Here is a 50,359-nt window from a genome sequence, read left to right as displayed (position 1 = left end):
GCCGTCGGGCGAGGGCGGCCCGGCTGCGGCGGCGGGCGGCGCTGCCGCTCCCGCGCCGGAGCAGGAGGAGGCCAGCTGGCAAGACATCCTGCCGGTCGACACGCTGGGCCTGGAAGTGGGCTACCGCCTGATCCCGCTGGTCGACAAGACCCAGGGCGGCGAGCTGCTCAAGCGTATCAAAGGCATCCGCAAGAAGTTCGCGCAGGAAGTGGGCTTCCTGGCGCCGCCGGTGCACATCCGCGACAACCTGGAACTGAAGCCGTCGGCTTACCGGATTGCGCTCAAGGGCGTGGAAGTGGGCACCGGCGAGGCCTTCAACGGCCAGTTCCTGGCCATCAATCCCGGCATGGCCAGCGGCACCTTGCCCGGCCTGGTGACCGAAGACCCGGCTTTCGGCCTGCCCGCCATCTGGATCGACGCCAGCCTGCGCGACCAGGCGCAGACCATGGGCTACACCGTGGTGGACGCCGGCACCGTGGTGGCCACGCATTTGAACCATTTGATTACCACCCACGCGTCCGAGCTGCTGGGCCGCGCGGAAGTGCAGGCGCTGCTGGACCACCTGGGCAAGGAATCGCCCAAGCTGGTGGAGGACCTGGTGCCGAAGATGCTGTCGCTGTCGACGCTTCAGAAAGTGCTGCAGAACCTGCTGGCCGAAGGCGTGCACATCCGCGACATGCGCTCGATTATTGAAACGCTGGCCGAGCACACCGTGCACACCCAGGATCCGAACGAATTGACGGCGCTGGTGCGGATTTCCCTGGGCCGCGCCATTGTGCAGCAGCTGTTCCCGGCCGGCGGCGAGCTGTCGGTGATGACGCTGGACAACCGCCTGGAGCGCCTGCTGATGCAAGCGCTGGCGGCGAGCGGGCCGGACGGCGCCGGCATCGAGCCCGGCCTGGCCGACACCATCGCCCAGCAGGCGCAGGCGGCAGCGGCGCAGCAGGAGGCGCTGGGGCTGACGCCTGTGCTGCTGGTGCCGGGACCGCTGCGCACCTTGCTGTCGCGCTTCCTGCGCCGCGCCTTGCCGCAGCTCAAAGTGCTGTCGCATGCCGAGATCCCGGAAACCAAGACCATCCGCGTCACCGCGCTGGTCGGCGCCCAGTAAATCGCGGCGGTTTGCGCAAACCGGCATCGCTGCCCAGTCCGCAGGCCTAGACTGGAGCGATGCCGAACGATGACTACGATGCGCCGTGGAAGGAAGCGCTGGCGCGCTACTTTCCCGAATTCCTGGCGTTCTACTTCCCACAAGTCTATGAGCTGATAGATTGGACGCGGCCGTTCGCCTTCCTGGACCAGGAGCTGGCGCAACTGGCCGAGGGTGCGTCCGGCAAGCGCGTGGCGGACAAGCTGGTACGGGTTTGCCTGCGCGGCGACACGGCGCAGGACGCGCTGGTGCATGTGGAAGTGCAGACACAGCGCACCGGCGAGTTCACCGAGCGCATTTACATCTGCAACTACCGTGCATACGACAGGCATCGATTGCCCGTCATCAGCCTGGCCGTGCTGGCCGATGCCAGCCAGGTCTGGCGGCCACATGCGTTCAGCATAACCGTGGGCGGCTGCAGGATAGGGATAGATTTTCCTGTTGTGAAACTGCTGGACTACGCGCCGCACATCGATGTTTTGCTGGAAATGGAGAATGTCTTCGCAGTGCTGACGGCAGCCCATTTGATGACGCTGGCCAGCCAGCATGATCCGGAAGTGCGGCTGGTGTACAAGCGCCGCGTCGCGCGCTTGCTGTATCGGCGCAAATGGAGCAAACGGCGTATCATCAACTTGTTCAACGTGATCGATTGGCTCATGCGCTTGCCGGACGAGCTGGAGCAGCAGCTCTGGCAGGAATTGCGTGAGTCGGAGCAGGGAGGCATCATGCCGCACATGTTATCGATAGAGCGCATCATTCGCGAGGAAAGCCGCCGTGAAGGTCTTGAGGAAGGCCGTGAAGAAGGCCTGCGGCAGGGCGTGCTGGAGGGGAGGCAGCAGGGCATGCAGCAAGGCATGCAGCAAGGCATGCAGCAAGGCATGCAGCAAGGCATGCAGCAAGGCATGCAGCAAGGCCTGCAGCAAGGGCGCGCGGTCTTGCTGGCCAAGCAATTACGGCACCGGTTTGGCGCGCTGCCGGCGCTTGAGCTGGAGAGGCTGGCCGCTGCCAGCGACGAGCAGCTGGACCGTTGGGCTTTGGCGCTATTCCACGCCGATACGCTGGAGCAGGTATTTAGCGAACACTAGGCCACGCGGCCGCCGCCGGCAAATCCGAAATGCGGGCCATTTCCCGCCCTGTTCCATCGATCGTTTCCCCTGTGCATCGTCAATAATGCAAGCATGAGAGTGAGCCCCGCCCGTTTTGAAGGCGCGGCACTTGTGTAACAGGGGAATTGGTCATGAACGTCAAAAAATTTACTGCACCTACGTCGCGTGAAGCGCTGCGCAAAGTACGCGAGGCCCTGGGGCCGGATGCGGTGATCTTGTCGAATCGTCCTACGGATGGCGAGGTGGAAATTCTGGCCCTCGCCAACGACGACGCCGCCTCGCTGGCGCTGCCTTCCCCCGATTCGCCGATGGCGCAGCCGAATCCCTACCTGGACCTGCCGGAAACCCCGTCGTATCTGTCGCCGCTGGCGCCGATGGCCCCCGTTGCCGCCGCGCCGGCCCCTGCCGTTGCTGCAGCACCGGCGCCACGTCCTGTGCCCCGCGCCGCCGCGCCGGAAGCCGCCGTGCGCCAGTCTGCGCCGCGTGCCGCGGCAGCTGTGGCTCCCGCGCCGTCGCTGGACATGGACCGCATCAGCGCCATGGTGGCCGACGCCGTCGCCAGCGCCAAGGCCAACGCGGCCGCCGAGATGAGCGGCATGATGAGCGAAATCCGCGCCATGCGCGGCATGATGGAAACCCAGCTGGCGGAAATCTCCTGGGGCTCGACCCAGCAGCGCGAGCCGCAAAAGGCCGCCGTGCTGCGTGAAATGCTGGCGGCCGGCTTCTCGGCCAGCCTGGCGCGCTACCTGATCGAAAAACTGCCGGCCGGCCGCGACGCCGCCGACAGCCTGCGCTGGATTAAGACCGTGCTGACCCGCAACCTGTCGGCCATTGCCAACGAGGACGCGCTGATCGAGCAGGGCGGCGTGTTCGCCCTGGTGGGCCCAACCGGCGTGGGCAAGACCACCAGCACCGCCAAGCTGGCCGCGCGCTGCGTGATGCGCCACGGCCCGGACAAGCTGGCCCTGATCACCACCGACGCCTACCGTATCGGCGCGCACGAGCAGCTGCGCATCTACGGCAAAATCCTGGGCGTGATGGTGCACTCGGTGAAGGACGAAGCCGACTTGCGCATTGCCCTGAAAGAACTGAAAAACAAGCACACCGTGCTGATCGACACCGTCGGCGTGAGCCAGCGCGACCACATGGTGGCCGAGCAGGTCGCCATGCTGCAAGGCACGGACGCCAACGTCAAGCGCCTGCTGTGCCTGAACGCCACCTCGACCCAGGAAACCCTGAACGAAGTGGTGCGTGCCTACCAGGGCAGCGGCCTGGCCGGCTGCATCATGACCAAGCTGGACGAAGCGGCCTCGATCGGCAACGTGCTGGACGTGGTGATACGCCAGAAACTGAATATGTTCTACGTCTCGAGCGGCCAGCGCGTGCCGGAAGACCTGCACCTGGCCGACCCGGCCGCGCTGGTCGAACGCGCTTTCCGCCTGAAGCAGGGCGCCGCCGCCAGCCAGTACGCCGACCATGAACTGCCGCTGGTGATGTCGGCCGCCGGCGCCTTCGGCGCCAATGTCGCCGGCCTGGACCACGCACTGCGCGAGGTGCGCCTTGGCTAACTTCGACTTCGACCAGGCCGAAGGCCTGCGCCGCATGCTGGCAGGGCCGCAGCCGCGCATCGTCACCTTCCTCTCCGCCACGCCGCAGGACGACAAGGGCGCCATGCTGGTCAACCTGGGCGCCTCGCTGGCGCGCGCCGGCAACGACGTGCTGCTGGTGGACGCCTGCGCCAGCGCGCACGGCGTGGCCTCCCGCCTCGGCGTGGACAGCGGCGCCAGCCTGCTGGACGTGGCGCGCCAGGAATGCGGCCTGAATCAGGTGATCCACCAGGTGCCGCAAGGCTTCGGTGTGGTATCGATGACACGCGGCGTGGCCCGCTCCGGCCCCGACGAAACGCGCCGCCTGGCCAAGGCCTTCGACGTGCTGGCCAAGCAGACCGGCCTGATGATCGTCGACGGCGAGTTCGACGGCGAAGCGTTTCCGGTGCCGGTGATGGCCAGTTCCGACATCGTGGTGCAGGTCTCGAACAGCGCCACCTCGATCAAAAACGCCTACAGCATGATCAAGCGCCTGAACCACGAACTGGGCCGGCGGCCCTTCGGCATTGTGGTAACGGGCGCATCCGAGGCCGAAGCCAAGGTGGTTTACGATAATATGGCGCAAGCGGCAAGCCGATACCTCGCGGTAACCCTGGTTTCGATGGGGTCGGTGCCTGCTGATGAGTACTTGCAGCGCGCGGCGCGCCTGGGGCGGGCGGTGGTCGACGCCTTTCCGCTGGCCGGCGCGTCGGTCGCGTTCCGGCAACTGGCAGGACGTCTGGCGCTGGCCGGCGCGCCTCAATTCCGCACGGGGAGTAGCAACCATTTTAGCGTCTGAGAAAAATTAGAACGATATGTACACGGCCAAAGGGAAAGCGGACAAGAACTCGCTGCTGACGGAGCATATGCCGCTGGTCAAGCGGCTGGCCCACCACATGAAGGCCAAATTGCCACCCAGCGTGGAAGTCGATGACCTGGTGCAGGCCGGCATGATAGGCCTGCTCGACGCCATCAACCGCTACGAGGAAACCCACGGCGCCCAGTTTGAAACCTATGCCGTGATGCGCATCCGCGGCGCCATGCTCGACGAGTTGCGCAATAGCGACTGGATGCCGCGCAGCATGCGCCAGGACATGCGCAAGATCGAAACCGCCATGGCCACCTTGCAGCAGCGCCTGGGCCGTCCGCCCAGCGAGTCGGAAGTGGCCAAGTCGCTCAAGCTGTCGCTGGCCGACTACCAGGAAATGCTGTCCGAAGGCGGCGGCCACCAGCTGATCTACTACGAAGACTTCCGCGACGACGACGGCGGCGAAAGCTTCCTGGACCGCTACCACAGCGACGAGGACGCCGACCCGCTGCGCGCGCTGCTCGACACCGACTTCCGCCAGGCCGTGATCGACGCCATCGACGCCTTGCCGCCGCGCGAGAAGATGCTGATGGGCTTGTACTATGAGGAAGAACTGAACTTGAAGGAAATCGGCGCCGTCATGGGCGTCTCCGAATCACGCGTATCGCAGCTGCATACGCAAGCGGTGGCGCGTCTGCGCGCCTCGTTAAGGGAGCAGGCATGGACTGGGCCAGCATAGCAGGACTGATACTGGGCGTGGCCGGGGTGCTGGTCGGCCAGGGCATGGAGGGCGGCAAGCTGAGCTCGCTGCTGCAGCCGGCCGCCTTCGCCATCGTGGTGATCGGCACGCTGGGCGCTGTGCTGCTGCAGACCAAGCCGGCCACCTTTGTGCGCGGGCTGCGCATGGCGCGCTGGATCGTGGCGCCGCCGCCGGACACGCGTGTCACGCTGGCGCGCGAAATCGGCGCCTGGAACGCCACCGCCAAGCGCGACGGCATGCTGTCGCTGGAGCGCTATATGCTCGCCTCGAAGGACAAGTTCAACGCCAAGGGCCTGCGCCTGATCGTTGACGGCATCCATCCGGACAAGCTGCGCAACCTGCTCGACACCGAAATCACCGCCTACGAAACGGCCGAGCGCCAGGCCGTGCGCATCTGGGAATCGGCGGCCGGCTACTCGCCCACCATCGGCATCCTGGGCGCGGTGCTGGGCTTGATCCAGGTGATGGAAAACCTGGCCGACCCCAGCAAGCTGGGCGCCGGCATCGCCATCGCCTTCGTGTCCACCATTTACGGCGTGGGCCTGGCCAATTTGTTTTTCTACCCCATCGCCAACAAGCTGAAAGTCATCGTCACCCAGCATGTGCACCAGCAGGAAATCGCCGCCGCCGTGTTTTACGACATCGCCACGGGCGACCACAGCCGCGTGATCGACGAACGCATCGCCACCCTGCTGCGCGAGTACGACTGAGATGCAGCGCCGCGCCCGCAGGAAGTTCGACGACGAGCCCGAGAACCATGAGCGCTGGCTGATCTCCTACGCCGACTTCATCACCTTGCTGTTCGCCTTCTTCGTGGTGATGTACTCGATCGCCGCCGTCAACACCGGCAAATACAAGATCTTCTCGGACGCGCTGGGCGACGCCTTCGGCGGCCAGGGTTCGGCCAAGCCCATCAACACCCAGGTGCAGAACCTGCCCATCCCCAATCCCGCGCTGCGCCGGCGCACCGAGCTGCTGCGCAAGGAAAAAGAGCAGATGACCAAGCTGGCGCAGGACTTGCTGTCCACGCTGGCGCCGCTGGTGAAGGAGGGCAAGGTGCGGGTGACGCAGAACAGCCGCGGCGTCAGCGTGGAGATCAACGCCAGCGTGCTGTTCGATCCGGGCGCGGCCCTGCTGACGTCCGAATCGCGCGAGGCGCTGCAGGCGGTGGCGGTGCTGCTGAAGGCGGACCCGCACGCGGTGCAGGTCGAGGGCCACACCGACAACCTCCCCATCCGCAACACCAACTTCCCGTCCAACTGGGAGCTGTCGGCCGCGCGCGCGGGCGCCGTGGTGCGGCTGTTCATCGACTCCGGCGTGGCGCCGGCGCGGCTGACGGCGGTCGGCCACGCCGACAACTACCCGGTGGCGCCCAACGCGCAAGCGGACGGCCGCGCCCGCAACCGCCGCGTGGCGGTGACCATCCTGTCCGGCATCCCCGACCCCGCCACCGAAGTGCCGACCGCGCCGGCTCCCCCAGCCGCCCCGCCGGCCCCGTAGGGCGGGTTAGCGGCCCTGCCGCGTAACCCGCCGTGCGCCGCCGGCCAGCATGCCCCGGCGGGTCGCCCATGGCGCGCCCCGCTAAGCCGCCCTGCGCCGCCGCCTCCAGTGCCAGCCGACGCCGGCGCCCACCACGCCCAGCAGCAGCCCGCCCACAGGCACAGGCACTGGCAAGGAACTGTCGTCGGCCAGGGCCGGCCCGGTGCGCAGCTCGGCCGGGAAGGGGCGCGGCGGCACCGGCACGATCTGCCATCGCGCCTCATCCTGCGGCGCGCGCGCCATGAATTCATCGATGGAAAACACGGGCGCCGAGCCAAAAGCGCGGCTGGACGGCACTTGCGGAATGCGCACCAGCACCAGCGCTTCCACGTCCGCCCGCAACTGCTGCTCATATGCGCTCAGCGCCCGGCCGGGCGCCGCGCCGGCGAGCAGCTTGAGCAGATCCTGGCCCAGCGCGGCGAAGGCCACGGCCGGGTAGAGCCGGGTCTGCTCCTCGGTAAAGTAGCCGTAGGCCTTGTGGCCGCTGGCCAGGCTGAGGTCCTTGGCGGCCTTGTAGCCATAGGCGCCGATGGCCTTGAGGCGGCTGGTCGGTCCCTGCTCGGGCACCTGCCAGCCCAGCGCCCTGAACGCGTCCATGCTGATGCCGGCGCAGTTGGCCGAGGCGTGGCGGTAGCTGAATTCGTGCCGGTAGAAGCGGCGGAAGCGGTCCTGCATGCTGCGCTGGTAGGCTTGCGCGGTGCGGGCGTCGCGCAGCACCGCCACCAGCATGGTCGACGGCCGATAGTACTGCTGGCCGCTGTTCAGGTCCATCAGGTAGTTGTCCATCGGGACCATCGACGCGATGATGCCTTTTTCGCTGTAGCTGTCCAGATTGTAGAAGTTGTTCACCATCCAGTCGGCCCATTCGCCGTGCTGGCCCAAGCGGCCGGTGGCGACGGCGAAGTGGCCGCCGTAGGCTTCGTCGTCGTCGCCTTGGGCGCCGTTCAGCATCAGGGCCAGCACGGCCTTGCCGCCCCAGTCGCGGGCTGCGGGCCGGCGCTCCCAGACCAGGCGCGTGGCGTAGGGGCTGCGCGCGCCGCCGTTTTCCTGGCGCACAAAGGCGCTTAGCGTGTCGCCGGCGGCGGCCAGGGGCTGCGCCCGCATGCTGGCCGCGTCGATGACATAGTCCAGCGGCCAGATGGTGCGCGCTTCAAAACTAGGCTGGCCGGCCTGCGCGCGCAGCGTGCCGCGCACGCGGACTGCGCGCTGGCGGAAGAAATCCAGCGTGGCGGCGTTGAAATAGGAACGGTTGGGCGCGATTTTGGGCGCCAGCTGCATGGCCAGCGGCGCCGCGCCGGGCGCCTGCAGGGCTTGGCCGGATGGTGCCAGCGTGGCTTGCGGCACCAGGTGCGGCGCACCCAGCCAGACCAGGTCGGGCAGGGCTGGCAAGGCTGTCGAGGCTGGCTGGCGCGGCACGGCCAGGCCCTCCTGCTGGAAGTACCACAGGGCCTGCCGGGGCGCGCAGCCGCCGCAGCGCCCGTCGCCGTAGCGGAACTGGCTGCCGTCGTACAGGCCGAGGCGTTCGCCGCCCTCGAGCGCAGCTTTTACGGGAGCGGGCTGCGCCGCTGCGGGCAATATGGAGGCAAACTGGAGCGCAAGCGCGCCGGCGGCCATGGCGTGGTGTGTGTGCATGGAGGCATTATGCAAGAATTTGCATAAAATGCATCAGCGCAACTAATGAGTGTCAACGATGGTTGATTTGCATCAACCGCTAAGCGTATTTAGCCGGCGAGGAAGCCGCGGCGCGGCGAGGAGGCGGTGGGTTGGCCGCTGGGACCGTAGAAATTGCCTTGGGCCTGGGGACGCAGCGCTTGCAGCGCGCCTTGCGTGTGGCTCAGGTGTTTGCTGATGAGGGTGCCGTTCAGGCGGTTCAGTTCTTTGGCTTCGCGGGTCAGTTCCAGCACCTGCTGCCAGAGCGGGGCGGCGGTGGCGTCGCCGCTGGCGGCCAGCCAGGCTTCCATGCCCGCTTCTTCGGCCTTGTGGCCTGCCGCGCCGAGCGCGCTGTGGCGCTGGCTGGCCAGCACGGCCATGTCGTTGACCAGCGCGGCTTTGCGCGGCGTCAGTTCCGTCAAACCGTCTATGTCCGCCGCCACCAGTTGCTGCTGTTCCTGCTTGAGCACCGCCAGCAGGGCGGTGATGACGCGCTGTTCTTCGCGCAAGCTGCTCAGGGGCGTGAGTGCAGGAGAAACCGCGGGTGCGACGGATTGCATGATTTACCTATCTTTTACGTGAGTGCAGCAGATCCTTGACTGTTTCCAGCAAGCCATCGGCCACTTTTTCCGAGTTGACTTGGAATTGCCCATCGGCAATTGCAAGCTTGATGCGTTCCACTTTTTTCGTATCGAACACCGCGCTGCTGCCGCTGGCGCTGCTGGCGGCCATGGCCTGGCCTTGCGCCGACAGCTTGACGCTGTCGGTCGCCACAGGGGCCGTGCTGGCCTTGTCGGCGCCGCGCGCGGTGGTGGTAGTCGCAGGCGAGGCCGGCAGGCCAGGCGTGCTCTTGACTGAGTCGTTAATTTTCACAGCAATATCCTCGTCTGGTTGGGGTGTAAAAACCCCGGGATCTGAGTTATTAACGGCGCCGTGAACATAAACTTTAGCGTTTTTAGAACGCCACCTCCACCAGTCCCCCCGCTTTGGCGATGCCGCTCACTTGCTGGCCGCTCGCGGTCCGCACCTGCACCAGCTGCCCTTCCGAGGCGGCCGCGACGGCGCGCGCCTCGGCCGAGACGCGGAAGCCGGCCCCGCCCGACACCACCCGCACCAGCTGCCCGGCCACCATCACCGGCTTGCTGCGCAGGGTGTCGAGCCGCATCGGCGTGCCGGCCGCCAGCGAGGCGTTGCTGCTGCGGCCGACGATCTGGCTGATGTCGGTGGCTATGCCGGCCGGCAAGGTTGTCAAATCACCCTTGACCAGCACCAGCTGGCCCGCTTCGATGGCCTGGCCTTGCGCCAGCGGCACGGCGCTGGCCACGTATTCGGCCTGCACCGCCACATTGGCTTGAATATACACCGTCCATGCGGAAGGGGCCGCACAGCGCACGCCCACCGTGGTCTTGCCCCAGGCGCGCGCGCCGGGCATGAAGAAGGGCTGCAGCTGGGGGCAGGGCGCCAGCGCCATGCGCTGGTCGACCGGGCCGACCGTGACGGTCACCGCGCCCGGCAGGCCGGCGGTCTGGGTTTGCAGGAACTGCTCCACGCTCAGGCGCAGCGCGCCCAGGTCCTGGCGCGCCGCGGCCGGCGGCTGGGCCAGGGCGGCGGCGGAATTGATCAGTAGCAGGGCGGCGGTCAGTGTGCGTTTCATAGTGGGCTTTCCTTGAATGTGGCCATGATAGTCCCGGCGCGCGATCCCGAAGCGGCGAATAAGCGCCCAAATCCGGGGCTAATCCCGCGATCGGATGGACCATCCCATCCGTATCATCGAAGCTGTCACCAATAGAAAGCAGGCGGGAGATTGCGATGTTAGGGAAACTGGACGAATTCATGCGCTTCAACGAGACGGCACTGAGCCTGCGCTCTCAGCGCCAGACCGTGCTGGCGTCTAACATCGCCAATGCGGACACGCCGAACTACAAGGCCAAGGACATCGACTTCACCGCCGCGCTGAGCACGGCGATGGCGGGCGCGGCCCAGCCTTTGAAGACCACGGCGCCCAAGCATTTCCCCGTCCCCCAGCAAAGCGCCGGCACGCTGGCCGACGGCACGCCGCTGCAATACCGCGGCATCGTGCAGGGCGCGGTGGACGGCAATACGGTGGATATGGATGTGGAACGCAACCAGTTCGCCGACAACGCGCTGCGCTACGAGGCCGGCATTACGCTGATCAATTCCCAGATCAAGGGGCTGATGGCGGCCATACAGGGAGGTCAATAATCATGTCGCTGTTTAGTATATTCAATGTTTCCGGTTCAGCCATGAGCGCCCAGGCGCAGCGCCTGAACGTCGTGGCCAGCAACCTGGCCAATGCCGACAGCGCCACCAGCGCGAGCGGCGAGGCCTACCGCGCCAAGCAGGTGGTGTTCGAGGCGCAGCCGGCCGCCAATGGCGGCGCGTCCACCGGGGTCAAGGTGCAGCGCGTGATCGAGGACCCGTCGCCGCTCAAGCAGGTGTACGACCCCAAGCATCCGATGGCCGACGACAAGGGCTATGTCAGCATGCCGAACGTGAACGTGGTGGACGAAATGGTCAATATGCTGTCGGCCTCGCGCTCCTACCAGACCAACGTGGAAACCATGAACGCGGCCAAGACCTTGCTGCTGAAAACCCTCACCATCGGCCAGTAAGCCGCAACCTTAGAAAGATAAGCCATGACCACTGTGTCCACCAACGCGCCGGTGTCCGATACGCTGCTGAACGCCGTCAACCCGAAGAAGCAGACCGCCACCGATGGCGTGCAGGCCGATACCGATAAATTCATGACGCTGCTGGTCACCCAGCTGAAGAACCAGGATCCGATGAATCCGCTGGACAATGCGCAGCTCACCAGCCAGCTGGCGCAGCTGTCCACCGTCACCGGCGTGAACAAGCTGAACACCACGCTGGAGTCGCTCAAGTCCAGCTACCAGTCGTCGGAGAACGTGCAGGCGGCCGGCATGATCAACCATGGCGTGCTGTCGGCCGGCAAGAACATCGGCCTGAGCGAGGGCAAGGCCATCCTGGGCATCGACCTGGCCACGCCGGCCGACACCGTCGATATCGTCATCAAGACCGCCGCCGGCAAGGAAGTGGCGTCCATCCAGATGAAGGACCAGCCGGCCGGCACCCAGCCCATCACCTGGGACGGCAAGCTGGAGGACGGCACCACGCTGCCCAACGGTAACTACGTGTTCAGCGTGGAGGCGCGCGCCGGCGGCGTGGTGCTGAAGGACGCGACCGCGCTGCAGTTCGGCGTGGTGGCCAGCGTGTCCACCGGCGCCGGCGGCGTGAAGCTGAACGTGCCCACGGCCGGGCAGCTGACCATGGCCGACATCAAACAAATTCTGTAACCCACCTTACTGCATAGGGGAAATCATGTTCCAACAAGGACTCAGCGGCCTGAACGCCGCTTCCAAATCTCTGGACGTTATCGGCAACAATATCGCCAACGCCAGTACCGTGGGTTTCAAGGGCTCGCAAGCGCAGTTCGCCGACCTGTACGCCAATTCGCTGAACGGCGTGAGCGGCAACAACGCCGGTATCGGCGTGTCGGTCTCGCGCCTGGCGCAGCAGTTCACGCAGGGCAATATCGAGACCTCGAACAACCCGCTGGACATCTCGATCAACGGCGGCGGCTTCTTCCGCACCACCACCCCCAGCGGCGGCGTGCAGTACAGCCGCAACGGCCAGTTCCAGCTCGATAAAAGCGGCACCATCATCAACGCGCAGGGCAACGCCATCACCGGCTACCCGGCCACCAGCGACGGCGTAATCCTGCAGGGCGCGCCGGAGCCGATCCAGATCGACACGGCCGACCTGGTGCCGGTGGCCACCACCACGGCCAATTACGAGCTGAACCTTGATTCCCGCAGCAAGGTGCCGGAAAAAATTCCGTTCAACGCCAAGGACCCGCTGACCTACAACAAGCAGACCGTGCTGGACGTGTACGACACGCTGGGTAATCCGCACGTGCTGTCGACCTATTATGTAAAGACCGACGCCAATACCTGGGATGTGTATGTTGCCAGCGACGGCCTGGAAATGAATGCCGCCACGGTAGCCGCCGCCGCCGCGACCGATCCTGGCGCCATTGCCGCGCGGGCAGCCTACCAAGCGGCGGTGCAAGGCGGCGACCAGCCCACCATCGCCCAGGCTGCGATCGACTACGCCGACGCGGCCGGTGCGGCCATGCAGGCTGTGCTGGACGCCATCCCCGGCGTGACGCCTGAACAAAGCGCTGCGCTGGCGGCCCTGTATGGCGGCGCCGGCAACCCGGCCAACGTGGGCGCCATCGTCGGCACCAATCCGGACGCCATCAATCTGGCGCTGTCGAAGGCTATCTCCGCGCCGCCAAGCAAAGCCGCCACGCTGATCTTCGATCAAAAGGGTTCGCTGAGCACGACTGCGATGGCCAACCTGGTGCCGCCGCAGACCATGCCGTTTACGCTCACGCTGCCTATCTTCCCGAACACCGGCTCGGTCGCGCCGCTGACCATCAGCACCGGCTTCACCGGCACCACGCAGTACGGCACCGCCACCAGTGAAAAAGCGTCCACTCAGAACGGCTATTCGTCCGGCCACCTGGAGCGTTTCGCGGCCGGGGCGGACGGTGTGATCCTGGGCCAGTACAGCAACGGCAAATCGCGTCCGCTGGGCCAGATCGTGCTGGTGAACTTCGCCAACAACGACGGCCTGACGCCTCTGGGCAACAACGCGTGGGCCGAGAGCTCGACCTCGGGCACGCCGCAGGTGGGTGTGCCGGGCACCGGCGCCAACGGCCAGCTGCGTTCCTCGTCGGTCGAAACCTCGAACGTGGACCTGACGGCCGAGCTGGTGAACATGATCACGGCGCAGCGCGTCTACCAGGCCAACTCGCAGACCATCAAGACCCAGGACCAGGTGCTGCAGACGCTGGTCAACCTGCGTTAATCGAACGCCTAGCAAGAGAAGGAAAGGCAGCAATGGACCGTCTCGTCTACACCGCCATGACCGGCGCCAGGCATATCCTGGAGCAGCAGGCCACCACGTCGAACAACCTGGCCAACGCCACCACCACCGGCTTCCGCGCCCAGCTCGATTCTTTCCGGGCCGTGCCGGTGCAGTCGGAGGGGCTGCCGACGCGCACCTTCGTGGTCGACTCCACGGTGGGGGCGGACTTCCGCGCCGGTCCCATCCAGACCACCGGCCGCAGCCTGGACGTGGCGCTGCGCGGCGAGGGCTGGATGGCGGTGCAGTCGTCCGACGGCTCCGAGGCGTACACGCGCAACGGCAGCCTGAAGGTGAGCGAGAACGGCCTGCTGCAAACCACCAGCGGCCAGACGCTGGTGGGCGAGAACGGTCCCATCGCCATCCCGCCGCAAAGCGAGGTGGCGGTGGCGGCCGACGGCACCGTCAGCGTGATCGATACGAGCCAGACCAAGCCGGGGCCGGCCAATGTGCTGGGCCGCATCAAGCTGGTCAATCCGGACACCAGGGGCCTGGAGCGCGGCACGGACGGCTTGTTCCGCCAGAAGAGCGGCCTGCCGGCCGATCCGGACGTCAATGTGCGCCTGGTGGACGGCGCGCTCGAGGGCAGCAACGTCAATCCGGTGGACGCCATGGTCAACATGATTTCGCTGGGCCGGCAGTTCGAGACGCAAATGAGCTTGCTGAAGAATGCCGAGAATAACGCCGCGAAAGCCACCCAGATCCTCGCTTTGACTTAATGCCCGACCCTGCATAATGGTGACGTGGAAAAAGCTCCGGCTGCCACGACCATTACGGGAGAAAGCAAATGATACGATCGCTGTGGATAGCCAAGACTGGCATGGAAGCGCAGCAGACGCAGATGGACACGGTTGCCAACAACCTGGCCAACGTCAGCACCAACGGATTCAAGAAGTCGCGCGCCGTGTTCGAGGACTTGCTGTACCAGAATGTGCGCCAGCCCGGCGCCCAGTCGTCGCAGCAGACGCAGCTGCCATCGGGCATGCAGGTGGGCACCGGCGTGCGCCCGGTCGCCATCGAGCGCATCCACACCCAGGGCAACCCCCAGGCCACCGGCAACGATAAAGACCTGATGGTCAACGGCAACGGCTTCTTCAATGTGCTGCTGCCCGACGGCACCACCGGCTACACCCGCGACGGCTCCTTCCAGCGCGACAGCAACGGCCAGATGGTGACCTCCAGCGGCTTCGTGCTGCAGCCCGCCATCACCATCCCCATCAACGCCAACAGCATCACCGTGGGCCGCGACGGCACCGTGTCCGTGACCCTGCCGGGCCAGACCGCCGCGCAGCAGATCGGCAGCATCCAGCTGTCCACCTTCATCAATCCCACCGGCCTGGAGTCCAAGGGCGAGAACCTGTACGTGGAAACCGGCGCTTCCGGCGCGGCGCAGAACAACACGCCCGGCACCAACGGCACCGGCGTCATCCTGCAGGGCTATGTGGAAACCTCGAACGTCAACGTGGTCGAGGAAATGGTCAACATGATACAGACCCAGCGCGCCTACGAAATCAACAGCAAGGCCATCACCACTTCGGACCAGATGCTGGCCAAGCTGTCGCAGCTGTAAGCAAGGAGCACCGCCATGAAACTGATCACTCCCGTCACCGCCATGCTGGCGCTGAGCCTGCCCCTGGCCGGCTGCGGCACCGCGCCGACCTCCATCGTGCAGGGCGCCACCACCGCGCGTCCGCTGACGCAGGCGCAGATGGCCGCGCCGACCAGCGGCGCCATCTTCCAGGTGCAGAACTACCGTCCGCATTTCGAGGACCGCCGCGCGCGCCTGGTGGGCGACGTGATCAACATCGTCATCACCGAGAAGACCTCGGCCGTGAAGAGCGGCGCCAGCGCGGGCGGCAAGTCGGGCAGCGTCAACTTCAAGGCGCCGGGCCAGCTGGCCGGCACCTTCGGCAGCCAGATCACCACCAGCGCCGACAACAAATTCGCCGACAACGCCAGCCAGAGCGCCAGCAACACCTTCACCGGCACCATGGGCGCCACCGTGGTCGAGGTGCTGCCCAACGGTAACCTGATCGTGGCCGGCGAGAAGCAGATCGCGCTGGACAAGGGCGTGGAATACATCCGCTTCTCCGGCATGATCAATCCGGACACCATAGGCACCGGCAACACCGTGGCCTCGACCGCCGTGGCCGACGCGCGCGTGGAATACCGCACCAGCGCCAAGATCGACCGCGCCGAAGTGAATTCCATGGCGGCGCGCTTCTTCCTCAGCGTACTGCCATTCTGATGATGAAAACTCCAAGCAAACTCCTCGCCGCCGCCGCGGCCGCCCTGTGCCTGCTGGCCCAGCCTGTACAGGCCGAGCGCCTGAAAGACCTGGCCAGCGTGGCCGGCGTGCGCCAGAATCAGCTGATGGGCTACGGCCTGGTGATCGGCCTGGACGGCACCGGCGACCAGACCACCCAGACCCCGTTCACGGTGCAGACCGTGATGTCCATGCTGCAGCAGATGGGCATCACCCTGCCGGCCGCCAACACCCTGCAGCTGAAGAACGTGGCGGCCGTCATGGTCACCACCTCGCTGCCGGCCTTCGCCCAGCCGGGCCAGCTGATGGACGTGACCGTCTCGTCCATGGGCAATGCGAAAAGCCTGCGCGGCGGCACCTTGCTGATGACGCCGCTCAAAGGCGCGGACGGCCAGGTGTACGGCATGGCGCAGGGCAATGTGCTGGTGGGCGGCGTGGGCGCGCAGTCGGGCGGCACCTCGGTGGTGGTGAACCACCTGAGCGTGGGCCGCATTTCCGGCGGCGCCACGGTCGAGCGCGCGGTGGCCAACTCGCTGGGCGAGGGCAACCAGATCAAGCTGGAACTGAACACCACCGACTTTTCCACCGCCAGCCGGGTGGTGGAAGCGATCAACGACAAATTCGGCGCCGGCATCGCCTACGCGCTGGACGGCCGCGTGATCCGCGTGCAAGCGCCTTCCAGCAGCGACCAGCGCGTGTCCTTTATTGGCACGCTGGAGAACCTGCAGGTGAACCCGGCCCAGATGGCCGCCAAGGTGATCATGAACGCGCGCACCGGCTCGGTGGTGATGAACCAGGCGGTGGCGCTGGAAACCTGCGCCATCTCGCACGGCAACCTGACGGTGTCGGTCTCCACCGACGCGCAGGTGAGCCAGCCCGGCCCGCTGTCCGGCGGCCAGACCGTGGTCACGCAGAACGCCAATATCGACATCAAGAAGGACGGCGGCAAGGTCATGCTGGTCAAGGGCGGCGCCCAGCTGGCCGACGTGGTCAAGGCGCTCAACGCCATCGGCGCCACGCCGCAGGATTTGCTGGCGATACTGCAAGCGATGAAGGCCGCCGGTTCGCTGCGCGCCGAGCTCGAGATCATTTGAGGAGGCCGCCATGATACGTCAAGCCTCCAGCACCGCCGGCAGCAGCGCCAACGACCTGAGCGCCACCCTGGCCGCCGACGTCAAGGGCGCGGCCGCGCTGCGCAAGGGCGCCAACGCCGGCTCGCCGGACGCGCTGAAAGGCGCCGCCACCCAGTTCGAGGCCATGTTCATCAACATGATGATGAAAAGCATGCGCGAGGCTTCGCCGGGCGAAGGCATGCTGGACAACCAGCAGACCAAGATGTTCACCTCCATGCTGGACCAGCAGACCAGCCAGAACCTGGCCAAGAAGGGCGTGGGCCTGTCCGACGTGCTGGTGCGGCAATTGTCCAAGCAGAACGAGCAGGCGCTGGCGCTGGGCGGCGAGACCGCCCCGTCGGATGCGTCCGGCATTCCCAACACCGGCAGCCTGGCCAGCGCGGCCGTGGCGGCCAGGCTGCAGCGCGCCATCGAGGCGGCGGGCGGCGCGGCGGCCTCGGCCAAGGCCGGCGCCCAGGCCGACGTGCCGGGCGGCAGCGCCGCCGCCATGGACAGCGGCAAGGGCTCGCAGGCGGCCCATGTGCGCGCCTTCCAGAGCAAGCTGGGCAGCCACGCGGACGAGGCCAGCAAGGCCACCGGCATCCCGGCCAAGTTCATGCTGGGCCAGGCGGCGCTGGAAAGCGGCTGGGGCAAGCGCGAGATCAAGGGCCGCGATGGCAGCAACAGCAACAATCTGTTCGGCATCAAGGCCGGCCCGGGCTGGAAGGGCAAAACGGTCGAGGCCGTCACCACGGAGTTCGTCAACGGCAAGCCGCAGCAGAAGGTGGAGCGCTTCCGCGCCTACGACAGCTATGCCGACAGTTTCAAGGATTATGCAAAGTTGCTGACCGACAACCCTCGCTACGAGAAAGTCCTGGCCAGCGCCGGCGACGCCAGCAAGTTCGCGCACGGCCTGCAAAAAGCCGGCTACGCCACCGATCCGCAGTACGCCAGCAAGCTCACGCGCATCATCCAGCAGTCGCTGGCGTAACCATGTTTAACGCGGACGGGCACACTGTTGCCCGTGTGCATTTCAAGTTTTGGCAGCCGCTGCCGTAGACTACGTATATACAGAAAGTAAACACACCATGTCCAGTCTTCTCAGCATAGGCAAAAGCGGCTTGCTGGCGGCCCAGGTAGGCCTGTCCACCACGGGGCACAATATCGCCAACGCCAACGTGCCGGGATACAGCCGCCAGACCCTCGTGCAGTCGAATATGCAGCCGGAGGCCAGCGGCGGCTTCTTTGTCGGCACCGGCACCGAAGTGACCCAGATCAAGCGCCAGTACGACGACTTCCTGACCAAGCAGCTGCTGGGCGCGGAAGCCAACGAGGCCAGCCTGGACGGTTTCTACGCCCAGATCAGCCAGATCGACAACCTGCTGGCCGACAGCACCTCCGGCCTGTCGCCGGCGCTGCAGGACTTCTTCAAGGGCGTGCAGGACGCCAGCTCGAACTCGGCCACCGACGCTTCGCGCAGCGCCATGCTGTCGACCGCCAACACGCTGGCGGCCCGCTTCCAGGGCCTGAGCGACCGCCTGACCGAGATCGGCGACGGGGTCAACAGCGAGATCACGTCCACCGTGACGCAGATTAATTCCTATGCCGAGCAGATCGGCAAGCTGAACAACGATATCGCCGGCCTGACGGTGGACCCGTCGCGCGCGCCGAACGATTTGCTGGACCAGCGCGACCAGCTGATCAGCGAGCTGAACAAGCTGGTCAAGGTCACCGTGACCCAGGGCGACGCGCACTCGCTGACGGTGTCCATCGGCACCGGCCAGCCGCTGGTGATCAGCAACCGCAATTTCGCGCTGGCCACCACGCCTTCGCTGACCGACCCCACCCGCATGACCATCGGTTACCAGACCAATAACGAGATCTCGCCGCTGCCGGAATCGGCGCTGACGGGCGGTGCGCTGGGCGGCCTGCTGGAGTTCCGCAGCGGCTCGCTGGACCGCGCGCGCAACGAGCTGGGCCAGGTGGCGGCCGGCCTCGCGGCCAGCTTCAACGCCCAGCACCAGCTGGGCCAGGACCGCAACGGCGCGCTGGGCGGCAATTTCTTCTCCGACATCAACGCCTATATCGGCGTGGATTCGCGCAACAGCCCGGTCAGCACGGCGGTGGTGACCGGTGTGGTGAAGGACGCCAGCGCGCTCACCACCAGCGACTACGACCTCAACTTCGACGGCACCAACTACGTGCTCAAGCGCGCCTCGGACGGCCAATCCACCGTGCTGACCTATCCGCAGACCACCGGCCCGCAAATCGTGGACGGGGTGGAATACACGCTCAGCGGCACGCCGGCGACGGGCGACCATTTCGCCGTGCGCCCGACTTATATGGCGGCCTCCGAGTTCAAGGTGTCGCTGACCGACGTCGGCAAGATCGCGCTGGCCGCGCCCATCGTCACCAACGCGCCGCTGAGCAACACCGGCAACGGCAAGATCACGCCCGGCACGGTGGACAGCAACTACCTGACGGCGGGCAATGCGCTGGCCGCGCCCGTCACGCTGAGCTATGACGCGCTGACCGGCTCGCTGAGCGGCTTCCCCGCCGCCCAGGATGTGGTGGTGACGGCCAACGGCGTGAGCACCACCTATCCGGCCGGCACACCGTCGATACCGTACACGGACGGCGCCTCGATCAGCTTTGGCGGCGTGAACATTTCCATCAGCGGCACCCCGGGCGACACCGACAGCTTCACCGTCGGCCCCAACACCGGCGGCACGCGCGACAACCGCAACGGCGCGCTGCTGGGCGACCTGCAGGCCAAGAACATCCTGAACGGCGGCAAGACCACCTACCAGAGCGCGTATGCGTCCATGGTCAACTTCGTCGGCAACAAGACGCGCGAAGTGCAGATCGGCGCCGACGCGGCCACGGCGGCGGTCAAGCAGGCCAGCAACGCCCAGCAGAGCGTATCGGGCGTCAACCTGGACGAGGAGGCGGCCAATCTGCTGCGCTACCAGCAGGCCTACCAGGCCTCCGGCAAGGTGATGCAGATCGCCAGCACGCTGTTCGACGTGCTGATCTCGCTGGGCCGGTAACTCATACGCTTAGCAGCAAGCAAGGAAAAGCATCATGACCATGCGCATCAGTTCCAAGACCATTTATGACAACGGCGTGGGCCAGCTCGGCACGCTGCAGACCTCGCTGGCCAAGACCCAGCAGCAGCTGGCCACAGGCCGCCGCGTGCTGACCCCGGCCGACGATCCCATCGCCTCGGCGCGCGCGCTGGAGGTGACGCAGTCGCAGTCGATCAACACGCAGCTGGCCACCAACCGCTCGAACGCGCGCTCCTCGCTGTCGCAGGAGGAGGTGGCGCTGGCCTCGGCCACGTCGCTGCTCCAGGACATCAAGACCCTGACGGTGAACGCCGGCAACGGCTCGATGACGAATAAGGACCGCGAATCGCTGGCGGTGGAGCTGGAGGGCCGGCTGCAGGATTTGCTGGGCATCGCCAACACGGCCGACGGTTCGGGCGGCTACATCTTCTCCGGCTTCAAGGACAGCATTCCGTTTTCGCTCAACGCCACCGGCGCCACCTACCAGGGCGACCAGGGCGAGCGCACTCTGCAAGTGGGATCCTCGCGCAAAATCAGCGTCAGCGATTCGGGTTCGGCCATTTTCGAGAACAACGCCACCGGCAACGGCAGCTTCAAGACCGGCGTGGACCCGGCCAACTACGGCCGCGGCGGCACCGGCATTATCTCGCCCGGCGCCGTGACCGACACCAGCGCGCTGACCGACCACCAGTACGCCATCAATTTCTCGGTGATACCGGCCACCCCGGGCGTGCCCAAGGTGACCACCTACACGGTGACGGACCTGACCCTGAACCAGCCGGTGCCGCCCAACCCGGTGCCGCCCGATCCCATTCCCTACACCAGCGGCCAGAGCATCAGCTTTGACGGCCTGCAGTTCGAGATCAAGGGCGATCCGGCCGATCTGGACACTTTCACCGTGGACCCGAGCAACAAGAAGTCCGTGTTCGAGACCATGCGCGACCTGCTGACGGCGCTGCGCCAGGACGGCGAGGGGGCGGCCGGACAGGCCAGGCTGACCAATGCCTTGAACCAGGTCAATTCGAATATCGACAACGCCTCGGACAACCTGCTGGCGGTGCGCGCCTCCGTGGGCGCGCGCATGAAGGAGCTGGATTACCTGGACAGCTCGGGCGAGGACTTGAATATCCAGTACGCCAGCACGCTGTCCAATCTGACCGAGGTGGACACCATCAAGGCCATTTCCCAGTTCACCCAGCAGCAGATCAACCTGGAGGCGGCGCAGAAGTCGTATAAAACGCTGACGGGTTTGTCACTGTTCAATTACATCGGTTAAGTCGGCGGCGGCGCTGGCGGGTTACGCGGGCTTTGCCCGCTAACCCGCCCTACGATGTTACGCTGTCCCATGTGCGATTGCGGGCGAACGGTGTGCAATCGCATTGTAAAAAAAAGGGGCGCTGTTTTTAGCGCCCCTTTTGCGTTTCCGGCCTTTATTTGTCGGCCAGGATGCCTTGCACCGGCGGCTGGCGTTTCCAGTTGCTGTGCAGTTCGGAACCGGCGCCGGAGACCGGCGACAGATTGCCGAAGTGCTGCAGCTGGCGCGCCAGCTCGTCCACGCCGGCCGCCAGCGTGCCGCTGGCCGGCGGCGCGGAGACGCCGGCGCCGTCCGGCGCCTGCCAGGACAAGGCGTTCTTGCCGTCCGCTTCCGCCGCCTGGTTGTAGCCCGACAGCGCCTTGGTCAGCGCCGTCACCTGGTCGCGCAGGGTGTCCGGCGCGGCCGGGCTCGCCGCCGGCGCGGACGCCGCTGCTTTCGCGTCGTTGCGGTCGGTCAGATACCAGACGTCGGCCATGGCGCCGGTGCGGCCGTCGGTGGTCTGGAAGCTGCCGCTCAGGCCTATCCAGTTGCCCTGGTCCTTCTCGCTGGCCTTGGCCGCGCCGGTGTTCAGGCTGGCCACGCCGGCTTCGGCCAGGGTGCGCAATTCACCTTCCTGGCTGACGCCGTCTTTGTTGCCGTCGACCCACACGCGCAGCTGGCCGAAGGCGCTGTCGCGGCTGTCGACCACACCGTCGCCGTTGCTGTCCAGCGCCGCCAAGGCCTGGAAGCCGTCGGCGGCGCGGCTGCCGTCGGCCAGGCGGGTGCTGGTGCCGAACAGCTCGCTGCCGTCGTTGATGCGGCCGTCGTGGTTGCGGTCCAGGGCCAGCAGGGCGTCGCCCTTGGCGGCCCAGCCGGTCTGCACCGGCGCGCCGGTGGCAAACAGGTCGAACTGCACGCCGTCGGCCATGGCCACGGTGCTGATGCCGTTGCCGTCCAGGTCCAGCTGCAGCGGGCTGCCCAGCGGGGTAGCGTGGATCTGCTCGCTCGACATGCTGGCCAGCTGGGCGGCGCTGAGGCCGCCGGCTTGCGTGGCGGTGAAGGCGCCGAACTCGATCAGCGTCATATTCTGCAGCTGCAGCGTGGTCAGCGCCTGGATCTGCGCCACCTTCAGCGCGCGGATCTGGCTGGTGTTGAGCGCGCTGATCTGCGGCACGCCCAGGCCGGCGATCTGCAGCGTGGTGAGCAGCGCGATCTGGCTGCTGCGCATCACTTGCAGGTCGTCGATTTCCATGGCGTTGAGCTGGGTGGCCGTCAGCGCGGCCAGCGCCTTCGAGCCCAGCGCGTTGATCTGGCTGCTGGTCAGCGCGGCCAGCTGCGCCGCGGTCAGGCCGTTGGCGAAGGCCACGCCCAAGGCGGCGATCTGGGTGGTCTTCAGCGTCAGGATCTGGTCCACGCCCAGGCTGCCCACCTGGGCCGAGTTGAAGCCGGCCACTTGCGCCGCCGTCAGCGGCGCCAGCGAACTGAAGGCGCTGACCTGGGCGGTGGTCAGCGCGCTGATCTGCGGCACGCTCAGGCCGGCGATGGTGCGCGTGCTCAGCGAGGCCAGCTGGTCGTTGCCGAGCGCGGCGATCTGCTGGGTTTTCAGGCCCGCCATCTGCGCCGAGCTCAGCACGGAGATGTCGTCCAGGTCGATGGCCCGCAGCTGCGCCGTGTTCAGCGCGCCGAGCTGGGTGGCCAGCAGCGAACGCACTTGCAGCGTGTTCAGGTTGGTGATCTGGGTCGGCGTCAGCAGGCTCAGCAGGCGCGTGTTCAGGCCGGCGATCTGGGTGCTGCGCAGCGTGTCGAGCTGGCCCGGGTCGAGCGCGGCCACCTGGGCCGACGTCAGCGCGTTGAGCTGCACCGTGGTCAGCGGCGCCAGCGTGGTCAGCGCGGTCAGCTGCGACGTGCTGAGAGCGGCCACCTGGGTCACTTTCAGGCTCATCAGCTGGCGCGAGTTGAGCACGCCGATCTGTTCATTGCTCATGCTGCCCACCAGTTCGGTGCGCAGGCCGGAGATCTGCATGGTCGTCATGCCGGCCAGGTCTTCCAGCTCGATGGCGCGCATCTGCGCCGTGTTCAGGCCGTTCAGCGCGGTGCTGGTCAGCGTGCGCACCTGGCCGGCGCTCAGCGAGGCCAGCTGCGCGGCCGTCAGCCACGACAGCTGCTGGCTGGTCAGCGCGGCGAACTGCGCCGTGCGTATGGTGGCCAGGTGGGCCTCGTCCAGCGAAGCGAGCTGGTTGCTCGACAGTGCGCCCATCTGCACCAGGCCGAAGCCTTCCAGGTTGGGCAGCGCCAGCAGCTGGCTGGTGCTCAGCGCGCGCATCTGCGCCGTGGTCAGCGCGGCCAGTTCGGCCGAGGTCAGCACCGTCATCTGGGCGTCGGTGAGCGCCTGGATCTGCCAGGTGCGCAGGCTGGCGAACTGGCGCGTGGTGAGCGCCTGCAGGTCGGCGTCTTCCAGCGCGCGCAGCTGGCTGCTGTTCAGGCCGCCCAGCGCGGCGGTGCTGATGGCGCGGATCTGGGCCGTGCTGAGCACCGGCAGCTGCAAGCTGGTCAGCCAGGAGATCTGCAGGCTGCCCAGCGCGGCCAGCTGCAGCGTGCCCAGCGAGGACAGCTTGGCGTCGTCCAGCGAGGACAGCTGCTGGCTCGACAGGCCGGCCAGCTGGCCCGGGCCGAAGCCCTGCAAGCCGGGCAGCAGGGCCAGCTGGGTGGTGGTCAGCGCCGCCAGCTGCACGCTGGTCAGGGCGTTGATTTCCACCGAGGTCAGGGCGGCCATTTCGTCCGGCGTGAAGGCGCGGATCTGCTCGGTGCGCAGATTGGCGAACTGGGCGCTGTTGAGGGCGGCCAGGTCGGCCGGGTCCAGGCCGGCGATCTGGCTGGTGTTCAGGGCGCGCAGCGCGGCGATGCTGAGGGCGCGCCATTGCGCCGTGCTCAGCGCTTGCAGCTGCGTCGTGCTCAGCACGGCGATCTGCGGCGTGGTGAGCGCGGCCACCTGGCTGGTTTTCAGCTGCCCCATCTGGGTTTCGTCGAGCGTGGCGATGCGCTGGGTCGGCAGCGCCGCCACTTGCAGCGGCGACAGCAGCGACAGCGCGTTGAGCTGGTTGAACTGCGACGAGTTCAGCGCGCCCAGCTGGACCGTGGTCAGCGAGGAGATCTGGGTGTCGCTCAGGCCGGCCAGCTGGTCGGCCGTCAGCGCGGCGATCTGGGCCGTGGTGAGGGCGCGGATCTGGTGGCTGCGCAGCGCGCCGATGTCCGGCACTTCCATGGCGGCGATCTGGTCGGTGCTCAGCGCGGCCAGTGAACGGGTGGCCAGCGCGCGCACTTGGGCGGTGGTCAGCGCCATCAGCTGCAGGCTGCTCAGCCCGGTGGCCTGCGCGCTGTTGAGCATGCCGATGCCGGCGGTCGACAGGAAGCTGATCTGCTCGCCGCTCAGGGCGCGCAGCTGGGCGGTGCTGAGACTGGCAACCTGGCCCGAGCGCAGCGCGCCCAGGTCGTCCAGCGCCATCAGCGCCATCTGGTCGGTGCTCAGCGCGGCCAGCTGGCGGGTGGCCATGGTGGCGTACTGGCGCGTGTCCAGGCCGTTGAGCTGGTCGGCGTTGAGCTGGCGTATCTGGGTGCTGGACAGGCCGGCCAGCTGCAGCGACGTCAAGGTGGCCAGGCGCTCGCCGCTCAGCGAACCGAGCTGGGACGAGGTCAGGGCGCGCAGCTGCACGCTGTTGAAGCCGCCCAGCGAGGCCAGCGCGGCCAGCTGGTTGGTGGTCAGCGCGCCGATCTGCGCGGTGCGCAGCAGCGACAGGCTGGTGCTGCTCAGGCGGGCGAACTGGTCCACGGTCAGGGCCGCCAGCTGGCTGCTGGACAGCACCGTCAGCTGGGTCGATTTCAGGCCGGGCATGTCGTCCACTTCGATCTGCGCGATCTGGCTGGTGCTCAGGCCGGAGATGGCGGTCGAATTGAAGCCGCCCACCTGGCGGCTGTCGAGCGCGACCAGCTGCGCCGTGGTGAGCGCGCCCAGCTGGATCGAATTGAAGGCGTACAGCTGGCGCGTGCTCAGCAGCTGGATATCTTCCAGCGCCAGCGCGGCGATGCGGCTGGTTCCCATGGCCGCGATCATGGTGGTGGTGTAGTCGCCGATATTGCCCAGCGAGGCCAGCTGGGCGTCCGACAGCGCGGCCAGCTGGCTAGGCAGCAGTGCCGCGATGGCGGAGCTGGTCAGCGCGTGCAGCTGCACGGTGTCGAGCGTCTTGAGCTGGGTGGTGCTCAGGCCGGCGATCTGCGCCGTGGTCATGACGCGCAGCGCATCGACCGTCAGCGCGGCCATCTGCGCGGTGCTCAGGCCGTCCATGGCCTTGAGGCTGAGGGCGCGGATCTGCGCGCTCGACAGCAGGGCCAGCTGGGCGCCGCTCAGGCCGCCGATCTGGGCGCTGCCCAGGCCGCCGAGCTGGCGCGTGCTCAGCGCCTGCAGGTCGGCGTCGACCAGGCCGTGCACCTGGTCGGAGCTGAGGTAGCCGATCTGGGCCGAGCTCAGGCCCTTCAGGCTGCTGAAGGCGTCGATCTGGGTGCTGTTGAGCGCAGCCAGCGCGACGCTGTTGATGGCGGCGATGCCTGCGCTGGTGAGGTAGGACAGCTGGTCCACGCTGAGCGAGCGCAGCGTGGCCGAGCTCAGGCCGGCGATCTGGCCGGTGGTCAGCAGGCCGATTTCCTCGGCCTCGACGGCGGCCAGCTGGTCCGAGCGCAGCGCGTTGAGCGCATTGCGCGACAGCACCCGCATCTGGGTGCTGGTCAGGGCCTGCACCTGGGCCGAACTGAAGAAACTGAGCTGGGTGGTGCTCAGCGCCATCACCTGGCCGGTGCGCAGCGCGGCGACCTGGCCCAGCGTGAGCGCCTTGATCTGGTCCGACGACAGGCCGGCGATCTGGTTGCTGTTCAGGCCGGCCAGCGTGCTCAGCGCGGCGAGCTGGTCCTGGTCCAGCGCGTTCAGTTGCGCGGTGGTCAGCGCGGCGATGGCCTGGGTGCTGAAGTTCTGCAGCTGGGTCACCGTCAGCGCCTGGATCTGGGCCGTGCTGAGGGCGCGGATCTGCTGCGTGAGCAGCACGGCGATGTCGGCTTCCTCGATGGCGGCGATCTGGTCGGTGCTGAGCGCGGCCAGGGTGGCGCTGCTCAGGCTGCGGATCTGCGCGCTGTCGAAGGCGATGATCTGGGTGCCGCTCAGGGCGCGGATCTGGCTGCTGGTCAGGCCGGCGATCTGGCTGGTCTTCAGCGTGGTGATCTTGTCGTCGGCCAGGTTGGCGATCTGGTCGGTGGTCAGCGCGCCGATCTGGCGGCTGGACAGCGGGGCCAGCGACAGCAGGCTGTCGAGCTTGTCCTGGCCCAGCGCGGCGATCTGCTGCGTGGACAGGGCGGCGATGGCGGTGGTGGCCAGCGCGCCGAACTGGGTGGAGGTGAGCGCGTTGATCTGGTCGGTGGCCAGCAGGTTGAGCTGGTTGGTGCGCAGCGCGTTCAGGTCCCGCACTTCGATGGCCTGCAGCTGGTCCGAGGTCAGCGCCGCCAGTTCATTGGCGGTCAGCGCGCGCACTTGCAGCGTGGTCAGCGCGATCACCTGGTTGCTGGTGAGCGCCTGGATCTGCGCCGAGGTCAGCGCGGCGATCTGGGCCGAGCTCAGGCGCTCCACCGTGGCGTCCGACAGCGAGGCGATCTGGTCGGTCGTCATGGCCGCGATGGCGGCCGTGCTGAAGGAGGCCAGCGTGCTCAGCGCGGCGAGCTGCTCGCTGCTCAGGGCCGCTTTCTGGGCCGGCGTGAGGGCGCTGATCTGGGCCGAGCTCAGGTTGAAAATCTGCGTGGTGGTGAGGGCGGCAATCTGCGCCGTCAGCATGCTTGACAGCTGGTTGCTGCGCAGCGCGGCGATGTCTTCCACTTCGATCGCGGCCACCTGGTCGCTGCTCAGCGCGCGCAGCGCCGTGCTGCTCAGGGCGCGGATCTGCAGGGTGGTCAGCGCGACCAGCTGGTCGCTGTTCAGCAGGGCGGCCTGGGCCGTCTGCAGGGCGGCAATCTGGCTGCTGCGCAGGCTGGCCAGGTCGGTCGTGTTCATGGCCAGGATGTGGTCGGAGCTCAGGCCGGCAATCTGGCGCGTGCTCAGCACGGCCAGCGAGGCGATGGCGTCGAGCTGGTCTGCGCTCAGCTGGTTGAGCTGGTCGACCGACAGCGCGGCGGCCGCGCCGGTGCTCAGGCCGAAGATCTGTTCGGTGGTCAGGCCCTGCAGCTGTTCGCTGGAGAAGGCTTGCAGCTGGCGCGAGGTCATCGCGGCGATGTCTTGCGCTTCGATGGCGCTCACCGCGTCCGAGGACAGGCCGGCCAGCGCGGCCGAGGTCAGCACGCGCACCTGGGCCGTGGTCAGCGCGACCAGCTGGTCGCTGGTGAAGGCCTGCAGCTGCGAGCTGTTGAGCGCACCCACCTGCGAGGTTTTCAGCGTGGCGATGCTGGCGCTGCTGAAGGCGGCGATCTGGTCGCTGGTGAGGGCGCGGAACTGCAGCGAGGTCAGCGCGGCCAGCGAGACCAGGGCGCCCAGCTGGTCGGTGCTCAGGGCGCCGATCTGCACCGAGGTCAGCGCCGCTTCGGCGGACGTGCTCAGCGCGGCGATCTGTTCGGTGGTCAGGGCGGCGATCTGGGCCGTGGTGAACTTGCTGATTTGCGTGCTCAGCAGGGCGCGGATGTCGCTGCTTTCTATCGCGGCCACCTGGTCGGTGGTGAGCGCCTGCAGGGCCGCGCTGTTCAGGCCCTGCACCTGGCGCGTGGTCAGCGCGATCAGCTGGTCGCTGCCCAGCGCCACCACCTGCTCGGCCTTGAGCGCGTTGAGCTGGCGGCTGTCGAGCGTGACGATGTTGCGCGTGCTCAGCGTGCTGATCTGGTCCGACGTCAGCGCCGCCAACTGGCGGGTCGACATGCCGGCCAGGGTGCTCAGCGCGTCGAGCTGGTCCGAGGTCAGCGCGCTGACCTGGTTGCTGCCCAGGGCGCCGATGGCCAGGCTGCTGAGCGCGCCGAACTGCGCCAGCGTGAGCGCGGCGATCTGCTCGCTGCCCATGCGGATGATCTGGTTGGTGCGCAGCGCGGCAATGTCGCGCGTTTCGATCTGGGTGATCTGGTCGGTGCTCAGCGCGGCCAGCACCGAGGTGGCCATGGCGCTGAACTGGGCCACGGTAAGCGCCACGATCTGGTCGGACGTGAGCGCGGCCACCTGCTCGCTGCTCAGGGCGCCCAGCTGCTGGCTGCCCAGGCTGGCGATGTCCTGGGTTTCCAGCGTGCCGATCTGGTCCGAGGTCAGCGCGCGGATCTGCACGGTGCTGAAGGGCGCCAGGCCGTCCAGGCCGATCAGCTGGTCCGAACTGAGGGCGGCCACTTGCGCCGCGCTCAGGCCGCGCAGGTCGCCGGTGTCCATGGCGGCCAGCTGGGCGGTGCTGAGCGCCGCGATCTGGCTGGTGCTCAGGAAGCCCACCTGGCGCGAGCTCAGCGCGCGCACATCGCTGGTTTCCAGCGCGGCGATCTGGTCGGTGGTCAGGCGCGACAGCGTGGCGCTGTTCAGCGCGGCGGCCTGCAGGGTGCTGAGGGCGGCGATCTGGTCGCTGCTCAGCGCCTGCAGCTGGCTGGAGTTGAAGGTGGCCAGCTGGGCCGAGGTCAGGCCGGCGATGTCGTTGGTCTCGATCGCCATGATCTGGTCGGTGCCCAGCAGCTGCAGCGAGCCGGCCGGCAGGCTGTTGAACTGGGCGCTGGTCAGCGCCACGATCTGGTCGGTGGTCAGGGCCGGCACTTGCAGCGAGTTCAGCGCGCTCAGCTGGGCGCTGTTCATGCCGGCCAGGGCGGCCGTCACCAGGGTGCTGATCTGCAGCGTGTCCAGCGCGGCGATGGCGTTGCGGTTGATGGCGTTGAGCTGGCGGCTGTCGAAGGCGGCCAGCTGGTCGCTGGTCAGGCCGACGGCCTGGCGCGAACCGAGCGCGGCCAGCTGACTGGTGGCCAGCGCCTGGATGGCGTCGGTGCTCAGGGCGCCGAACTGGGCGGAATTCAGGGCGGCGATCTGCTGCGAACGCAGCGCGCGCACGTCTTCCGTTTCCATCACCAGCATCTGATTGGTGCTCAGCGCGGCCACCTGGCCGGTGCTCAGCACGGCGAACTGCTGGGACGTGAACTGGGTGATCTGGTCGGTGGTGAGGGCAGCCAGGTCTTCGGTTTCCAGCGCGGCGACCTGGTGCGTCAGCAAATGGCTGAGCTGGTCGCTCGACAGGACCTGCATCTGTTCCGTCGTCAGTTCCCGGATCTCGGCCGTTGTGAATTGGGCGAGCTGCTCCGTGGTGAACGAAGCGATCTGGTCGGTACTGAAGGTTGGGACGAGGGAACTCATAGGTATTTTCTCCTGGACGGCTCAACCATGATACACCAGGACTTTCCCTAGGGAAATCAATTGATTGTAACCGTTGCCTAATTCTTGAGCGGTGTTTGCGGCGGCGCAACACGCGGAATGGCGCCCGGCGCCAGCCGCTGCGCAGGCGGCGCCGGGGGCGGAATGTCGCGCGCCGCCCAGCTGCGCGGGAACTGCCGCGCGCTCTCTATGCCTTGCAGGAACAGCTTCTGCAGCGGGGTCGCCATATAGGGCAGCGTCATGGCCAGCACCAGGAAACCGATGCCCAGCGTAATCGGAAAACCGATGCCGAACAGGTTCAGCTGGGGCGCCGCCCGGGTCAGTATGCCTAATGCAATGTTGGTAATTAGCAACGCGGCAACTATGGGCAGCGCCAGCTGCATGCCGGCGCTGAAAATCCGGGCGCCCCAGTCCGCCATATGCTTGAAACCGCCGCCGCTGACCGGGATGCCGGAGATGGGCAGGGTCTGGAAGCTTTCGGCCAGCGCAGAGAGCAGCACCAGGTGGCCGTTGACGGACAAGAATGCCAAAGTGGCAACCAGGGCCAGGAACTGGCTGATGGCCGACGAGCGGCCCTGGGTGTTGGGGTCGAAGAAGGTAGCGAAGCCCAGGCCCATGGTCAGGCTGCTGATCTCGCCAGCCATCTCGATGGCGGCGAACACGATGCGCAGCGTGAAGCCCATGGCCGCGCCGACCAGCAGTTCCTGCACCACGATCAGCAGCCCGGCGTAGGACATGGGGTCGGCAGCAGGCAGCGCCGGCACGGTCGGGGCGATAATCATGGCCAGCATCACGCCCAGCGCCACCTTGACGGTGGTGGGCACGCTGCGGTTGCCGAACACGGGCGCAGCGGAGATCAGGCCGAGTATCCGCGTGAGCGGCCACAGCAGAGAGGCGATCCATGTATTGATATCGGCACTCGAGAGCGTAATCATGAGCCCGCCGCCGTGCTATTTTTTTGCAGCACTAATTCACCAGGCCGGGAATGCCGGTAAACACGCTGCGCATATAGTCCAGCATGACCGACAGCATCCACGGCCCGGCCACCACCAGGGCCACGAAGATGCCCACCAGCTTGGGTATGAAGGACAGCGTGGCCTCGTTGATCTGGGTGGCGGCCTGGAAGATGGACACCACCAGGCCGATCACCAGCGCCACCAGCAGCATGGGGGCGGCGACCATCAGCGTCACCTCCATGGCGACGCGGCCCATCGTCATGACGCTTTCGGGTGTCATGGGCGCTCCTTATCAGTAAAAACTCTGGGCCAGCGAGCCGATCAGCAGCTGCCAGCCGTCCACCAGCACGAACAGCATCAGCTTGAAGGGCAGGGAGATGACGGCGGGCGACATCATCATCATCCCCATCGACATCAGCACCGAAGCCACCACCATGTCGATGATGAGGAAGGGGATGAAGATGGCAAAGCCGATCTGGAAGGCGGTTTTCAGCTCGCTGGTGACGAAGGCGGGAATCAGCACGCGCAGCGGCACGTCCTCCGGCCCCTGCAGCGCGGGCGTGCGCGAGAGCTTGACGAACAGGGCCAGGTCGGCCTGCCGGGTTTGCTTGAGCATAAAGGACTTGAGCGGGGCCGAGCCCTTTTCCAGCGCCTGCTGCATGGTGATCTTGCTTTCCTGCAGCGGCAGATAGGCTTCGCTGTAGATCTTGTCGAACACCGGGCCCATGACGAACAGGGTCAGGAACAGGGCCAGGCCCACCATCACCTGGTTGGGCGGCGCCGACTGGGTGCCCATGGCCTGGCGCAGCAGCGACAGCACAATGATGATGCGGGTGAAGCCGGTCATCATCAGCAGCGCGGCCGGGATGAAGGTCAGCGCCGTCATCAGGATCAGCGTCTGCAGCGACAGCCCGTAGTTGGTGCCGCCGCCGCCGGCCGGGGTGCTGGTGAAGGCGGGGATGGTCGGGTCGGCGCCGGCCAGCAGCGGCACGGCCGCCAGGCCCGCCGCGAGCAGGCACTTCAGGATGGCGGTCTTGCCTTGCTTATTTGCCATTACGTTTTTCTATAGTCTGTTTGAACCACTCGGCAAAGTTGGCGCCGGGCAGGGCGGCGCCCGCCTGCGCGTCCAGGCCGGCCGCGCCTTCCTGGCGCGGCAGCGTGGCCAGCGCGTTCATGCGGCCGGGCGAGGCGCCCACGACGATCCATTGTTCGCCCACTTCCACCACCAGGATGCGCTCGCGCGCACCCACGCTCAGCGCGCCCACCAGCTTGACGTTGGCGCCGCCGGTGATGGTTTTCGGGCCGAAGCGCTTGAGTAGCCAGGCCAGGCCGACCAGCAGGCCCAGCACCAGGATCAGCGAGAAGATGGTGGTCAGCAGGCTGCCGGTGGCGGTGGGGGCCAGCGCCGGGTCGATGGCGGGGGCCGGGGCGGCGGCAGGGGCAGGGCGGGCGCCGGCCAGTGCGGCCTGCTGTTCCGGCGTGGCGGCCGGGGCCGGGGCGACGGAGGCCTCGGGAGCGGCGGCAGGAACTGGAGCAGAGGCGGCCGGAGCGGCGGCTGGGGCGGCCGCCACGGGCGGGCTGGCCGAAGAAATCGAACCGGAGGCGGTTTGCGCCGCCAGCGCCGGCGCGCCGGCCAGGGCCAGCGCCGCCAGCACGGCAAACGGGAATGCAGGCTTCATTTATTCAGTTTTCGGATGCGTTCGGAAGGCGTAATGATGTCGGTCAGGCGGATACCGAACTTGTCGTTCACCACCACCACCTCGCCCTGGGCGATCAGGCAGCCGTTCACCAGCACGTCCATCGGCTCGCCGGCCAGGCCGTCCAGCTCCACCACCGAGCCCTGCGCCAGTTGCAGCAGGTTCTTGATGGCGATCTTGGTGCGGCCCAGTTCCACCGTCAGCTGGACCGGAATATCGAGGATGAAATCGATATCGTTGTGCGTTTCGGTTTTCGACGGCTGCTTGGAAAAGTCCTGGAACACAGCGGCCTGCGCGGCTTGCTGGTTCTGCAATGCATCGGCTTCCGCCTTGGCCTGTTCGGCGATCGCGGCGCCCCAATCATCATCCAGGCTTTGATCGTCTTGATTATCCGACATGTTTCTCTCCAGTTATTTCGTATTATCGGTGTTCGCCAGCAGTTTCTCTACTTTTAGCGCGTATTGTCCGTTCAGCACGCCGTAGGTGCAGTCCAGCACCGGCACGCCGTCCACCGTGGCTTCTATGCTTTCCGGTATCGTCAGCGGAATGATGTCGCCCACCCGCATGTTGAGGATTTCGTCGAACGACACCTTGGCCGTGCCCAGGCGCGCAATCAGCTCCACCTCGGCAATCTGGATCTGCTGCGTCATCAAACGGATCCAGCGCTTGTCCACTTCCAGCGCTTCGCCCTGCAGCGAGGAGGTCAGCGCGTCGCGGATAGGCTCGATCATCGAGTACGGCATGCAGAAGTGGATCTGGCCCGACACCGAACCCAGCTCCACCGTGAAGGTGGACGCCACCACCACCTCGTTCGGCGTGGCGATATTGGCGAACTGGGTGTTCATTTCCGAGCGGATGTATTCGAACTCGACCGGATACACCGGCTCCCAGGACTTGGTGTAGGCCTCGAACACAATGTCCAGGATGCGCAGGATGATGCGCTGTTCGGTCTGCGTAAAGTCGCGGCCCTCGACCCGGGTGTGGAAGCGGCCGTCGCCGCCGAACAGATTGTCCACCAGCAGGAACACCAGGCCCGGATCGAACACCATCAGCGCGGTGCCGCGCAGTGGCTTCATGTGCACCAGGTTCAGATTGGTGGGCACCACCAGGTTGCGGATGAATTCGCTGTACTTGGACACCCGCACCGAACCCACCGACACCTCGGCGCTGCGGCGCAGGAAGTTGAACAGGCCCACGCGCAGCAGGCGGGCAAAACGCTCGTTGATGATCTCGAGCGTCGGCATCCGGCCCCGGACGATGCGCTCCTGGGTCGCCAAGTTATAGGTTCTGACTCCCGCGACTTCTTCCGGCGCCGCAGCGTCGTCCTGGTCGCCATTGACACCCTTTAAAAGGGCATCAACTTCTTCCTGGGAGAGAAAATTATCAGCCATGGCTTTCTGCTTGCTTGATTGCTAAGTAATTACTGAATAATGAAGGAAGTGAACAGCACTTCCGTCACATCCTGTTGCGGGCCGCGGTCCTCGAAGGGCGCGCGCACCTGTTCCATGATCTCGGCGCTGAGCTGCTGCTTGCCTTCGGGCGTGTTGATCTCGGACGCCTTCTTGCTCGACAACAGCAGCAGCAAACGGCTGCGGACCTTGGGCATATTGTTCTTGATGACTTCCACTTCCTCCAGGCCGCTGACCTGCAGCGTGAACGCCAGCTGCAGATACTGCTCGCCGTTTTCCGGCTGCAGATTGACGGTGAAGGGCTCTATCGTCACATAGACCGGCGGACCCGCCTTGGCGGGGGCCGACTTCTTGTGCTTGGCCGGCGCTTCCTCGCCGCCGCCGCCCTTGAGCATGAACCACGCGCCGCCGCCGCCGGCAGCCGCCAGCAGCGCCACGACGCTGATGATCAGGACCAGCTTCTTGGAGTTGGCCGGAGCGGCAGCCTCAGCTTTAGGTTCCGCTTTCAATTTTGGATTCGCTTTCAAAGTTACCCTTGCAGCTAAAGTGGATCATGCCGCCATTATGGCACGCAATGCGTGCCGCTCAGAATGCTCAGGCGAAGGTATCGACCATGCCGCGCGGACGCTGGCGTGGAGGAGGCGCCACCGGCGCGGCATCGCCGCCGCCGTCGTTGCCGCCGCCGCCGGAGCCCCTGCCGCTGCGGCCGCTGTCCTGTTGCGCAGCGCCGGCCTGGGCGGAGCCGTTGTTTTGATCCGACATGCCGGCCGAGACGGTGGCGTTGCCCAGCTGGATGCCGGCGTCGGCCATCATTTCACGCAGGCGCGGCATGGCCGCCTCCAGCGCGGCGCGCACTTCCGGCTGGGCCGAGCTGAAGCTGGCGCTGGCCGAGTCGTTCGACACGTTCAGCACCACTTGCAGCGGGCCGAGGTCGGGCGGATTCAGTTCCAGCGTGGCGCTCTGTTCGCCGCCGGCCGCCATCCAGACCACCTTCTGGCCCACCTGCTGGTCCCAGGCGGCGGTGCCGACGCGGGCCTGCAGCTGATTGCTGGCCACGGCGTTGGCCGCTTGCGCGGTGGCCAATTGGGCTTGCGCGGCTGGCGCGATCACGGTGGGCGCCGGCGCGGCTTCCTTCAGGGCGGCGGCGAAGTCCGCTTTCACGTTGCGCGCGGCGGCTGCCTGGACATCGGTGTCGGGCTGGGCGCGGGCGGCCAAGGCCGGGCCGCCATCCTGCGCGGCGGCTTGCGTGCCGGCGCCTGCTGCACCAGCCGCGCCGCCTGCTGCACCGCCCGTTGCTTGCAGCGCCTGCTCGCCGCTATCTTTGGGGCCGGCACCATGCGCTGCGGCGTCGGCCGCTGGAGCTGGGATGTCGGACAGGCTGAACAGGGACGGCAGGGGAGCGGATTCCGCCCCCGAGTCTGCCGTAGTGTTGCTGGCCGGGCCAGTCGCAGCGCCGGTAGCTGGGGGCGCCACCGAGTTCTTCGCTGCAGCCGTTGCGGCGGCGTTTGCGGGCACACCCGCCGCCGCGTTTGCCGCTGCGCCGGCTGCCGTCGCTGCACCTGCCGCGCTGGCGGCGCCCTGCGCCTGGCCGCTGGCCTGTGGATTCTGTTTCTCCGCAGCCTGGGCTGCCGCGTCCAGCGCGGCCTGGAAGGCGGCGTCCGGCGCTGCCGGGGCGGCGGCGCTGTTGGCGGTTTCGCTGTCCAGCGCGGCCGCAGCGGATGCGGCGTTTGCTGCATCCGCCGCCTTGCCCTCAACGTCGGCGTCCGGCTGCAGGCCAGCCAGCGCGTCGGCCGCCTGGTCCTGCCGGCCCGGCAGCGATGACAGGGATGCCTTGGCTGCGCTGGCATCGCCGTCTGCCGCGCTGGCCGAAGCCGGTGCAGGCTGGTTGAAGGCCGCCATCAGGGCCAGCATGGCGGCCATCGGGTCGGCGGCTTGCGCTGCTGCGGCATCGGAGGCGCCTTGCGTGGCTGCATCTGCGGCGTCGGTGGCGTCATTGGATGCGTGGTCCGCCGTTTCGGCGCCGTTGCCACCGCCGGTGTGGCTGGCGCCGGCGCTGGCGTCTTGCACGCCCGCGTTGGCGGCGGTAGCGGCCGGCGCGGCTGCGGTGCCGGCATTGTTGTCGGCTGCCTGGGCGGCGTTGCCGCCGGCCTGCTTGCTGCCCTCGGCGGACGGACTGGCCGGTGCGCGCTCGGTTTTCGGCGCGGCGGCAGCTTTGGGCTGGTCGGCGGCGCGCGCCTGCTGCTGGCTGGGCGTGGCGGGACGTGCGGCGTTCTGCGCCGGCTGCGCGCTCCTGGCCTGGCTGGCGCGGCTGGGCTGCGCCGACGCGGCGGCCGGTGCGGCAGGGCGGACATAAGCCTGGCGCTCGATCTGGCGCGTCAATGCCTGCATGAACTGGTTGTCCGGCGCCGAAGACGTGGCTTTGGCCGCCTGCGCGCTGGCGTTCGCGCCGGTGCCGGTGGTGGTCGTGATGAGCGGTGTCTGCATGATGGTGCCGTATGGTGAGATCAACGTTTATAGAATGCTTGCCTTGCGGCGTGTTCGTCCATGGCCTTCTGGTCGCGCTTGGCTTCCTGCTTGAGCGCCTGCGCCTGCGCGCGGTCGTTCAGCGTGGAGTAGGACATGCGCTTGCGCTCCGCCTCCTGCCAGTTGCGTTTCTCCTGCTCGCTCTTGCGCTGGCTGTGGCGCAACACTTCTTCCTGCCCCTTGATCGCCGTTTCAAGCTTTTCCATAAACGCCTGGAAATTGCGGTACGCCATGGGCGTGATGCCGGCCTGCTGGCTTGCCTCGAAGCGCCGGCCGTATTCATCGCGGTAGCCGGTCAGCATGGTCAGCTTTTCCTCGGCGTCCGCCACCGCCTTCAGGGTCATGCCCAGGCGCTTGGCCGCGTCGTCGGTTTCCCGGCGTGCCAGTTCGATCAGTGTTTCAAGTTGAGATTGTGATGCCATGATGGTTCATTATAGGCGTCAGGCTCGGCTGTCAATCAGTCGAACAGAGCGGACAATTGCCCCAAACTCTCCAGCATGTCCACGCGCTCGGTGATCTGCTGCTGCAGGAAATTCTCGATACGGTCATGCAAGTTGATGGCCTGGTCCAGCACCGGGTCGCTGCCCGGGCTGTAGGCGCCCACGGCGATCAGGTCGCGGCTGCGCTCGTAGCGCGAAAACAGCTGCTTCAGGTGGCGCGAGCGGGTCTGGTGCTCGTGCGAGGTGATGGAGTGCATGGCGCGGCTGATCGACTGTTCGATGTCGATGGCGGGGTAGTGGCCCGCCTCGGCCAGGCGCCGGTTCAGCACGATGTGGCCGTCCAGGATGGCGCGCGCCGAGTCGGCGATCGGGTCCTGCTGGTCGTCGCCCTCGGTCAGCACGGTGTAGAAGGCGGTGATCGAGCCGCCGCCCATCTCGCCGTTGCCGGCGCGTTCGACCAGGATGGGCAGCTTGGCGAATACGGAAGGCGGATAGCCCTTGGTGGCCGGCGGCTCGCCGATGGCCAGCGCGATCTCGCGCTGCGCCATGGCGTAGCGGGTCAGCGAGTCCATAATCAGCAGCACGTTCTGGCCCTGGTCGCGGAAATACTCGGCAATGGCGGTGGAGTAGGCCGCGCCCTGCATGCGCATCAGCGGCGGCGTGTCGGCCGGGGCCGCCACCACCACGGAGCGTGCCAGGCCTTCCTCGCCCAGGATCTGCTCGATGAATTCCTTTACTTCCCGGCCCCGCTCGCCGATCAGGCCCACCACGATCACGTCGGCCTCGGTGTAGCGCGCCATCATGCCCAGCAGCACGGACTTGCCGACGCCGGAACCGGCGAACAGGCCCATGCGCTGGCCGCGCCCCACGGTCAGCATGGCGTTGATGGAGCGCACGCCCACGTCCAGCGTTTCCACGATGGGCGCGCGGCCCAGCGGATTGGCCGGGCGCACATTGATGGGCGCACTTTCGGTGGTGTGCAGCGGCCCCAGGTTGTCCAGCGGGCGGCCGGCGCCGTCCAGCACGCGGCCCAGCAGTTCGGGGCCGACCGGCAGGTGGCGCGCGCGGTCGCTGGGGCGGCGGCGCGGGTGGGCCACGCTGCCGGGCTTGGGGATGGTCGGTTCGATCGGAAACACGCGGGTGCCGGGCACGATGCCTTCGACGTCGCTTTGCGGCATCAGGAACAGGCGGTCGCCCTCGAAGCCCACCACCTCGGCCTCCACCTTGCCGCCGGACGGCAGCGGCACGGTGCAGGCGGCGCCCACGGCCAGGCGCAGGCCCACCGCTTCCATGACCAGCCCGGCCACGCGCGTGACGCGGCCCGACACTTGCATCGGTTCGACGAATTCGGTCAGCGCGGCGCAGTCGTTCAGGTAGGCGCGCCAGCGGCCGGCGTGCGGGGAGGCTGTGACGGGGGCGTCCATATCAGTCCAGCCAGCCCACGTCTTTGCCCAGCGCGTGGGTCAGACGCTGCCAGCGGGCGGACGCCTGGGCGTCGATCTGGTTGCTGGCGGTATCGATCTTGCAGCCGCCGCGTTCGATCAGGGCGTCCTCGATCACGCGCCAGCCGCCCTTGTCCAGCTCCTCGCCTATGCCCTCGCGCACGGTTTTCGCGTCGTCCGGATTGAGCATCAGCAGCGCGGGCTGCTGCAGCACCGGCAGGTATTCGATGGCTTCGCGCACGATGGGCAGGATCAGCTCGGGCTTGACCTGCAGCGCCTGCTTGAGCATGCCCTTGGCCAGCTGCAGCGCCAGTTCCAGCACGTCGGCCGCGATCAGCTGGTCGGCGTCCTGCAGGGCGGCGCTGAAGTTGCCCGCCATTTCGCGCAGCGGCGCCAGTTCCAGGTCGGTCGCTTCCTTGCCCAGCGCAATGGCGTCGGCGTGGCCTTCGGCGTGGCCGGCCGCATAGCCCTTGTCGTAGCCGTCGATGCGGGCCTGCTCGCGGATGGCGGCCAGTTCTTCCTCGGTCGGGTATTCGGGCGGCGGCGGTTCCGGCTCCAGGTATTGCTCGTCCTCCAGGCCGGCTTCCGGCTCCGCTTCAGGCGGCGGCGCGAGCGCGGCCAGCGCGGCCGCCTCGGCTTCGCGCGCGGCCACGGCGCTGGGGCGGAAGTCGCCAAAGGACTTCATTTCCCAGCGCTGGAAAGCGGTTTGCTGTTCTTTCGGTATATGTGCCATGTAACTCTATCAACTTAGACGAAGGAATCTTCGCCTTTTCCGCCCAGCACGATCTGGCCTTCGTCCGCCAGGCGGCGCACGATCTGCAGGATCTGCTTCTGCTGCGTTTCCACTTCGGACAGGCGCACCGGTCCTTTCGATTCCAGGTCTTCGCGCATCATTTCGCTGGCGCGCGCCGACATGTTCTTGAAGATCTTGTCGCGCAGGTCCTGCGAGGCGCCCTTGAGCGCGATAATCAGCATTTCCGACTGCACCTCGCGCAGCAGCAGCTGGATGCCGCGGTCGTCGATGTCGATCAGGTTGTCGAACACGAACATCTCGTCCATGATCTTCTGCGCCATGTCGTTGTCGTAGTTCTTGATGTTGTCCATCACCGAGTTTTCCTGCTCGCCGCTCATGAAGTTCAGGATCTCGGCCGCCGCGCGCACGCCGCCCAGCGTCGATTTCTTGATGTTTTCATTGCCCGACAGCAGCTTGGTCAGCACGTCGTTCAGCTCGCGCAGCGCGGCCGGCTGCACGCCGTCCAGGGTGGCGATGCGCAGCACCGCGTCGTTGCGCAGGCGGTCGGTGAAGTGTCCCAGGATTTCGCAGGCCTGGTCGCGCTCCAGGTGGACCAGGATGGTGGCGATGATCTGCGGGTGCTCGTTGCGGATCAGCTCGGCCACCGACTGCGAGTCCATCCACTTCAGCGACTCGATGCCGGAGGCGTCCTTGCCGCCCAGGATGCGCGACAGCAGCACCGAGGCCTTGTCGTCGCCCAGCGCCTTGGTCAGCACCTGGCGGATGTATTCGTCCGAATCCAGGCCCACGGTGGAGGCGGCAGCGACCTGGTCGCGGAAATCGTCCAGGGTGTCGACCACTTGTTCGTGCGGCACGTTCTTCATGGTGGCCATGGCGGCGCCCAGCTTCAGCACCTCGCGCGGGCCGAGGAATTTCATCACCTCCGCCGCTTCGCTTTCGCCCATCGCCAGCATCAAGATGGCGGCCTTTTGCAGTCCGGTAGAATCAGTCATTTGCGCCTATCCATGCTTTGATGACGTTGGCGACGATGCGCGGATCGTCCGCAGCCAGTTTCTTCGCCAAGGCCAGGTTGTCGCGGTAAGTCCGCGCGGTACTTTCTTCCAGTTTAGCCATTTCCTCGGCCATGATCTCTTCCGGCGTCGGTCCCACGGGTTCCTCGATGACCGGCTCTTCCGGTTCAGGCTCGGGCTCGTTGATCTCGTCGATTTTCTTGAACACCGGCCGCATCATAGGACGCACGATGCGCAGCAGGATGTACAGCAGGATCAGCGCGGTGATCAGGAACTTGGCCAGCTCCTTGGCCAGCGGCAGGTTGGCCGGGTCGCGCCACCAGTCCATCGGCGCCTCGAAAGGCTTGTCCACGCCGTCGAAGGGGGCGTTGGCCACGCTCATCGAGTCGCCGCGCTCGGCGTTGTAGCCCATCGCTTCCTTGACCAGGCTGTTGATCTTGGCCATTTCCTCGGCCGTGTAGGGCTTGACCGTCACCTTGCCGGTCACCTTGTCGACTATGCGCCGGTAGTTCACCACCACGCCCACCGTCATGCGCTTCAGGCCCACCATGGCTTTCTGTTCGTAGCGCACGGTCTTGTCGACTTCGAAATTGGTGGTCGACTCCTTGTGGCTGGGGCCGTTGGCTGCGCCGCTGGCGGCCGTGCCGGCCGGCGTGCCGGGCGCGGGGGCGGCGCCGGGCGGATTGGTGGTCAGCGGCGCGGTGGCCGTGCCGGGAGGCTGGTTCGACAGGGCGCCCGGCACGCCGTTGGGATTGGCGTTGGCGCTGCCGTTGGTCTCGCTGCTCTGCTGGCTGCGGATGGCGGACGCTTCCGGCGGCGAGTTCGGCTTGTAGGACTCGGCGGCCTGTTCCACGGCGGCGAAATCCACGTCGGCCACCGCTTCGGCGCGCACATTGCCTTCGCCCACGATGGGCAGGATGATGGACTCGACCTGCTTGATGACCTGCTTCTGCAGTTCCTGCACGTATTTCAGCTGGCTGGCGTCCAGGCTCTTGTTGGTGCCGGCGGCGTTGTTCTTGTTGGTGTCCGACACCAGGTTGCCGGCCTGGTCCACCACCGTCACATTGGACGGCTGCAACTGCGGCACCGAGGAGGCCACCAGGTGCACGATGGCCTGCACGTGGGCCGGGTCGATCTGGCGGTTGGGGTGCAGGTTCAGCAGCACGGACGCGGTCGGTTTCTGCTGTTCGCGCACGAAGACGCTGTCTTTCGGCATGGCCAGGTGCACGCGGGCCGATTCCACCGCCGCCAGCGACTGGATGGAACGCGCCAGCTCGCCTTCCAGCGCGCGCTGGTAGTTCACCTGTTCCAGGAACTGGGACACGCCCAGTTTCTGGTTCTCCATCAGCTCGAAGCCGACGTTGCCGCCCTTGGGCAAGCCCTGCGCCGCCAGTTTCAGGCGCGCGTCGTGCACTTGCTCGGTCGGCACCAGGATGGCGGTGCCGCTTTCGGAAAACTTGTGCTTGACCTGCATCTGGTCCAGCGCGGCCGTGATGGCGCCGCCGTCGCGGTCGGTGTAGTTGGAGAACAGCACGCCGTAGGCCGGCGGCTGGTTCCACAGCCACAGCGCGGCCAGCACGGCCAGTACGGCGGCCACGCCGCCTATCATGACATTCCTGCCCAGCGGCGTCTGGAAGAAGGGCGGCTTGGTCTCGGGCTGCGCCGTCTCCGCTGCTTCGTCGATGTCGATTTGTTCGGCTGCTGCTGCCATGGCTGATGTGTATTGGTTGGTTGAGCGGTTTGGATATAGGCCACTTGGGCCTGTTGCACATTATCGGCGCTGGGGGCTCTCTTCCATCGCGGGAAAAGCGGGCGGTTTACCGGCCTGCTTCCCGCAGCAACTTGCTATGCGGACAGGTATTCTGGCAGGACTGATCATTGCGCCGCCTATTGTAGCGCGGCGGCACCGCATGATTGTTCCGCGGCAGCAACAAAATTGGAGTTCATATGAAAACAAGCGGCTTGGGCATAGACAGCAGCAGGATACAAGCCATGATGGAGCAGTTGAAGGCGCACGCGGCCAAGCCGCAGGCGAGCGTGCCGGCCATCCAGACCGAGCAGCCGGCGGCCAAGGTCCAGTTCTCGGACGCGCTGAAGGACGCGCTGGACGCGGTGTCGGCCAGCCAGAGCAAGGCCGAAGCGCTGGGCAAGCGTTTCCAGATGGGGGACGACTCGGTCAGCTTGTCGGACGTGATGGTGTCCATGCAGAAATCGAGCATCAACTTCCAGGCCACCATCCAGGTGCGCAACAAGCTGGTGTCGGCCTACCACGACATCATGAATATGCAGGTGTAGGCCGACGGCTGATGCTTAAATCAGACGTTGCGCCTGCGCTTCAACGCAAGCACGGCCAAACCCATGCCCAGCAAGGCCAGCGACTGGGGTTCCGGTATCGGAACACCGGAACTGGCCTGGCGCACCAGCCAAACGCCACTGGCTGCGCTGCTTGATGTGACAAAATAGTCGTTGCGCAGCGCGGTGCCGTTAATTGCATAGTAGCCAACCATGCGGCTCAGTCCGTTATCGCTTAGCAAGGCACGCGATCCGTAGTATGCCGATCCATATGTGGAACTCATGGTGTCGCTTAGCAGGGCAGTCAGTGCCTGCGCCTCCAGTATGTCCGCGCTGGCGGTGCTGATGGTGCTATTACTGGTGCTGAACGGCAAACCTGCGTTGCCCATCAAGTCATGTACCTGCGCGGCGGTGGCAAGCTGGAAACCGCTGAACGGCTGGCCTGCGCCGAGTAGCGCCGTTACCTGTTGCAAGGTCATGCCGTATGTCTGGGACAAGTCCAGCCACTCCAGCTTGGTGGCGGTATCGATGGTGAGCAAATTGTCGGTGCTTGTCTGCCACGCACCTGAGATCAGCGTTGCGTTGGCCGCGCCGGCTGCCAGGGCGAAGGCAAGCGCGGCGATACATCTCTTTCCAATTATCATATTTAACTCCAGTTATTGCGGTGCTTCGTCCGCCAGGTTCATGTTGTAGACGATGCTGTGGAGGCCATTGGCAACTGCTTCGAGCTGGTAGGGGCCGGGGCTTGGTATAAACAGGGAGGAGGCCCAGTTGCCTTGCGCGTCGGCCACGGCGCTCACCGAGATGAAGGCTGGGGCGCCATCGGTGCTGACGGTGATGAGTACGGTGGCGCCGGGGGCGGCGGTGCCTCGCAGGGGAATCGGCTCCGGGCTCCAGACGGTCGGCACGACGATGGTGGGAGGCCCGCTTTCGGTAATTGTGACAGTGACGCTGGCTACGGGCAGAAGGGTGTATTCAGGATCGCTGCTGGCGAGGCTGTGCGTCATGGTGCGGGTACGGGTGCCTTGGACGATGTCGTTGGCAGGTGCCTGGACGCTGACCGTTTGCGGCGTGTTCCAGTTCGACGGGGTGAACGTCAACTGCGAGCGCGCCACGCTTAGCTGTGCGTCTGGAACCACGTTGACGGCGACATTGTCGGTGGGTTGTTGCAGCAACACGGCCTGGTAGGTGGCGCTGTTGCCTCCCTCTACCACGGTCACCGAAGCTGGTGCCACGGATACGCCGGTTGCGGTGCCGAAGTCAGTCAGCTGGATACGGGCAGCAGTCCCAAACGGAAGCAGCATACCGTCTGACGATACATAACGTCCGTCGCGGCTAGTGGAGGGATAATTGAAAGTGTACTCGTGAAAGCCTGCGGCGGGCACAGCACGTTTTGTTGTTCGTGTGGCGCGATCATATCGATAAAGGCTAATTACGTTTAATGGAGCGACGTAGCCCAAGAAACTCACGAAGCGCCCGTCTGCGCTGATGGTGACTCCACCTGGCCCTCCGGAGTGGCTGTTCACAGTAATAGGAGAGCTTGCACGTTCAGTTGTACCGGCCTTGCGGTCGCGCACGAACACATCACGCGTTCCGGTGATGTCTCCAGGAAGCGAATTCTGCGCGGACACGAATGCCAAAACGTTGCCGTCTGCGCTCATTGCCAAGCCTTGGGCCATGCCTTCGAATGCGTCGTCAATACCGCTCGTACGGTCATGCACCACCACTTCGGTCTTGCCGACACCGCGCACTTGTCCGATGTAGGCAACATAGCGACCATCATCGCTGATTTGGATAAATTGTGTGCCGAGAGTGTGTGTAGTGGTAACCGGCGAACTGGTGCCAGCAACCCGATCATATACATATATATTCGACTCAGTGCTGCCGGCGGCGAGGAGCGCGCGGTAGGCAACGTAGCGGCCATCCGCGCTGATGGTCAGTTGAGTAAACGCGGTGTTTGAAGCGTAGCCAATGAAGATAGGCTTGGTGATGTTGCTTATGCTGTCGTAGATAAAGAATCCCGTTTTACCATTGGGGACACCCATATCGGCCGCCAGTGAACGGAACGCCACGTAGCGCCCGTCCGCACTGAGCACCGGGCTGGCTGTCGCTGCGCCCGCTGATGGCTGTCCTGCCACCGTCAGATCAGCCTGGATATTCGTGCCTGTCGTTCGGTCGAGTATGTAAATATTTCCTCTCGCCGAACGAACGCTACTTACATAAGCGAGATATCGTCCGCTGCTACTGAGGGACGTAAAGCCGAGACTTCCACTGTTCGGCCCGCTTAGCGCTTCGGTTACTGGGACAGTCACAGCAGGCGGACTAGCCAACGCAAAGGATGAGGCCAATGCAAGTAATAAGCTTATTGAAGCCCGCCGATGGCCAATGGTATTTCTCGAAGGGGTATATTGCATTCAAACTCCTGCATTGTATTGTGGAAATAAATATTCCCAAAATGCACTTTTATACAGGAATGATGCCCTCGGAAAATGCGCAGATTGTCACTTTGCGCTAGATTAGTTAACCTAGGCCCGCGATGCGGGCGTTGCGCTCGCGTTCCAGCTTGGTGATGTAGCGCTGCACCGAGTTCAGCGCGCCGCGCGCCATGTCGGTGAACTGGCAGCCCAGGCGGCGGTTGGATTTATTGTTGAGCAGCGTCAGGTCCAGCGAGTTGCGGATTTGCAGGCTGGTCACGATGGGGCCGACTTCCGGCAGTTCGATGCGGCAGTCCGTGTACTGCTTGCCGATGCTGTCGCCCAGCAGCAGCTTGTTGTCGAGCATGGCGATGCCGCCGCAGCTGATGTCGGCCAGCGGGAAGCTGCTGCTGCCGCCGCCCAGCTCGGCCGGCAGCGGTATCACCACGCGCACCGGATTGCTGACCGGCGTGCTCATGCGGTAGTACTCGCGGCGCTGCAGGCGTATCAGCGCCTGCGGCAGGGCGATCTTCAGTGCCGGCGCGCCTTCGAAGGTGCATTTTTCCACCCGTTCGCTCTCGAACAGGATGCGGATCTTGTCCAGCGTGGTCTCGTAGGACAGCGACTTGGCGGCCAGGATGCGCTGGTTTTGTTCGGTGTTGATGGAGCAGTCGAGGATGACGGTGTTGTTGTCGGCGTCCACTTCCAGGATGGACGTGACGCAGACGTCCGCTTCGCCTTGCACCAGCATGCGGATCAGCTGGTTTTTCTCGCCGATGCTGCGCAGCAGCGCGATAATTTCCCTGCGCGACACTACCTCGAAGTCATGCCAGTTTTCCAGGTCCGCGTCTTGTCTGTTTGATTGCATTATTGTTCTTCTTGGTCTCTAAGTGGAGAGCTGGTATCCGGGGCCGGGGGCGGGGGCTGGCCGGATTTTTGCGCTGATTCAATATGATATAGCCACGCTAGTAGTTCCGCAATTGTGCGGTACAGCGCGGGGGGGATTTGTCGATCCAGATCAACATCCATTAGCAGAGACACAAGCTCCTTGGACTCGTGGATATGCACGCCGTGTTCGTTGGCAACGTGGATGATCTGTTCGGCCACCAGGCCGCGTCCCTTGGCCACCACTTTCGGGGCCGGAGAGTCGTTCTTGTAGGTCAGGGCGACGGCGCTTTGCAGCGGGCGGCGCGGGGCGTCATTCGCCATGGGCGTCTCCGGGCACGGCGTCCACCGCCGCCACGGCCGCGCCGTCCACGGCGGCGGCGCTGCCGCCTTCGGGTGCGATGCTCAGCGAGGCCAGCGGCGAGCCGGCCGCTTCCATGGCCAGCTGCAGCTGGCCGGACCAGGCGCGCAGCGTGGCCGCGCTGTCGTCGTCGCCGGTTTGCACCTGGATATGGACTTGCTCGCCCAGCAGCGTGACGGCGGCTGAAATGCGGCCCAGCAGCGGCAGGCGGAAGCGCACGCCGCTGCGCCACACCGCTTCATTGTCCCGGCCTTCCTCCTGGCCTTGCTGGCTGTGCTGGCCGCCGTCGCGCTGGTCGCGCTGGATTTCCCATTGCATGGGCTGGCCCGGCCAGGCCTGGCCGTTCCACTGCACGCGCTGCTGCTCGTGGGCGTGCAGCTGCTGGTTGATCAGCTGCGCCGCGCTCAGGTCCGGGCTGGACAGGGCGGCGCGGGCCAGGGTTTCGCTGGTCTGCGGGCCGCCTTGCGCGGCGGGTGCGTGGAGGCGCTGGTTCTGCGGCTCGCGCATCAGTTCCTGCAGCGGGCGTTTGCCTTCGGCCCATTCGGCCACGTGGGATTCGTAGAACAGGCCGCTTTCGCCCAGCGCGCTTTTCAGGTTGTGGGCCAGCTGCTCGGCGTCCGGCACGCCGGCCGACACCAGCGGCGTCTTGCCGTTGATGGTGGCGGGCACGCCGGGGCCGTTATAGGCCGTGGCCAGCGCGCTGGCGATGGTGCGGGCGGCTGAACTGAGCGTGGCGGCGGGGGCGTCGCGGCCCAGCTCCGGCAATTGGTCGGCCGGTGTGAGCGGCGCGCGGCCCAGCAGGGTGGCGGCCAGGCTTTGCGGACGCACTTGCCCGGCCGGCGCGGCATTGCCGGACTGGCCTGCCGGCACTGAACCGGCTGCGCCGGCGGCCGCCTGCGCAGCGGCTTGCGCTGCTGCCTGTGCCGCTGTCTGCGTGGCGGTTTGGGCGGAGGACTGGGGCAGGGCTTGCTGAGGAGCTTGGCTCTGAACCTGGCCCTGGACTTGGGCTTGCGCCTGAGCTTGTGCGTTTGCCAGGGCTGCTGCCTGCGGATTGGCCTGCGGGGCGGCGGCGCCCGCTTGTCCAGGCAGGCCGGCCTGGGCGGCAGCATTGGTGGCTGGATTCGCTGCCGGATTCGTTGCTACATTCGCTGGGTTGCCCGCCGCATTGGCAGTGCCGCTTGGCGTGCCGGCGGCGTTGCCGGGCAAGCCGGCCTGTCCTTCCGTGCCCGGCAGGCCACCCGCCGCTGCGCCGGGCTGGGCAGCCGCTCCCTGGCCAGTAGCGGCGCCGTTTTGCCCGGCGGGCGTGCCGGGCTGGCGGCCGGACAGCGTGGTGGTGTCCTGCGAGGGCAGGCGGCCCTGCGTGGTGGCGGTATCGGGATGGTCGCCGGGCGGCAGGCCGGCTTCGGTGTAGAGCTGGGTGGCCTGGCCGCCTTGCGCGCCAGTGCCGACCTGGAAAGTGGGCCGGGGCGTGACCGTGAGCAGGGTGAGCGGCACTTCGGCGCCCACTTGCGCGCCGCCCGGCAGCAGCATGCGGGCCGAGTTGCCCGCCACCCGCACCAGGTAGCTGCCGTCGTCATACTTGGACAGCACTTCGCCCTTCAGCGGCTGGCCCACCAGCCCGCTGAGCGCGCGCTGCAAGCCAGCCTGGCGCGCGTCGCTGACGGGGATGGCGGCCGGCGCGGGCGACACGGCGCCGACAGGCCTGACGCCGGCGGCGTCCAGACGTGGCGGCAACATGGGCTGTCCCTATCCCGGCTTCAGACGCTGCCGTAAGCGTTGACCAGGCGCCGCTCGGCGCCGGCGCTGTTGATCAGGGCGGACAGCTGCGCCATCCACGGCATGGCCAGGTCGCGGATCTGGCGGTCGGCGGTCAGCATCTGGCGGATCAGCTCGACCTTGCGCTCGCGCTCGGCGCCCTGCAGCGGGGCCGGATTTTCCTGCCCCTGCAGGGTGCGCACATGGCTGGCGCAGCGCTGTTCCAGCACCATCAATTCGTCCCATTCGCCCAGGGTGGCGTGCGCCAGCATGCGTTCGGTCAGCGCCGCCATGTCGGCGTACACGGATAAAACTTCTTGATTCGTCATCATAAATCAGGCGCTCGCGTATTTATTGGTTTGGGTGGGGGCGGTGGCGGGCGCTTTCACGGCCGGGGTGTCGCCGATCTGGTTCCAGGCGTCGCGCAGCTCGGTCAGCAGGCGCTGCACTTCCTCCAGGATAGCCGGATCGTTCTTCAGGTTGGCCGTCAGCAGGCGGCCGCTCATGTATTCGTACAGCGCGTCCAGTCCTTCGGCGATTTCGCCGCCCACTTTTTTGTCGAGCGCGGCGCGCAGGCCGCTGTCGATAATCATGATGGCCTTGGAAATGGCCTTGCCTTTTTCCCCGATATTGCCGGAGCGCATATTCAGCAGGGCGTTGGTGATGGACACCAGCGCGCCGTCAAACAGCATGACGATCAGTTTGTGGGGGCTGGCTGCGACCACGCCGGTCTCCATGCCCACTTTTGCATAGGCATTGACGCCAGTTTGCCTTGATCCGAACATACTTTATCTCCTGTTAATACGGTTACTTGCTCAGGGCCGCGAACTGCTGGGCCAAGAACGACGCGGTGGTGCTCAGGCTCGACAGGGTGGTGTCGAGCGCCGTGTATTGTTTGCGGTAGCGTGCTTCGATATCGACCAGTTTGGCGTTGAACGCGTCTTTCTGCTTGCCGATGTCCTGCACCGAATTGTTCAGCCCTTTGGTGCGGCCGCTGAGAATGCCGGTGCCGCCCAGATAAGTCTTGGCCAGGTTGTCCATCTGGTAGGCATAGCCCTGCGAAAAGCCGATGGTGCCGCGGCTGCCGATGGTGTCGCCCTTGATCTCCAGCTTCAGGCCGGCGGTGGCGGCGCCGGGCGCGCCGGTCAGGTTCTGCCCGTCGCCGGTGGCGGCATAACCGCCTATGGTGCCGGCCACGTCCAGGCCGTCCACCGAGGTGGCGGCGCCGAAGATGTCGGCCACGGCGGTACCGGTTTCGCTGGTCAGCGTGATATTCGACTTGCCGCCGTACTTGGTGGACGACAGCGCCAGCGTGCCGTCGTCGTTGACCTTGACGGCCACGGTGGAGCCGGCGTCGGAGAAGCGGGTGGTACCGTTGATCGAGGCCTGCAACAGGGTGGCCAGCGCTTCCGGCGTGTAGCTGCCGGCGGTCAGCTTGACGGTGGCGGTGTTGTTGCCGTTGCTGGGCAGGGTGTCGTTCAGCTTGACGGTCCAGGTGGTGTCGGCGGCGATCACGGTGGTGGCCGGCAGGGCGGCCGCGCTGGTCAGCGCGCCCTGGGTGGCCAGGCGCGAAATTTCGATCTCGTAGTCGCCCGCCTTGGTTTGCGAGGTGGCGCTGACAAAGGAAACATTGCTGTCGCTGGCGCGGCCCACGGCGGCGAACAGGCCGGCGATGTCGTTGAAGTTGCTGGTGATGGCTTTTTGCAGCTTGCCCGAGTCCAGCGCCAGCGAACCGTCCTTCTGGAAGGCGATGCCGACCTGGGACAGCGAGGTCAGCTTGCTGCCCTCCAGGCCGGTGATCGCGCCGGTGAGCTGCTTGCGCAGCTGCGACTGCAGGGTCTGCACGGTGGAGTCGCCCAGCAGCACGCCGCCGGTCTTGGTTTCCGCGTTGTAGCCGTTCAGGCCCTTGATCTGGTTGTTCAGGTCGTTGTACGCCTTGACGAAGCCGTTGATCGAGGTGGTGATGGTGGAGGTGTCGCGCGCCACGGTCAGCGTGGCGCTGCCCACTTTGCCGGCGGTCAGCGAAATGCCCTCCAGCGCGCCGGTGATGCTGCCGCTGCTGCTGGTGACGGCGATGCCGTTGACCACCGCCTTGGTGTCCTGGGCGGCGGTTTTCTGGCTCAGGTTCTGCGCCCCGGCCGGGTCGTAGCCGAGCAGCGCCACAATGGCCGGGTCGGCCGGGTCCGCGCCGTCGCCGCTCAGGCTGATCTTCATGTTCGAATTGGCTCCGGTGGCGCTCGAATTGAGCACCAGGTGGAAGGGGGTGCCAGTGCTGCCGTCCGAGACGATGGAGGCGGTCACGCCGAAGTTGGCCTTGTTGATGGCGTCGCGGATGCCCTGCAGCGTGTTGTTGGTGCTGTCGATGACGATGTTGCCGCTGCTGCGCGTGCCGTCCTGCGTGAAGGCCGCGCCCTGGTAGGCGCCGCCGATGCCAGCGGCCAGGCCGGCGGCGGTGGGATTGCTGCCGCCCACATTGATCTGGGTGCCGTTGGCCGAGACCAGCGAAATCGAGCTGCTGGCGATGGTGTTCGAGCCGGTGTTGGCGGTGCCGCTGTTGCCGATGCCGCCGGTGACGGCGCCGCTGACGGTTTCCGTCACGGCCAGATTGGAGCCGTCGGCATTGCTGAATTTCAAGTCGCCGGCGGCCGCGGTGCCGGTGAAGGTGATGTTGGCGTTGTGCAGCGCCTGCGTCACGCTGTTGCTGCCGCCCAGC

Annotated in this window: 45 protein-coding genes (1 of these 45 only partly in view); 19 read left to right on the top strand and 26 right to left on the bottom strand. The window is 66.3% G+C overall.

What is annotated here, in order from left to right; translation table 11 throughout:
• The 7 genes from GTP77_RS18865 to motD form a co-directional block, all read left to right on the top strand.
• Positions 1–1,108: FHIPEP family type III secretion protein (locus GTP77_RS18865; protein WP_187358766.1), on the top strand; the 1,108-nt coding region annotated here is incomplete at its 5' end.
• A gap of 59 nt (positions 1,109–1,167) precedes the next feature.
• Complete coding sequence (locus GTP77_RS18860) at positions 1,168–2,232, top strand: DUF4351 domain-containing protein (protein ID WP_161073692.1); 1,065 nt, start codon at positions 1,168–1,170, stop codon at positions 2,230–2,232.
• Positions 2,233–2,384: 152 nt separating this feature from the next.
• Positions 2,385–3,821, top strand: coding sequence for a flagellar biosynthesis GTPase FlhF (gene flhF, locus GTP77_RS18855; protein WP_161073691.1), 1,437 nt, complete (start codon positions 2,385–2,387; stop codon positions 3,819–3,821).
• Positions 3,814–4,638 carry a MinD/ParA family ATP-binding protein gene (locus GTP77_RS18850; protein ID WP_161073690.1) on the top strand — a complete coding sequence of 275 codons (825 nt, stop codon included), beginning with the start codon at positions 3,814–3,816 and terminating at the stop codon, positions 4,636–4,638. Before flhF ends, GTP77_RS18850 begins: the two co-directional genes overlap by 8 nt.
• A gap of 16 nt (positions 4,639–4,654) precedes the next feature.
• Complete coding sequence (locus GTP77_RS18845; RefSeq protein WP_161073689.1) at positions 4,655–5,386, top strand: RNA polymerase sigma factor FliA; 732 nt, start codon at positions 4,655–4,657, stop codon at positions 5,384–5,386.
• Positions 5,368–6,117 carry a flagellar motor protein gene (locus GTP77_RS18840; protein WP_161073688.1) on the top strand — a complete coding sequence of 250 codons (750 nt, stop codon included), beginning with the start codon at positions 5,368–5,370 and terminating at the stop codon, positions 6,115–6,117. The genes GTP77_RS18845 and GTP77_RS18840 overlap by 19 nt, the downstream gene beginning before the upstream one ends.
• A 1-nt stretch (position 6,118) precedes the next feature.
• Positions 6,119–6,907 carry a flagellar motor protein MotD gene (motD, locus tag GTP77_RS18835; RefSeq protein ID WP_161073687.1) on the top strand — a complete coding sequence of 263 codons (789 nt, stop codon included), beginning with the start codon at positions 6,119–6,121 and terminating at the stop codon, positions 6,905–6,907.
• A gap of 81 nt (positions 6,908–6,988) precedes the next feature.
• Here motD and GTP77_RS18830 read toward each other — a convergent pair whose 3' ends face one another.
• From GTP77_RS18830 to flgA, 4 genes are all read right to left on the bottom strand, one after another.
• Positions 6,989–8,578: a hypothetical protein gene (locus GTP77_RS18830; RefSeq protein ID WP_161073686.1), complete on the bottom strand. Its 1,590-nt coding sequence runs from the start codon at positions 8,576–8,578 to the stop codon at positions 6,989–6,991.
• Between the two features lie 89 nt (positions 8,579–8,667).
• Positions 8,668–9,156: a flagella synthesis protein FlgN gene (locus GTP77_RS18825; protein WP_161073685.1), complete on the bottom strand. Its 489-nt coding sequence runs from the start codon at positions 9,154–9,156 to the stop codon at positions 8,668–8,670.
• Between the two features lie 7 nt (positions 9,157–9,163).
• Complete coding sequence (flgM, locus tag GTP77_RS18820; protein ID WP_161073684.1) at positions 9,164–9,469, bottom strand: flagellar biosynthesis anti-sigma factor FlgM; 306 nt, start codon at positions 9,467–9,469, stop codon at positions 9,164–9,166.
• An 82-nt stretch (positions 9,470–9,551) separates the two neighbouring features.
• On the bottom strand, positions 9,552–10,250 hold the full coding sequence (gene flgA, locus GTP77_RS18815; RefSeq protein WP_161073683.1) for a flagellar basal body P-ring formation chaperone FlgA: 699 nt from the start codon (positions 10,248–10,250) through the stop codon (positions 9,552–9,554).
• 155 nt (positions 10,251–10,405) lie between these two features.
• On the opposite strand from flgA, the gene flgB reads away from it, so the two are divergent.
• The 11 genes from flgB (at position 10,406) to flgL (ending at position 21,289) form a co-directional block, all read left to right on the top strand.
• Positions 10,406–10,819: a flagellar basal body rod protein FlgB gene (gene flgB / locus GTP77_RS18810; RefSeq protein ID WP_161073682.1), complete on the top strand. Its 414-nt coding sequence runs from the start codon at positions 10,406–10,408 to the stop codon at positions 10,817–10,819.
• Between the two features lie 2 nt (positions 10,820–10,821).
• Complete coding sequence (gene flgC, locus GTP77_RS18805) at positions 10,822–11,229, top strand: flagellar basal body rod protein FlgC (RefSeq protein WP_161073681.1); 408 nt, start codon at positions 10,822–10,824, stop codon at positions 11,227–11,229.
• 24 nt (positions 11,230–11,253) lie between these two features.
• The gene (locus tag GTP77_RS18800; RefSeq protein ID WP_161073680.1) at positions 11,254–11,931 is read left to right on the top strand and encodes a flagellar hook assembly protein FlgD; all 678 of its coding nucleotides are present in this window, start codon (positions 11,254–11,256) and stop codon (positions 11,929–11,931) included.
• Positions 11,932–11,956: 25 nt separating this feature from the next.
• Complete coding sequence (locus GTP77_RS18795; RefSeq protein ID WP_161073679.1) at positions 11,957–13,510, top strand: flagellar hook protein FlgE; 1,554 nt, start codon at positions 11,957–11,959, stop codon at positions 13,508–13,510.
• A 32-nt stretch (positions 13,511–13,542) separates the two neighbouring features.
• Positions 13,543–14,286 (top strand): flagellar basal-body rod protein FlgF, encoded by a 744-nt coding sequence (gene flgF, locus GTP77_RS18790; protein ID WP_161073678.1) that lies wholly within the window; start codon positions 13,543–13,545, stop codon positions 14,284–14,286.
• Positions 14,287–14,354: 68 nt separating this feature from the next.
• Positions 14,355–15,137 (top strand): flagellar basal-body rod protein FlgG, encoded by a 783-nt coding sequence (gene flgG / locus GTP77_RS18785; protein WP_161073677.1) that lies wholly within the window; start codon positions 14,355–14,357, stop codon positions 15,135–15,137.
• A gap of 15 nt (positions 15,138–15,152) precedes the next feature.
• Positions 15,153–15,815, top strand: a complete 663-nt coding sequence (locus GTP77_RS18780; protein WP_161073676.1) for a flagellar basal body L-ring protein FlgH — start codon at positions 15,153–15,155, stop codon at positions 15,813–15,815.
• On the top strand, positions 15,815–16,927 hold the full coding sequence (locus GTP77_RS18775) for a flagellar basal body P-ring protein FlgI (protein WP_371869372.1): 1,113 nt from the start codon (positions 15,815–15,817) through the stop codon (positions 16,925–16,927). Before GTP77_RS18780 ends, GTP77_RS18775 begins: the two co-directional genes overlap by 1 nt.
• Before the next feature lie 10 nt (positions 16,928–16,937).
• Positions 16,938–17,936 carry a flagellar assembly peptidoglycan hydrolase FlgJ gene (gene flgJ, locus GTP77_RS18770; protein ID WP_161073675.1) on the top strand — a complete coding sequence of 333 codons (999 nt, stop codon included), beginning with the start codon at positions 16,938–16,940 and terminating at the stop codon, positions 17,934–17,936.
• Between the two features lie 97 nt (positions 17,937–18,033).
• On the top strand, positions 18,034–19,995 hold the full coding sequence (gene flgK / locus GTP77_RS18765) for a flagellar hook-associated protein FlgK (protein ID WP_161073674.1): 1,962 nt from the start codon (positions 18,034–18,036) through the stop codon (positions 19,993–19,995).
• Positions 19,996–20,029: 34 nt separating this feature from the next.
• Positions 20,030–21,289, top strand: a complete 1,260-nt coding sequence (gene flgL, locus GTP77_RS18760) for a flagellar hook-associated protein FlgL (RefSeq protein WP_161073673.1) — start codon at positions 20,030–20,032, stop codon at positions 21,287–21,289.
• A gap of 154 nt (positions 21,290–21,443) precedes the next feature.
• On the opposite strand, the gene GTP77_RS18755 is transcribed toward flgL, so the two are convergent.
• The 14 genes from GTP77_RS18755 to fliF all read right to left on the bottom strand — a co-directional run bounded on the left by GTP77_RS18755 (position 21,444) and on the right by fliF (position 41,650).
• Positions 21,444–29,690, bottom strand: a complete 8,247-nt coding sequence (locus GTP77_RS18755; protein WP_161073672.1) for an SPM autocatalytic domain-containing protein — start codon at positions 29,688–29,690, stop codon at positions 21,444–21,446.
• A 77-nt stretch (positions 29,691–29,767) separates the two neighbouring features.
• Entirely contained in the window at positions 29,768–30,643 is an 876-nt protein-coding gene (gene fliR / locus GTP77_RS18750) for a flagellar biosynthetic protein FliR (RefSeq protein WP_161073671.1), read from the bottom strand.
• A 31-nt stretch (positions 30,644–30,674) separates the two neighbouring features.
• Positions 30,675–30,944, bottom strand: a complete 270-nt coding sequence (fliQ, locus tag GTP77_RS18745; RefSeq protein WP_161073670.1) for a flagellar biosynthesis protein FliQ — start codon at positions 30,942–30,944, stop codon at positions 30,675–30,677.
• A 12-nt stretch (positions 30,945–30,956) separates the two neighbouring features.
• Positions 30,957–31,718 carry a flagellar type III secretion system pore protein FliP gene (gene fliP / locus GTP77_RS18740; RefSeq protein WP_161073669.1) on the bottom strand — a complete coding sequence of 254 codons (762 nt, stop codon included), beginning with the start codon at positions 31,716–31,718 and terminating at the stop codon, positions 30,957–30,959.
• Positions 31,708–32,343, bottom strand: a complete 636-nt coding sequence (gene fliO / locus GTP77_RS18735; RefSeq protein WP_161073668.1) for a flagellar biosynthetic protein FliO — start codon at positions 32,341–32,343, stop codon at positions 31,708–31,710. Before fliO ends, fliP begins: the two co-directional genes overlap by 11 nt.
• Complete coding sequence (fliN, locus tag GTP77_RS18730) at positions 32,340–32,759, bottom strand: flagellar motor switch protein FliN (RefSeq protein ID WP_161073667.1); 420 nt, start codon at positions 32,757–32,759, stop codon at positions 32,340–32,342. The genes fliO and fliN overlap by 4 nt, the downstream gene beginning before the upstream one ends.
• A gap of 12 nt (positions 32,760–32,771) precedes the next feature.
• Positions 32,772–33,752 carry a flagellar motor switch protein FliM gene (gene fliM / locus GTP77_RS18725; protein ID WP_161073666.1) on the bottom strand — a complete coding sequence of 327 codons (981 nt, stop codon included), beginning with the start codon at positions 33,750–33,752 and terminating at the stop codon, positions 32,772–32,774.
• A 29-nt stretch (positions 33,753–33,781) separates the two neighbouring features.
• Positions 33,782–34,279: a flagellar basal body-associated protein FliL gene (gene fliL / locus GTP77_RS18720; protein ID WP_161073665.1), complete on the bottom strand. Its 498-nt coding sequence runs from the start codon at positions 34,277–34,279 to the stop codon at positions 33,782–33,784.
• Between the two features lie 85 nt (positions 34,280–34,364).
• Positions 34,365–36,254, bottom strand: a complete 1,890-nt coding sequence (locus GTP77_RS18715; RefSeq protein ID WP_161073664.1) for a flagellar hook-length control protein FliK — start codon at positions 36,252–36,254, stop codon at positions 34,365–34,367.
• 20 nt (positions 36,255–36,274) lie between these two features.
• Positions 36,275–36,715 carry a flagellar export protein FliJ gene (fliJ, locus tag GTP77_RS18710; protein WP_161073663.1) on the bottom strand — a complete coding sequence of 147 codons (441 nt, stop codon included), beginning with the start codon at positions 36,713–36,715 and terminating at the stop codon, positions 36,275–36,277.
• Positions 36,716–36,750: 35 nt separating this feature from the next.
• Positions 36,751–38,157, bottom strand: a complete 1,407-nt coding sequence (fliI, locus tag GTP77_RS18705; RefSeq protein ID WP_161073662.1) for a flagellar protein export ATPase FliI — start codon at positions 38,155–38,157, stop codon at positions 36,751–36,753.
• A 1-nt stretch (position 38,158) separates the two neighbouring features.
• A complete protein-coding gene (locus tag GTP77_RS18700) occupies positions 38,159–38,908 on the bottom strand; it encodes a flagellar assembly protein FliH (protein WP_161073661.1) in 750 nt (249 codons plus the stop codon).
• 14 nt (positions 38,909–38,922) lie between these two features.
• A complete protein-coding gene (gene fliG, locus GTP77_RS18695) occupies positions 38,923–39,921 on the bottom strand; it encodes a flagellar motor switch protein FliG (protein ID WP_057157557.1) in 999 nt (332 codons plus the stop codon).
• Complete coding sequence (gene fliF / locus GTP77_RS18690; protein WP_161073660.1) at positions 39,914–41,650, bottom strand: flagellar basal-body MS-ring/collar protein FliF; 1,737 nt, start codon at positions 41,648–41,650, stop codon at positions 39,914–39,916. The genes fliG and fliF overlap by 8 nt, the downstream gene beginning before the upstream one ends.
• A gap of 236 nt (positions 41,651–41,886) precedes the next feature.
• On the opposite strand from fliF, the gene fliE reads away from it, so the two are divergent.
• On the top strand, positions 41,887–42,234 hold the full coding sequence (gene fliE / locus GTP77_RS18685; RefSeq protein ID WP_161073659.1) for a flagellar hook-basal body complex protein FliE: 348 nt from the start codon (positions 41,887–41,889) through the stop codon (positions 42,232–42,234).
• Between the two features lie 20 nt (positions 42,235–42,254).
• On the opposite strand, the gene GTP77_RS18680 is transcribed toward fliE, so the two are convergent.
• The 8 genes from GTP77_RS18680 to fliD form a co-directional block, all read right to left on the bottom strand.
• Positions 42,255–42,875 carry a PEP-CTERM sorting domain-containing protein gene (locus tag GTP77_RS18680; RefSeq protein WP_161073658.1) on the bottom strand — a complete coding sequence of 207 codons (621 nt, stop codon included), beginning with the start codon at positions 42,873–42,875 and terminating at the stop codon, positions 42,255–42,257.
• 12 nt (positions 42,876–42,887) lie between these two features.
• Positions 42,888–44,645: a TolB family protein gene (locus GTP77_RS18675; RefSeq protein ID WP_161073657.1), complete on the bottom strand. Its 1,758-nt coding sequence runs from the start codon at positions 44,643–44,645 to the stop codon at positions 42,888–42,890.
• Between the two features lie 106 nt (positions 44,646–44,751).
• A complete protein-coding gene (locus tag GTP77_RS18670; RefSeq protein ID WP_161073656.1) occupies positions 44,752–45,513 on the bottom strand; it encodes a flagellar brake protein in 762 nt (253 codons plus the stop codon).
• Complete coding sequence (locus GTP77_RS18665) at positions 45,513–45,854, bottom strand: EscU/YscU/HrcU family type III secretion system export apparatus switch protein (RefSeq protein WP_161073655.1); 342 nt, start codon at positions 45,852–45,854, stop codon at positions 45,513–45,515. Before GTP77_RS18665 ends, GTP77_RS18670 begins: the two co-directional genes overlap by 1 nt.
• Complete coding sequence (gene fliK / locus GTP77_RS18660; RefSeq protein WP_161073654.1) at positions 45,844–47,628, bottom strand: flagellar hook-length control protein FliK; 1,785 nt, start codon at positions 47,626–47,628, stop codon at positions 45,844–45,846. Before fliK ends, GTP77_RS18665 begins: the two co-directional genes overlap by 11 nt.
• Before the next feature lie 20 nt (positions 47,629–47,648).
• Positions 47,649–47,978, bottom strand: a complete 330-nt coding sequence (locus GTP77_RS18655; protein ID WP_161073653.1) for a flagellar protein FliT — start codon at positions 47,976–47,978, stop codon at positions 47,649–47,651.
• A gap of 3 nt (positions 47,979–47,981) precedes the next feature.
• Positions 47,982–48,431: a flagellar export chaperone FliS gene (fliS, locus tag GTP77_RS18650; protein ID WP_161073652.1), complete on the bottom strand. Its 450-nt coding sequence runs from the start codon at positions 48,429–48,431 to the stop codon at positions 47,982–47,984.
• Between the two features lie 22 nt (positions 48,432–48,453).
• Positions 48,454–50,359: the 3' portion of a flagellar filament capping protein FliD gene (gene fliD, locus GTP77_RS18645; RefSeq protein WP_161073651.1), read on the bottom strand. 764 nt of this gene lie beyond the right edge of the window; the window shows 1,906 of its 2,670 coding nt (coding positions 765–2,670); its start codon lies beyond the right edge, outside the window — the gene reads right to left on this strand; it ends in the stop codon at positions 48,454–48,456.

The organism is Pseudoduganella aquatica (genome assembly GCF_009857595.1).
Classification (GTDB): Bacteria; Pseudomonadota; Gammaproteobacteria; order Burkholderiales; family Burkholderiaceae_D; genus Rugamonas; species Rugamonas aquatica_A.
This window is presented reverse-complemented; position numbering and strand designations above follow the sequence as displayed.

Coding starts and splice junctions, on each gene's coding strand:
- GTP77_RS18825 (WP_161073685.1), bottom strand. CDS start 9,156: ATGCAATCCGTCGCACCCGCGGTTTCTCCTGCACTCACGCCCCTGAGC.
- flgC (WP_161073681.1), top strand. CDS start 10,822: ATGTCGCTGTTTAGTATATTCAATGTTTCCGGTTCAGCCATGAGCGCC.
- GTP77_RS18655 (WP_161073653.1), bottom strand. CDS start 47,978: ATGATGACGAATCAAGAAGTTTTATCCGTGTACGCCGACATGGCGGCG.
- fliI (WP_161073662.1), bottom strand. CDS start 38,157: ATGGACGCCCCCGTCACAGCCTCCCCGCACGCCGGCCGCTGGCGCGCC.
- GTP77_RS18700 (WP_161073661.1), bottom strand. CDS start 38,908: ATGGCACATATACCGAAAGAACAGCAAACCGCTTTCCAGCGCTGGGAA.
- GTP77_RS18670 (WP_161073656.1), bottom strand. CDS start 45,513: ATGCAATCAAACAGACAAGACGCGGACCTGGAAAACTGGCATGACTTC.
- GTP77_RS18680 (WP_161073658.1), bottom strand. CDS start 42,875: ATGATAATTGGAAAGAGATGTATCGCCGCGCTTGCCTTCGCCCTGGCA.
- fliK (WP_161073654.1), bottom strand. CDS start 47,628: ATGTTGCCGCCACGTCTGGACGCCGCCGGCGTCAGGCCTGTCGGCGCC.
- fliN (WP_161073667.1), bottom strand. CDS start 32,759: ATGTCGGATAATCAAGACGATCAAAGCCTGGATGATGATTGGGGCGCC.
- fliS (WP_161073652.1), bottom strand. CDS start 48,431: ATGTTCGGATCAAGGCAAACTGGCGTCAATGCCTATGCAAAAGTGGGC.
- fliF (WP_161073660.1), bottom strand. CDS start 41,650: ATGGCAGCAGCAGCCGAACAAATCGACATCGACGAAGCAGCGGAGACG.
- flgF (WP_161073678.1), top strand. CDS start 13,543: ATGGACCGTCTCGTCTACACCGCCATGACCGGCGCCAGGCATATCCTG.
- GTP77_RS18795 (WP_161073679.1), top strand. CDS start 11,957: ATGTTCCAACAAGGACTCAGCGGCCTGAACGCCGCTTCCAAATCTCTG.
- GTP77_RS18830 (WP_161073686.1), bottom strand. CDS start 8,578: ATGCACACACACCACGCCATGGCCGCCGGCGCGCTTGCGCTCCAGTTT.
- GTP77_RS18780 (WP_161073676.1), top strand. CDS start 15,153: ATGAAACTGATCACTCCCGTCACCGCCATGCTGGCGCTGAGCCTGCCC.
- flgL (WP_161073673.1), top strand. CDS start 20,030: ATGACCATGCGCATCAGTTCCAAGACCATTTATGACAACGGCGTGGGC.
- GTP77_RS18715 (WP_161073664.1), bottom strand. CDS start 36,254: ATGCAGACACCGCTCATCACGACCACCACCGGCACCGGCGCGAACGCC.
- GTP77_RS18675 (WP_161073657.1), bottom strand. CDS start 44,645: ATGCAATATACCCCTTCGAGAAATACCATTGGCCATCGGCGGGCTTCA.
- GTP77_RS18665 (WP_161073655.1), bottom strand. CDS start 45,854: ATGGCGAATGACGCCCCGCGCCGCCCGCTGCAAAGCGCCGTCGCCCTG.
- motD (WP_161073687.1), top strand. CDS start 6,119: ATGCAGCGCCGCGCCCGCAGGAAGTTCGACGACGAGCCCGAGAACCAT.
- fliM (WP_161073666.1), bottom strand. CDS start 33,752: ATGGCTGATAATTTTCTCTCCCAGGAAGAAGTTGATGCCCTTTTAAAG.
- flhF (WP_161073691.1), top strand. CDS start 2,385: ATGAACGTCAAAAAATTTACTGCACCTACGTCGCGTGAAGCGCTGCGC.
- GTP77_RS18840 (WP_161073688.1), top strand. CDS start 5,368: ATGGACTGGGCCAGCATAGCAGGACTGATACTGGGCGTGGCCGGGGTG.
- flgA (WP_161073683.1), bottom strand. CDS start 10,250: ATGAAACGCACACTGACCGCCGCCCTGCTACTGATCAATTCCGCCGCC.
- flgB (WP_161073682.1), top strand. CDS start 10,406: ATGTTAGGGAAACTGGACGAATTCATGCGCTTCAACGAGACGGCACTG.
- GTP77_RS18800 (WP_161073680.1), top strand. CDS start 11,254: ATGACCACTGTGTCCACCAACGCGCCGGTGTCCGATACGCTGCTGAAC.
- fliQ (WP_161073670.1), bottom strand. CDS start 30,944: ATGACACCCGAAAGCGTCATGACGATGGGCCGCGTCGCCATGGAGGTG.
- GTP77_RS18845 (WP_161073689.1), top strand. CDS start 4,655: ATGTACACGGCCAAAGGGAAAGCGGACAAGAACTCGCTGCTGACGGAG.
- flgG (WP_161073677.1), top strand. CDS start 14,355: ATGATACGATCGCTGTGGATAGCCAAGACTGGCATGGAAGCGCAGCAG.
- fliG (WP_057157557.1), bottom strand. CDS start 39,921: ATGACTGATTCTACCGGACTGCAAAAGGCCGCCATCTTGATGCTGGCG.
- fliE (WP_161073659.1), top strand. CDS start 41,887: ATGAAAACAAGCGGCTTGGGCATAGACAGCAGCAGGATACAAGCCATG.
- flgJ (WP_161073675.1), top strand. CDS start 16,938: ATGATACGTCAAGCCTCCAGCACCGCCGGCAGCAGCGCCAACGACCTG.
- fliP (WP_161073669.1), bottom strand. CDS start 31,718: ATGGCAAATAAGCAAGGCAAGACCGCCATCCTGAAGTGCCTGCTCGCG.
- GTP77_RS18860 (WP_161073692.1), top strand. CDS start 1,168: ATGCCGAACGATGACTACGATGCGCCGTGGAAGGAAGCGCTGGCGCGC.
- fliJ (WP_161073663.1), bottom strand. CDS start 36,715: ATGGCATCACAATCTCAACTTGAAACACTGATCGAACTGGCACGCCGG.
- flgK (WP_161073674.1), top strand. CDS start 18,034: ATGTCCAGTCTTCTCAGCATAGGCAAAAGCGGCTTGCTGGCGGCCCAG.
- GTP77_RS18755 (WP_161073672.1), bottom strand. CDS start 29,690: ATGAGTTCCCTCGTCCCAACCTTCAGTACCGACCAGATCGCTTCGTTC.
- fliR (WP_161073671.1), bottom strand. CDS start 30,643: ATGATTACGCTCTCGAGTGCCGATATCAATACATGGATCGCCTCTCTG.
- fliO (WP_161073668.1), bottom strand. CDS start 32,343: ATGAAGCCTGCATTCCCGTTTGCCGTGCTGGCGGCGCTGGCCCTGGCC.
- GTP77_RS18775 (WP_371869372.1), top strand. CDS start 15,815: ATGATGAAAACTCCAAGCAAACTCCTCGCCGCCGCCGCGGCCGCCCTG.